The 56682-nt window shown below is 64.5% G+C and carries 51 protein-coding genes and 3 pseudogenes (2 of these 54 only partly in view); 16 read left to right on the top strand and 38 right to left on the bottom strand.

Annotated elements, in window-relative coordinates; genetic code table 11:
- On the bottom strand, positions 1–233 hold the 5' portion of the coding sequence (locus HAP54_RS33365) for an ATP-dependent acyl-CoA ligase (RefSeq protein ID WP_224741666.1). Its footprint begins 1411 nt before the window's first position; only the first 233 of its 1644 coding nucleotides appear in the window; the start codon lies at positions 231–233; its stop codon lies beyond the left edge, outside the window.
- Positions 234–401: 168 nt separating this feature from the next.
- Here HAP54_RS33365 and HAP54_RS33360 point away from each other — a divergent pair, with 168 nt between their 5' ends.
- Together HAP54_RS33360 and HAP54_RS33355 are read left to right on the top strand one after the other, a co-directional pair.
- On the top strand, positions 402–1157 hold the full coding sequence (locus HAP54_RS33360) for a class I adenylate-forming enzyme family protein (protein WP_210297509.1): 756 nt from the start codon (positions 402–404) through the stop codon (positions 1155–1157).
- Positions 1054–2025, top strand: coding sequence for an AMP-binding protein (locus HAP54_RS33355; RefSeq protein WP_283843174.1), 972 nt, complete (start codon positions 1054–1056; stop codon positions 2023–2025). Before HAP54_RS33360 ends, HAP54_RS33355 begins: the two co-directional genes overlap by 104 nt.
- Here the strand turns inward: HAP54_RS33355 and HAP54_RS33350 are convergent.
- From HAP54_RS33350 to HAP54_RS33335, 4 genes and pseudogenes are all read right to left on the bottom strand, one after another.
- The gene (locus HAP54_RS33350) at positions 1912–3195 is read right to left on the bottom strand and encodes an ABC transporter substrate-binding protein (RefSeq protein WP_312022798.1); all 1284 of its coding nucleotides are present in this window, start codon (positions 3193–3195) and stop codon (positions 1912–1914) included. The genes HAP54_RS33355 and HAP54_RS33350 overlap by 114 nt on opposite strands.
- Positions 3196–3229: 34 nt before the next feature.
- Positions 3230–4011: pseudogene (locus tag HAP54_RS33345) on the bottom strand (cyclase family protein).
- A gap of 34 nt (positions 4012–4045) precedes the next feature.
- A complete protein-coding gene (locus tag HAP54_RS33340) occupies positions 4046–5287 on the bottom strand; it encodes an SDR family NAD(P)-dependent oxidoreductase (RefSeq protein ID WP_166294560.1) in 1242 nt (413 codons plus the stop codon).
- The gene (locus tag HAP54_RS33335; RefSeq protein WP_224741667.1) at positions 5284–6396 is read right to left on the bottom strand and encodes a thiolase family protein; all 1113 of its coding nucleotides are present in this window, start codon (positions 6394–6396) and stop codon (positions 5284–5286) included. Before HAP54_RS33335 ends, HAP54_RS33340 begins: the two co-directional genes overlap by 4 nt.
- Between HAP54_RS33335 and HAP54_RS33330 the strand changes: the two genes are divergently transcribed.
- The gene (locus tag HAP54_RS33330; RefSeq protein WP_166306636.1) at positions 6369–7199 is read left to right on the top strand and encodes an ABC transporter ATP-binding protein; all 831 of its coding nucleotides are present in this window, start codon (positions 6369–6371) and stop codon (positions 7197–7199) included. The two genes, HAP54_RS33335 and HAP54_RS33330, sit on opposite strands and share 28 nt — an antisense overlap.
- A 52-nt stretch (positions 7200–7251) precedes the next feature.
- Here the strand turns inward: HAP54_RS33330 and HAP54_RS33325 are convergent, their stop codons facing one another.
- The 10 genes from HAP54_RS33325 to HAP54_RS33280 form a co-directional block, all read right to left on the bottom strand.
- Positions 7252–8760, bottom strand: coding sequence for a glycerol-3-phosphate dehydrogenase (locus tag HAP54_RS33325; RefSeq protein ID WP_166294558.1), 1509 nt, complete (start codon positions 8758–8760; stop codon positions 7252–7254).
- Positions 8757–9485 carry a class II aldolase/adducin family protein gene (locus HAP54_RS33320; RefSeq protein WP_166294556.1) on the bottom strand — a complete coding sequence of 243 codons (729 nt, stop codon included), beginning with the start codon at positions 9483–9485 and terminating at the stop codon, positions 8757–8759. The genes HAP54_RS33325 and HAP54_RS33320 overlap by 4 nt, the downstream gene beginning before the upstream one ends.
- 18 nt (positions 9486–9503) lie before the next feature.
- Positions 9504–10544: a 2-hydroxyacid dehydrogenase gene (locus HAP54_RS33315; RefSeq protein WP_166294554.1), complete on the bottom strand. Its 1041-nt coding sequence runs from the start codon at positions 10542–10544 to the stop codon at positions 9504–9506.
- Entirely contained in the window at positions 10537–12117 is a 1581-nt protein-coding gene (locus HAP54_RS33310; protein ID WP_166294552.1) for an FGGY-family carbohydrate kinase, read from the bottom strand. Before HAP54_RS33310 ends, HAP54_RS33315 begins: the two co-directional genes overlap by 8 nt.
- Positions 12118–12119: 2 nt before the next feature.
- On the bottom strand, positions 12120–13235 hold the full coding sequence (locus HAP54_RS33305) for an ABC transporter ATP-binding protein (RefSeq protein ID WP_414646156.1): 1116 nt from the start codon (positions 13233–13235) through the stop codon (positions 12120–12122).
- Positions 13236–13247: 12 nt separating this feature from the next.
- On the bottom strand, positions 13248–14351 hold the full coding sequence (locus HAP54_RS33300; RefSeq protein WP_166294548.1) for an ABC transporter ATP-binding protein: 1104 nt from the start codon (positions 14349–14351) through the stop codon (positions 13248–13250).
- Positions 14352–14355: 4 nt separating this feature from the next.
- Entirely contained in the window at positions 14356–15213 is an 858-nt protein-coding gene (locus tag HAP54_RS33295; protein WP_166294546.1) for a carbohydrate ABC transporter permease, read from the bottom strand.
- A 14-nt stretch (positions 15214–15227) separates the two neighbouring features.
- A complete protein-coding gene (locus HAP54_RS33290; RefSeq protein ID WP_175619257.1) occupies positions 15228–16157 on the bottom strand; it encodes a carbohydrate ABC transporter permease in 930 nt (309 codons plus the stop codon).
- A 120-nt stretch (positions 16158–16277) separates the two neighbouring features.
- Positions 16278–17717 carry an extracellular solute-binding protein gene (locus HAP54_RS33285; protein ID WP_166294542.1) on the bottom strand — a complete coding sequence of 480 codons (1440 nt, stop codon included), beginning with the start codon at positions 17715–17717 and terminating at the stop codon, positions 16278–16280.
- Between the two features lie 26 nt (positions 17718–17743).
- Complete coding sequence (locus HAP54_RS33280) at positions 17744–18760, bottom strand: sugar-binding transcriptional regulator (protein ID WP_166294540.1); 1017 nt, start codon at positions 18758–18760, stop codon at positions 17744–17746.
- Positions 18761–18894: 134 nt separating this feature from the next.
- Between HAP54_RS33280 and HAP54_RS33275 the strand changes: the two genes are divergently transcribed.
- From HAP54_RS33275 to HAP54_RS33265, 3 genes are read left to right on the top strand one after another with little or no spacing between them, the layout of a single operon-like run.
- On the top strand, positions 18895–20175 hold the full coding sequence (locus HAP54_RS33275; protein ID WP_166294538.1) for an FGGY-family carbohydrate kinase: 1281 nt from the start codon (positions 18895–18897) through the stop codon (positions 20173–20175).
- The gene (locus tag HAP54_RS33270) at positions 20172–21041 is read left to right on the top strand and encodes a TIGR01459 family HAD-type hydrolase (protein WP_166294536.1); all 870 of its coding nucleotides are present in this window, start codon (positions 20172–20174) and stop codon (positions 21039–21041) included. The genes HAP54_RS33275 and HAP54_RS33270 overlap by 4 nt, the downstream gene beginning before the upstream one ends.
- Before the next feature lie 11 nt (positions 21042–21052).
- Positions 21053–22081 (top strand): class II aldolase/adducin family protein, encoded by a 1029-nt coding sequence (locus tag HAP54_RS33265; RefSeq protein WP_166294534.1) that lies wholly within the window; start codon positions 21053–21055, stop codon positions 22079–22081.
- Between the two features lie 55 nt (positions 22082–22136).
- Here the strand turns inward: HAP54_RS33265 and HAP54_RS33260 are convergent, their stop codons facing one another.
- The 9 genes and pseudogenes from HAP54_RS33260 to deoC all read right to left on the bottom strand — a co-directional run bounded on the left by HAP54_RS33260 (position 22137) and on the right by deoC (position 32539).
- On the bottom strand, positions 22137–23231 hold the full coding sequence (locus HAP54_RS33260) for an ABC transporter ATP-binding protein (protein ID WP_166294532.1): 1095 nt from the start codon (positions 23229–23231) through the stop codon (positions 22137–22139).
- A gap of 96 nt (positions 23232–23327) precedes the next feature.
- Positions 23328–24274, bottom strand: a protein-coding gene (locus HAP54_RS33255; RefSeq protein ID WP_166293531.1) for an IS630 family transposase whose coding sequence is annotated in 2 segments (ribosomal slippage) — positions 23328–23935 and positions 23935–24274 — 948 coding nt in all. Because the reading frame shifts where the segments join, the coding sequence is not laid out codon by codon here.
- A 91-nt stretch (positions 24275–24365) separates the two neighbouring features.
- Positions 24366–25826 (bottom strand): extracellular solute-binding protein, encoded by a 1461-nt coding sequence (locus HAP54_RS33250; RefSeq protein WP_166294530.1) that lies wholly within the window; start codon positions 25824–25826, stop codon positions 24366–24368.
- 23 nt (positions 25827–25849) lie between these two features.
- Positions 25850–26887: a carbohydrate ABC transporter permease gene (locus HAP54_RS33245; RefSeq protein WP_166294528.1), complete on the bottom strand. Its 1038-nt coding sequence runs from the start codon at positions 26885–26887 to the stop codon at positions 25850–25852.
- Positions 26884–27758 (bottom strand): annotated as a pseudogene (locus HAP54_RS33240) (carbohydrate ABC transporter permease). Before HAP54_RS33240 ends, HAP54_RS33245 begins: the two are co-directional and overlap by 4 nt.
- 7 nt (positions 27759–27765) lie before the next feature.
- Positions 27766–28689, bottom strand: a complete 924-nt coding sequence (locus HAP54_RS33235) for a ribokinase (RefSeq protein WP_166294526.1) — start codon at positions 28687–28689, stop codon at positions 27766–27768.
- 5 nt (positions 28690–28694) lie between these two features.
- Positions 28695–29150, bottom strand: coding sequence for an RbsD/FucU family protein (locus HAP54_RS33230; RefSeq protein WP_166294524.1), 456 nt, complete (start codon positions 29148–29150; stop codon positions 28695–28697).
- Positions 29151–29231: 81 nt separating this feature from the next.
- Positions 29232–31619 carry an aldehyde dehydrogenase family protein gene (locus HAP54_RS33225; protein WP_166294523.1) on the bottom strand — a complete coding sequence of 796 codons (2388 nt, stop codon included), beginning with the start codon at positions 31617–31619 and terminating at the stop codon, positions 29232–29234.
- A 2-nt stretch (positions 31620–31621) separates the two neighbouring features.
- Positions 31622–32539, bottom strand: coding sequence for a deoxyribose-phosphate aldolase (gene deoC / locus HAP54_RS33220; RefSeq protein WP_210297558.1), 918 nt, complete (start codon positions 32537–32539; stop codon positions 31622–31624).
- A gap of 348 nt (positions 32540–32887) precedes the next feature.
- On the opposite strand from deoC, the gene HAP54_RS33215 reads away from it, so the two are divergent.
- Positions 32888–33682, top strand: coding sequence for a DeoR/GlpR family DNA-binding transcription regulator (locus HAP54_RS33215; protein ID WP_166294521.1), 795 nt, complete (start codon positions 32888–32890; stop codon positions 33680–33682).
- Between the two features lie 80 nt (positions 33683–33762).
- Here HAP54_RS33215 and HAP54_RS33210 read toward each other — a convergent pair whose 3' ends face one another.
- From HAP54_RS33210 to dinB, 5 genes are all read right to left on the bottom strand, one after another.
- Positions 33763–34914, bottom strand: coding sequence for a substrate-binding domain-containing protein (locus tag HAP54_RS33210; RefSeq protein WP_166294519.1), 1152 nt, complete (start codon positions 34912–34914; stop codon positions 33763–33765).
- A gap of 104 nt (positions 34915–35018) precedes the next feature.
- On the bottom strand, positions 35019–36011 hold the full coding sequence (locus HAP54_RS33205) for an ABC transporter permease (protein ID WP_166294517.1): 993 nt from the start codon (positions 36009–36011) through the stop codon (positions 35019–35021).
- Positions 36008–37597: a sugar ABC transporter ATP-binding protein gene (locus HAP54_RS33200; RefSeq protein ID WP_166294515.1), complete on the bottom strand. Its 1590-nt coding sequence runs from the start codon at positions 37595–37597 to the stop codon at positions 36008–36010. The genes HAP54_RS33205 and HAP54_RS33200 overlap by 4 nt, the downstream gene beginning before the upstream one ends.
- A gap of 626 nt (positions 37598–38223) precedes the next feature.
- Entirely contained in the window at positions 38224–38433 is a 210-nt protein-coding gene (locus HAP54_RS33195; protein WP_166294513.1) for a hypothetical protein, read from the bottom strand.
- 112 nt (positions 38434–38545) lie between these two features.
- Positions 38546–39793 (bottom strand): DNA polymerase IV, encoded by a 1248-nt coding sequence (gene dinB / locus HAP54_RS33190; protein ID WP_166294511.1) that lies wholly within the window; start codon positions 39791–39793, stop codon positions 38546–38548.
- Between the two features lie 366 nt (positions 39794–40159).
- Here dinB and HAP54_RS33185 point away from each other — a divergent pair, with 366 nt between their 5' ends.
- The 4 genes from HAP54_RS33185 to HAP54_RS33170 all read left to right on the top strand — a co-directional run bounded on the left by HAP54_RS33185 (position 40160) and on the right by HAP54_RS33170 (position 42486).
- Entirely contained in the window at positions 40160–40285 is a 126-nt protein-coding gene (locus tag HAP54_RS33185; RefSeq protein ID WP_338699227.1) for a hypothetical protein, read from the top strand.
- 268 nt (positions 40286–40553) lie between these two features.
- Positions 40554–41585: a hypothetical protein gene (locus HAP54_RS33180; protein ID WP_166294506.1), complete on the top strand. Its 1032-nt coding sequence runs from the start codon at positions 40554–40556 to the stop codon at positions 41583–41585.
- A 411-nt stretch (positions 41586–41996) separates the two neighbouring features.
- The gene (locus HAP54_RS33175) at positions 41997–42290 is read left to right on the top strand and encodes a hypothetical protein (protein WP_166294504.1); all 294 of its coding nucleotides are present in this window, start codon (positions 41997–41999) and stop codon (positions 42288–42290) included.
- A 7-nt stretch (positions 42291–42297) separates the two neighbouring features.
- Positions 42298–42486 (top strand): hypothetical protein, encoded by a 189-nt coding sequence (locus HAP54_RS33170; RefSeq protein ID WP_166294502.1) that lies wholly within the window; start codon positions 42298–42300, stop codon positions 42484–42486.
- On the opposite strand, the gene HAP54_RS33165 is transcribed toward HAP54_RS33170, so the two are convergent.
- Positions 42477–43100 (bottom strand): hypothetical protein, encoded by a 624-nt coding sequence (locus HAP54_RS33165; protein WP_176422178.1) that lies wholly within the window; start codon positions 43098–43100, stop codon positions 42477–42479. The two genes, HAP54_RS33170 and HAP54_RS33165, sit on opposite strands and share 10 nt — an antisense overlap.
- On the bottom strand, positions 43101–43559 hold the full coding sequence (locus tag HAP54_RS52825) for a hypothetical protein (protein ID WP_422653184.1): 459 nt from the start codon (positions 43557–43559) through the stop codon (positions 43101–43103).
- Positions 43560–43718: 159 nt separating this feature from the next.
- Here HAP54_RS52825 and HAP54_RS33155 point away from each other — a divergent pair, with 159 nt between their 5' ends.
- Complete coding sequence (locus HAP54_RS33155; protein ID WP_166202952.1) at positions 43719–45053, top strand: IS1182 family transposase; 1335 nt, start codon at positions 43719–43721, stop codon at positions 45051–45053.
- A gap of 52 nt (positions 45054–45105) precedes the next feature.
- Here HAP54_RS33155 and HAP54_RS33150 read toward each other — a convergent pair whose 3' ends face one another.
- Together HAP54_RS33150 and HAP54_RS33145 are read right to left on the bottom strand one after the other, a co-directional pair.
- Complete coding sequence (locus HAP54_RS33150) at positions 45106–46311, bottom strand: serine hydrolase domain-containing protein (RefSeq protein ID WP_224741669.1); 1206 nt, start codon at positions 46309–46311, stop codon at positions 45106–45108.
- Positions 46312–46441: 130 nt separating this feature from the next.
- Positions 46442–47044, bottom strand: coding sequence for a TetR/AcrR family transcriptional regulator (locus tag HAP54_RS33145; protein ID WP_166294498.1), 603 nt, complete (start codon positions 47042–47044; stop codon positions 46442–46444).
- Positions 47045–47177: 133 nt separating this feature from the next.
- Here HAP54_RS33145 and HAP54_RS33140 point away from each other — a divergent pair, with 133 nt between their 5' ends.
- Positions 47178–48410, top strand: a complete 1233-nt coding sequence (locus HAP54_RS33140; RefSeq protein WP_166294496.1) for an MFS transporter — start codon at positions 47178–47180, stop codon at positions 48408–48410.
- Between the two features lie 320 nt (positions 48411–48730).
- On the opposite strand, the gene HAP54_RS33135 is transcribed toward HAP54_RS33140, so the two are convergent.
- Positions 48731–50065 carry an IS1182 family transposase gene (locus HAP54_RS33135; protein WP_166202952.1) on the bottom strand — a complete coding sequence of 445 codons (1335 nt, stop codon included), beginning with the start codon at positions 50063–50065 and terminating at the stop codon, positions 48731–48733.
- Between the two features lie 392 nt (positions 50066–50457).
- Between HAP54_RS33135 and HAP54_RS33130 the strand changes: the two genes are divergently transcribed.
- Complete coding sequence (locus tag HAP54_RS33130; protein WP_166294494.1) at positions 50458–51699, top strand: MFS transporter; 1242 nt, start codon at positions 50458–50460, stop codon at positions 51697–51699.
- Here HAP54_RS33130 and HAP54_RS33125 read toward each other — a convergent pair whose 3' ends face one another.
- Positions 51700–52953 (bottom strand): adenylate/guanylate cyclase domain-containing protein, encoded by a 1254-nt coding sequence (locus HAP54_RS33125; protein WP_166294493.1) that lies wholly within the window; start codon positions 52951–52953, stop codon positions 51700–51702. It lies immediately after the preceding gene.
- 174 nt (positions 52954–53127) lie between these two features.
- Between HAP54_RS33125 and HAP54_RS33120 the strand changes: the two genes are divergently transcribed.
- Positions 53128–53319 (top strand): hypothetical protein, encoded by a 192-nt coding sequence (locus HAP54_RS33120; RefSeq protein WP_166294491.1) that lies wholly within the window; start codon positions 53128–53130, stop codon positions 53317–53319.
- On the opposite strand, the gene HAP54_RS33115 is transcribed toward HAP54_RS33120, so the two are convergent.
- A complete protein-coding gene (locus tag HAP54_RS33115) occupies positions 53320–54198 on the bottom strand; it encodes a DMT family transporter (protein ID WP_166294489.1) in 879 nt (292 codons plus the stop codon). It lies immediately after the preceding gene.
- Between the two features lie 92 nt (positions 54199–54290).
- On the opposite strand from HAP54_RS33115, the gene HAP54_RS33110 reads away from it, so the two are divergent.
- Positions 54291–55112 (top strand): helix-turn-helix domain-containing protein, encoded by an 822-nt coding sequence (locus HAP54_RS33110; protein WP_166294487.1) that lies wholly within the window; start codon positions 54291–54293, stop codon positions 55110–55112.
- Here the strand turns inward: HAP54_RS33110 and HAP54_RS33105 are convergent.
- Together HAP54_RS33105 and dmeF are read right to left on the bottom strand one after the other, a co-directional pair.
- Positions 55103–55905, bottom strand: a pseudogene (locus HAP54_RS33105) (N-acyl homoserine lactonase family protein). The gene HAP54_RS33110 and the pseudogene HAP54_RS33105 sit on opposite strands and share 10 nt — an antisense overlap.
- Positions 55906–55958: 53 nt before the next feature.
- Positions 55959–56682, bottom strand: partial view of a CDF family Co(II)/Ni(II) efflux transporter DmeF gene (gene dmeF, locus HAP54_RS33100; protein ID WP_166294485.1) — the 3' portion only. 254 nt of this gene lie beyond the right edge of the window; the window shows 724 of its 978 coding nt (coding positions 255–978); its start codon lies off the right edge, out of view; its stop codon occupies positions 55959–55961.

Raw genomic sequence — 56682 nt, 5'->3', positions numbered from 1 at the left:
CGAATTCCGGCTCGCATCAACCGCGCGGCCGACGCAGCCGCAATGCTGGCGGTCTCGGCATAGCTCCATCGCGTCTCGCCAAAGACAAAAAGCGTGCCATCTCCGTACCGTGCGGCCTGCCGCGTCAGAACAGTCGAGAGGATTCGGTCCGCCGGCGGGAAACGCTCGGCCGCCTGCGACCAGACTGGCCGGCCTGATCGCAGCCCGGACACGTTGCTGTCACCTGCCTGCACACGCATCTCCACCGCCTTGCCACGCCGATGGGCCGATATCGCCACTGGCCAGCGAGATAGTTTAGGCTTAAAGTATTCACGAAAGCTGCCGCCACAGCAAGGGCTGCGCGCGGGTTCCGGTCGTGATCTGGTGCAGGACTGGAGGCATCAACAGGAGCACTCCCCGCGATGAGCCCTGAGTTTCCCTATCGATCGCCCTCCGATGCCTTCATGGCATCGGCCGCAAGACGTCCGGACGCGCCGTTCCTGCTTGCGCCTGCCAGCGCGCAATTGCCCTACGCGCCCGACGGATTTGACATCGCGTACGGGGCGTTCAAGGCGGAGATCGATCGCCTGCGCGTGGAATATGCGGCTGCGGGCTATGGACGAGGCGCGCGGGTTGCCCTGCTGCTGGAAAATCGCCCTGTGTTCTTCCTGCATTGGCTCGCGCTCAATGCGCTCGGGGTCTCGATCGTCCCGATCAACCCGGACATCCGCCCGGATGAGCTGTCGTTCCAGCTCGAACTGTCGGAAGCGGACCTGCTGGTGGCAACGCCGGATCGTATCCAGGTGACCAAGGATGCGGTGCTCGGGCGCGCCCGCCTGATCGACACCGACGGCCACATTCCGTCATGTCAGAGCGAGGTCGCAGCCCAACAGCCCGACTTCAACGACGAGTGCGCGCTATTGTTCACCTCCGGCAGCACCGGCAAGCCGAAGGGCTGCATGCTCTCGAACCGCTATTTCCTGCAGGTTGCCGATTGGTATCTCGCGCAGGGCGCGCGTCGCCACGCTGCAGCCGGATCGCGAGATCAATCTGACGCCTTTGCCGATGTTCCACATGAACGCGCTGGGCTGCAGCGCGGTCGGGATGATGGTGCTCGGCGGCGCCGTGGTGCCGCTCGACCGCTTTCATGCCAACCGATGGTGGCAGTGCGTGGCTGACAGCGGCGCGACCGTCGTGCATTGCCTCGGCGTCATCCCGGCCATCCTGCTGCAGCTGCCGGCGACCGAGGTCGAACGGCAACATCGCGTGCGCTTTGCCTTCGCCCCCGGCGTCGATGTCCGCCACCGCGCCACATTCGAGGAGCGTTACCGCATCCCGATCGTCGAGGCCTGGGCGATGACCGAGACCGGCGGCGCCGCAGCCACGACCACCGCGCGCGAGCCGGCGGGCTTTGGCGCACGCTGCGTCGGCCGGCCGTCTGATAGCATGGAGTATCGCCTCGTCGACGACCAGGGCGCCGACGTCGCACTCGGCAAGCCCGGCGAGTTGCTGGTCCGCGCCAAGGGCGACGCGCCGCGCGCAGGATTCTTCAGCGGCTACCTGAAGGACGAGGAGGCCACCGAAGCCGCCTGGCAGGACGGCTGGTTCCACACCGGAGACCTGGTGTTCGCCGACCACGACGGGCTGATGTATTTCTTCGATCGCAAGAAGACCATCGTGCGGCGCAGCGGCGAGAACATCGGCGTGCTCGAGGTCGAAAGCGCGCTTTACATGGATACTCGCATCGGCGGCTGCGCAGTCACGCCCGTTCCCGATGACTTCCGCGGTGAGGAGGTCTTCGCCTTCATCGTGCCCAATGCGACGGTCGACGACGCCGACATGCTCGCGACCTCGATCGTCAAGGCCTGCGCCGAACGCCTCGCCTATCACAAGGTGCCGGGCTATGTGGCGATCGTCGACGAGCTGCCGCTGTCATCGACGCGCAAGCTCGCACGCGGCGAGATCAAGACACTCGCGGCCGCCGCCGTTGCCGCCAATCGCGCGATCGACATGCGTCAGCTCAAGGCGAAGCTGCGCCACGCCTGAACCCAGGCTGCCGCTGTCACGGCAGCAGCTTGTATTTCCCGCCTTCGATCTGGACCATGATCCGCGCGCGGTCGTCGACGCCGTGGCGATCCGCTGGCGTGTAGCTGTAGATGCCGTGCGCGCCGACCACATCCTTGGTCGTGAACAGCGCCTCGCGCAGCGCATTGCGGAAGGCCGGCGTGCCCGGCGCCGCACCTGTTGCCTTGGCGCGCCTGGCGGCATCGATGAACACCAGCCAGCCGTCAAAGGCATAAGGTGAGAACGCATCGCCGGCGGCTCGCCATTGGCCTTTTCATAGGCCGCGCGGAACGCAAGCGCGACCTTGTGGATCGGATTGCTCTCGGGAAGCTGCTCGGCTGCCGTCACCGGTCCGGTCGGACAGATGATGCCCTCCGCCGACTTGCCGGCGAGCCGAAGGAAATCGGCACTGATCATGCCGTGATTGCCGTAGAGCGGCCCCTTGTAACCGCGCTCGGACAGCGCGATCACGGGCAGCGCGCCTGGTGTGCCGGTGCCGCCCAGCATGATCGCATCGGGGCGGACGGACAGCGCACGCAACACCTGCGCCGTGACCGAATTGTCGGAGCGCGCATAGCGCTCGTTCGCGGTCACCTTGATCCCGGCCTTCTCGGCGCTTTGCACCAGCGAATTGTACATCAGGTCGCCGAACGCGTCGGAGAAGCCGATGAACGCCACGGTCTTCACGCCGCGGCCCTTCATGTGATCGACGATGCCCTGGACCAGCAGCGGCGTCGGCTGCGGCGTCTGCACCACCCATGGTCCGCCCTCGCCTGCCGGCACCGGCGCGATCGGCGAGATCGCGACCATCGGCACCTTCATCTCGACCGCAACCGTGGCCATGGCCAGCGTCTGCGGCGCGCCCGACGTTCCGATCAGGAAGTCGACGTGCTCCTGCTCCACCAGCTTGCGCGCGTTGCGCGTCGACGCCGCCGGGTCCGAGCCGTCATCGAGCTGGATGACGCGGACTTTTTCGCCATCGACCTCGCCGATATACGCCTGGCCCGCAGCCAGCCCCTTGGCGTTCGGCACGCCGATCGAGGACACCGGGCCGCTCAGCCCGGTCACGAATCCAACCAGGATTTCAGCACGGGCCGGCATCGCGGCGCCGAGCAGCAGCGCGGCGCCGACCAACAAAGTTGTCTTGTTCATGATCTCACTCGATGTGGACGAAAAGGCTCCAGCGCTACGTGGCAGGCACCAGCGCAAGCACGCGCAGCGGACTACCCGAACCGTTCTGGATCTTCAACGGCGCGGCGATGATCACCGCGCCGGTCGCTGGAAGCTGATCGAGATTGCGCAGGCACTGCAGGCCGTAGCGCCCGCCGCCGTGCAGGAAATGGTGCCCGGATAGGGTGGATCGAGATGACCGGCCTGTCCGGCGTCGGTCCCGATCGTCTCGGTGCCAAGGCCGATGATGCCGCGCTCCTCGACCAGCCATCGCATCACGGCGGCATCAGGCCCCGGCGTATGTGCACCGTCGTCCTTCAGATTGGCGTAGTCGCGCCAACCCTTCTTCGACCAGTCGGTGCGCAGCAGAACCCAGTGCCGTTGCGGAATCCGTCCATGACGGCCTTCCCAGGCCTCGACCGCAGGAATCGTCAGCAGGAAGTCCGGATTTTGCGCTGCCTCGGCCGAGCAGTCTATCACGCATGCCGGCGCGATCATGTCGCGCACCGGCAGCGTGTCGACCGAATTGTTCGGCAGGTCCTTGCCGGTGAACCAGTGGATCGGCGCGTCGAAATGCGTACCGGTGTGCTCGCCGAGGGTCAGGTTGTTCCAGTACCAGGCGGGGCCCGCGGCATCGTACTGCGAAATCCGCTGGATCCGCACCGGCGCGGCCTGTCCGAACTCGGGAGGCAGCACGATGACAGGAAAATCGGGGCTGAGCGTGAAAGTCAGGTCGACGACACGCACCGCGCCGGACGCGATCGCGCCGGCAAACTGCGTCAGATTGTTGCTATCCATTGCGCCTCTCCCGTTCTTTTTTCGATCAGCTCGCTCATGCCCCAAGCTCACGCTCGACCGCCTTGGGATTGGCCGCAAGGCGTTGGCGGATCTCCTCTGCAATATCGCCCACGAACACATCTTCCAACCCGCGCTTGAGCGCCGACACGATGGCGCTGGCGACCACACGAGGCGCGACCTTCGGCGACGGCACGGTCTGGAACCACTCGATATCGAGCGGGCCGGTGAAGACGTTCACGACCTTGACACCGCCGGGCCGGAACTCGGCGCGCAAGCAATGGGACAGCGAAAGCGCGGCGGCCTGTGAGGCCGAGTAGGCACCGAACACCGGCCAGTTCGCCAGCGCATATACCGACAGGATATTGACCCAGGCGGCGGCGCTGTTGACGCCATCCGCGCCGCGCATCCGCATTGCCGGTCCGAACGCCTGCGCCAGATGCACGAAGCCGAGATACGTCTGGTCGATCTCGTCGCGCACGATGCTGGTGCCCTGGCGATCGAGCAGGCCGCCGGCGCGCACATGCTCGGCAGTGTTGACGAGGATGTCGACCTTGCCGCCGATATCGGCCGCGAGGTCCGCAACCGACTTCTCATCACCAATGTCGAGCGGCACGATTTCGACGCCCTCAAGCGCGCGTAACGCCTCTTCGCCACGGAACGGCTTCCACGGTTCTGCGACACCGACGAACACGATCGACGCGCCGGCCGCCTTCAGTGCGGCCACCACTTCCTGGCCGACAATACTCCGTCCATTGGTAACCAGAACGCGCCGGAACTTCGGATCGGCGGTCATCTCACGCCACTGCCTGTCGTCCGTCATGTTGGGGGTCTCACGTTCGGGGTGCGCGAAAGCCACGGCCTGTCCGCCCTTGTCCAATTGGAACGACATCACGACCGGCTGGCCCTCCGCACAATCGGCATGCAAATGGGTCACCAGCCGCGGCCCGCAATCCATCGCGACCAGGCCGACCCGCCATGGCGCGCGCTCGCGGAAATGCACGTCGGCCGGGATGTGCAGTGTGGTCGCGGAGAGGAGCGTGCCGTGCCGCGGCGCGTCTGTGAAGGCGAGATCGGCGGAAAGGCAAGCAGGGCACGCATCGCGCGCCGGATAGCAGAAGGTCGCGCAGGCGCTGCAGCGCTGCAGCATGAATCGTCCTTCCGCGGCGGCGCGCGTCAACCCGTGCGAGGTGCGGCTGCGCGACCGCGGCGGCGATGTCGGCAGCCGCGTCCGAGCTAACGGATTTTTCCGGCGCGGCTTTGCGAGCGGCTCGATCATGCGCCTGGTCCTGCGAGAATCGCCGCGCCCGAGGCGAGGCCGCGATCATAATTGATCATTCCGAAGCCCGACGCCAAGCCGATGCGCGCATCCTTGACCTGGGTCGGACCAGCGAGCCCCAGCACCTGCCGCAGGGCCTCGACCACCCCGAGATAGGCGCCGCCGGCCCCCGCCTGCCCGACCGACAATTGGCCGCCCGAGGTGTTGTGCGGGAAGGAGCCGTCGATCGTCAGGTCATGCTGGCGCACGAAATCCGGTCCCTCGCCCTTGCGGCAGAAACCGAGGTCCTCGAACTGCATCATCGAGATCACAGGGTAATCGTCGTAGGTCTCGACGAAGTCGAGATCGTCCGGCTTGACGCCGGCCATCGCGTAGAGCTCATCGATGTCCATCGCCCAGCCGCCACGCACCTGGACCGGATCATCGCCGAATGCGTTGTGGCGCTCGATCGTGGCGAGGATTTTGGCGCCCCGCAGATTCAGCGACGCTGCGACGTCCTCGGTCATCACCAGGAAGGCCTCCGCGCCGGCGCATGGCATCACGCAATCGAACAAATGGATCGGATCGGCGATCGGCCGCGCCGCCATGTATTGCTCGACGGTCAGCGGCGTCTTCATCAGGGCGTTGGGATTGCGCAGCGCGTTTGTGCGCTGCGCGACCGCGATCTTGCCGAAATCCTCACGCCGCGCGCCGAACATCCGCATATAGTTGCGCGCGATCAGCGCAAAGCTCGCATTGGCGCCGCCGGCGCCATAGGGATAGACCGCGTCCTGGTTGAAGCGCGAAAAATTCTCCAGCGTGGTGCGGAACGAATCGACGTGGTTGGTGTCGCCGGCCACGCAGGCCACGATGCGGGCATCACCCGCCTGCACCGCCCGCGCGGCGCGTCGCAGGGCGGCAATCGCGCTCGCGCCGCCCAGCGGTATGGTGTCGAGCCAGCGCACGCACAGGCCGAAATGCTGGGTGAGACCGATTCCACTGTCGAGCCCGGCCGTGAAGCTCGAAACGCAGAACCCGTCGATATCGCGCGGCGTGATCCCGGCACCATCGACGAGCGATTTCAGCGCCCGCCCGATCCACCATTGCGCGCTCTCGATCGAGTAGCGCACGTAAGGGATCGTTACGGGAGGCCGTCACCGACACCTACATCCATGTGAAGCCGGGCGAGTTCGTCTCGATCGTCGGACCTTCGGGCTGCGGCAAGTCCACGTTCCTCAATGCGGTGGCGGGCTTTCTCAAGCCCACCACGGGCACTATCACGGTCGACGGCGAGCGCGTGAGCGGCCCCAGCGCCGAGCGCGGCATGGTGTTCCAGCAATACTCGCTGTTCCCCTGGAAGACGGTGCGGGAAAACGTCGAGTTCGGCCTGAAGATGCGCGGCATGCCGCGCTCACAGCGCGAGCGCGCCGCGCGCACCCTGCTCGGCCTCTCCGGGCTCGAGGCCTTCGAAAAGCACTATCCGGAAAAGCTCTCCGGCGGCATGAAGCAGCGCGTCGGCATCGTGCGCGCGCTCGCCACGGGCCCGAAGGTGCTGCTGCTGGATGAACCCTTCGGCGCGCTCGACGCGCAGACGCGCGTCATCATGCAGCAGATCCTCACCAACATGTGGCAGCGGCTGAAGATCTCGGTGCTGTTCGTGACGCACGACATTGATGAGGCGATCTTCCTTTCCGATCGCGTCTACTGCATGACCGCCCGCCCTGGTTCGATCAAGGCCGAAATCCCGATTCCGCTGGAGCGGCCGCGTCAGCAGTCGATGATGATGTCCTCCGAATTCCTGGCCCTGCGCCGTGGACTGATGTCACTGATCCGCGAGGAGAGCCTGAAGGCCATGGGCGGCGAGATCAATGATCTCGGCATGCAGGGCTTGAACATCGAACTGCACGGCCATTCGCTGGCCGAGATACTTTAAGCGCGAACATCCCTGCCGACCTTCGAAGCCCGAGCCGGCTGCGCATCCCGTCCTAGATGAAGCTCTCAAACGCCATCCGCTGCGCGGGCGTCAAATGCAGGCCGTGCTTGGTACGCCGATCCAGGAAGTCGGCGGACCCTCTCGCCCACTCCTTCTCGCGAAGATACACCGCTTCGCGTTCATAGAAGTCACCGCCGAAATGGCGGCCCAGATCGCTGGAGATGCGAGCCGAACTCAAGAGCTCACGCGCGCGCGTGCCGTAAAGGCGCGCATAGTGCTGGACGAGCTTCCGCGGCAGATCGGGATAGTCGCGCGCCAGCCCATTTGAGAAATCATCAAAGCTGCCGCCGATGTCGCCGCCCGGCAGCGGCCGATCCGCGGTCCAGGCCGACGACATCTTGGGAAACCACGGCGCGAGCCGCTGCAGCGCCTGCTCCGCCAGCCGGCGGTAGGTCGTGATCTTGCCGCCGAAGATCGAGAGCAGCGGCGGCGCGCCCTCGGCGCCGTGAATCTCGAACACATAGTCGCGCGTCACGGCCGACGGATTGTCAGCATAGTCGTCATAGAGCGGCCGGACTCCGGAGAAGGCGTGCACAATCTCGCCCGGTTGCGGCGGCGTCCGGAAATAGCGGCGCAGCACCTGCAACAGATAATCGGTCTCGTCCTGGTCGATCGCGACGTCCTCGGCGCGCCCCTGATAGGGAATGTCGGTGGTGCCGATCAGCGCCAGATCGCCCTCATAGGGGTTGACGAAGATCACCCGGCGGTCGCTATTTTGCAGCAGATAGGCCTGCGGCCCATTCCAGAATTTCGGCACCACGATGTGGCTGCCCTTGACCAGCCGCACGCTCTGGGCGGAGTTCAGTCCCGCCACGCCCTGGATGACGTCCTGAACCCATGGTCCGGCGGCGTTGACCAGCGCGCGGGATCGTACAACCTGCGTCGCGCCGCCCTCGCTCTGCATCTCGAGCAGCCAGACTTCGCCGTCGCGGCGCGCGCGCACTGCCCGCGTGCGCGGCGGAATGCAGGCGCCGTTCTCTGCCGCATCGATCAGATTGAGGATCACCAGCCGGGCGTCGTCGACCCAGCAGTCGGAATATTCAAAGCCTTGGCGGAATTCCTCTTGCAGCGGCGCACCTTCCGGGGCCCGCGACAGATCCAGGCTGCGGCTCGCCGGAAGTTGCTTGCGGCCGCCGAGATGGTCGTAGAGCAACAGCCCGGTGCGGACCAGCCACGCCGGCCGCTGCTCCGGCGAATGCGGCAGCACGAAGCGCATCGGCCAGATGATGTGGGGCGCGGAGGCGAGCAGCACCTCGCGCTCGATCAATGCCTCGCGCACCAGGCGGAACTCGTAATATTCGAGATAGCGCAGCCCGCCATGGATCAGCTTGCCCGAGCGCGACGAGGTGCCCTCGGCGAAATCGTCCTTCTCGCAGAGCAGGACCTTCAGCCCGCGGCCGGCGGCGTCGCGGGCGATGCCGGCGCCGTTGATGCCGCCACCAACGATTGCGAGATCGACCAGTCCATAGTCCCCGCCGGCGGCCGGCGCAGTCCCTGTCATCGCCTGCCGCTACGCCGCTTCTCGGCGCGGCGCGGCGCGGCCTTTGCCGTCGCGCGGGCCTTGTTCGGCTTTGGCGCCTGCAAGCCGTAGGTGGAGAATCCCCTCGCGGTGTCGGCAATCTCCTCGTCGGTCAGGATGACGCGCGACTCAAGCGCGAGCGAAAGGTAATACTGCCGTGCGATGGTCTCGAGTTCGACCGCGAGCCACATCGCCTTGTCAAGATTGGCGCCGAGCGCAATCATGCCGTGGTTGGCAAGTAGGCAGCCATTGCGTCCTTCAAGCGCGGCGATCGCATGGTCGGACAGTTCCTTGGTGCCGTAGCGCGCATAGCCGGCGCAGCGGATGTCGGTGCCGCCGAAAGCCGCCATCATGTAGTGGCAGGCCGGGATCGGCTTGCGCGCGATCGCGAGCACGGTCGCGTAGGTCGAGTGGGTATGGACGATGGCGCCGACATCGGGCCGGGCGCGCGTGATGTCGAGATGGAAGCGCCATTCGGTAGACGGCTGCAGCGGCCCCTCCCACGCGCCGTAGTCGCCTTCGAGCGGCATCGACGCGATCATCTCCGGCTTCATCGAATCATAGGGGGTCGCCGAAGGCGTGATCAGCATCCGGTCCTTGTAGCGGGCGGAGATATTGCCAGATGTCCCCTGGTTGAGACCCGACGCATTCATCCATCGACACTTGGCAATGATCGCCTCGCGCAATTGTCGTTCCTCACGGGTCATACGGACTGCCTTTCCTCTTCAGCACGGATGGAGTGGCGGTTCGCCGGCCAGGAAGCGGCGAACCTCTTCGGCCGCCTGCTCGGCGGCCACGGTGACGGTACGCACGGAGGCTCCGGCGATATGCGGCGTCAGCGTGACGTTGGGAAGCTGCAGCAACGGCCAGTCCGCCGGGACCGGCTCGACCGCAAAGGTGTCGAGCATGGCGCCGCCGAGATGTCCCGATGCCAGCGCATCGTGCAGCGCCTCGTAATCGACCAACGGACCGCGCGCGGTGTTGATCAGGAACGCGCCCTGTTTGATCCGCGCCAGCGCGTCGCGCCCGATAAAGCGGGTGGTCTCCGGCGTAACCCGCGCGTGCAACGTGATGATATCGGCGCGGCCGAGCAATTCGCCGAGCCCGACATGCTCGACGCCGTCGTTGCGGTCCTGGGCGCTGAGCTGGACATAGGGGTCGGCGACCAGGATCTTGCAGCCGAAGGCTTTCAGCAGCTTCACGACGCGGCTGCCGATCGCGCCATAACCAACGATGCCCACCGTCATCTCGCCGAGCTCGCGCCCGGTGCGGTCGGCGCGATAGAGATCGCCGCGCCATTCCCCGCCGCGCAGCGCCTCGTGGCCGCTGCGGATCAGGCGCGTCTCGGCAAGAATCGCGCCGATAGTGAACTCCGCCACTGCGCTCGCATTGCGGCCGGGCGTATTGACCACCAGCACGTTGTGGTCGCGCGCCGCCTGCATATCTATGTTGACCGGACCGCCCCGCGACACCGCGATGAACTTCAGCTTCGGCAGCCGTTCCAGCATCGAGCGCGAGATCGGCGCCAGGTGGGTGACGAGCAGCTCGGCATCGCCGACAAAGTCCATGATCTCGTCCGGCCGTCCCATGAACTCCTTCAGGCCATCGAGCTTCGAACCGGCATAACCGTGCTCCATCGGCTCATCCGGCCAGGGCTGCTCCAGGGTGCGGATATCGACGCCATTGCCGCAGGCCGTCCGGATGTGCTCGGCAAACACCGCGGGCAGCATGAAGCGGTCGCCGACAATGGCGATGGGCTTAGACATGATCGCCTCCGGCGCGCAGCGCGGCGAGTTGCTTCCAGACCGGTCGCGACGCCAGCCTCGCATCGAGATAGGTCGGGAAGATGCTGGCGTAGCGCTTCGCCAGCGCAGCGTCAGGCGATTGCGGGGGACTGAGATGCGGCGCAACCCAATGCTCGGCGCAGGCGCGCATGTCGGGATAGGCATCGATCGCGACAGCGGCGATCATCGCCGCACCCGCGGCGCCGGCCTCGCCGCGGCTGCAGATGCGGATGTCGCAATCCAGTGCGGCGCCGAGGATCACGCCAAGCGCGCGGCTCTTCGCCGCGCCACCGGTGATCCTGACATCGCGCGGCAACGAACCCATCGCGGCATAGCAATCCCGTGCGGCGAAGGCCAAACCTTCCATCACGCCACGCATCAAATCTCCATAGCGGTGGCGCGAGCGCAGGCCGAAGAATTGCGCGCTGGCCTCATGCGAGACGAACGGACCACGCTCGCCGGCATCGGAGATGAACGGATGGAACAGCACCTCGCCGGGCCTGGCCTGCAGCACCTGATCGTCGAGCCGTCCGATCAGGTCGGCGCGCGTGCGCGTCACGCCTTCCGCCGCCAGCAAGTCGCATGCGAGATCGAGCATCCAGTCGATGTTCAGCGTCGCCGCCATGTTCGACTGCATCTGGGCATAGTGACCGGGCACCGGGAACGGCATGGTGTAGCCGGTTGCCTCCCGGTTCAGCGTCACCGCGTCTGCGCTCCGGACCAGCCGCATATGCATGCCGGTCGAACCGATGATGGTGCAGCCGACATCCGGTGACGGATCGTAGAGCCCGGCACCGAGCGCGTTGCAGATCACGTCGACATAGCCAAGGCAGACCGGCACGCCTTCCGGCAGGCCGGTCTCGATCGCGGCCGCCGCGGTGAGCGGATGCGTTGCGACCGCACCGTCAACGACTTGCGGGAACAGGCGGGTCAGGTCGGCGATACCGATCAACCGCGCCGTCTCCGCATCAAAGCCGCGCTTGCGGTAATCGCCGCAGGAGAAGGTGGCTTCCGATGGATCGGTTGCGCGCTCGCCGGTGAGCAGGAAATAGAGCCAGTCCTTGCAATGGAAGGCAGTGGTTGCCCTCGCAATCGTGTCGGGCACGTGCGCTTGAAGCCACGCCAGTTGCGGCCCCTGCTGGCAGGCAATGAGCCCGGAGCCCGTACGCCGGTAAAGCGGCGCGTTGCGCTCGCTGCCGCGGATCTCCTCGACCAGCCGCCCGGCGCGAGAGTCCAGCCACAGCAGCGCCGGCGCAACCGGCCGGCCATCGTCATCGATCAGCCAGGTGCCGTCGCCCTGCCCGGTCACCGCGATTGCCGCAATCCGCGCCGACAAGTCCGGCAAGGCGTTCGCGAGAGCGCGAATGACCGCAACCGTATCGCTCCAGGTCCGCGCCATGTCCTGCACGACATGGCCGCCGGCCGGACTGCTGTACACATTCGGCCGCGAAACATCAGCAAGCTGCTCGCCGGCCAGTGTGAACGCCACCGCCTTGATCAGCGAGGTGCCGGCATCAATGCCAATGATGACATCGCGGCTTGCCGAAGCTGTCATCGTCAGGACCCCTCCGCATGGCGAATGCAGGTTCCGTCGCTTCCAAAGATGTGCAGGTGACGCGACTCCAGCGCGAAGGAGACAATGTCGCCCGGCCGCGCGGCGACGCGGCCGGGGGTGACCGCGATCAGCATGCGACCACCGCAATCGCCTGCGACATGCGACTGATCGCCGAGCCACTGGTTGGAGACGACCTTGACCCTGACGTCGCCGGTCCCGACCACGATCTTCTGCGGACGAATGCCGATCCGGACCTCTCGCATGCTGGTGAGCGCCTTCGCCGCCTCACTGTCGAGCCCGGCACCGCTGATTTCGAAACCCATGTCTGTTCCGACCGACAGGCGAAAGCCGCCATCCGAGCGCGTTACCTCGGCGTCGAGCAGATTCATCGGCGGCTCGCCGATGAAGCTCGCAACGAACAAATTGGCGGGCCGGCCCTTCAGCTCCCTCTCGCTGGCGAACTGCTGCAGCACGCCGCCCTCCATCACCGCGATACGGTCGGCCAGCGCACTCGCTTCGGTCTGGTCGTGGGTGACGAAGATCGCGGTCATGCCACGCTCGGCAAGCAGGCTCTTGATCCGGCCGCGCAGCACCGCGCGCAGCTGCGGTTCGAGCTGCCCCATCGGCTCATCGAGCAGATAGAGATCGGCGTCGCGCACCAACGCACGCGCCAGCGACACGCGCTGCTGCTGGCCGCCGGAGATCGCGCGCGGATAGCTGTCGAGGATGTCCTCGATTTCGACCAGGCGGGCAATCTCGTCGACGCGACGCGCCATCTCGCCGCGCGGCAGTTGAGCGGATTTCAGCGCGAACGCGATGTTCTCGCGGACCGTGAGCGGCGGATAAAGCGAATAGCCCTCGAAGGCCATCGCCACCTTGCGTCGCGCCGGCGGCAGCTCGTGGATCCGCCGCCCGCCGAGCGCGATCGATCCGGCCGAGACGTCCTCGAACCCCGCGATCATGCGCAAGGTCGAGGTCTTGCCGCAACCTGACGATCCCAGCAGCGCGACGATCTCGCCCTTCCTGACCACCATGTCGAGCGCCTGCACCGCGCACACCGGCGGCTTGCCGCGGCTGCGGTAGACCTTGTCGATGCCTCGAAGCTCGAGCATGTCCATGACCATCGGCTCCTAAGCCGCCTTGAGCCGGTGCGAAGGCCCGATCCGGAGCCCGGTCGCACGATCGAACAGCATCGCGGCATCACCCGCGAAGCGGACGAAGACGGTATCGTCGGCCGCACCTTTCGACGCATCCGGCGGCAGCGCCGCCAGCCATTCGGTTCCGTCAGCGAGACGGAGCAGCAGCACCGCCTTCTCGTGCATCGGCGTGATCGCGAGAATGCGCGCCGGAATGGCGTCGTCCGTGGACACCGTCGAGACCGCGAGATCCTCCGGCCGGACACCAAGCCAGCATGGACCCGCGGGTGCCACGCCATCGGCAGCACCGAGCCGCATCCTGGCGCCAGCGACCGCAGCCGATAGCATGCCGTGCTCCGCGATCGGTGAAACCTCGGCGAGGTTGATGGTCGGGTCGCCGAACAGGCGGGCCACCGCAACCGACGCGGGCTGGGCATAGATATCGGCAGGCGCCGCGACCTGCGCGAGCCGGCCGTCGACCAGCACCGCGATGCGGTCGGCGATCGCCATCGCCTCACGATAGTCCTGGGTCACGTACAGCACCGCCGCCGTCCCGCGCCGCAGCAGGTTCGGCAGCTCGAGCCGCATCTCGTAGCGCAGCTTGGCGTCGACGTTGCGCAGGGGATCATCCAGCAGCAGCACATCCGGATTGCCGACCAACGCTCGCGCCAACGCCGTTCTTTGCTTTTGTCCGTTCGACAATTCGCGCGGCGTGTGGCCGAGCACGTGCTCGATCTTGAGCAGCTTGCTGATCGCGGCAACGCGGCCCGCGACATCGCTGCCGCCGGCCCTGGCGCGCAGCCCGCTTGCGATATTGTCGCGGGCGGTCATGTGCGGGAACAGGGCAAAGTTCTGGAACGCCATGCCGATACCGCGCCGCTCGGGCGGAGCACCGACAATCGAGCGGCCGCCGACCAGAATGTCGCCGTCGTCAGGCTCGAACATGCCCGCGATCATGCGCAACAGCACGGTCTTGCCGCTGCCGGACGGTCCGAACACCGCAACGATCTCGCCGGGCTCGACCGCCAACGACAGTCCGTCGGCGGGCCGTGCCGCACCGAAAGCCTTGCTCACCGAATTGATCTCGAGACGCGCCATCAGGTCAGCCTTTCACCGCGCCGAGCGAGAGACCTTCGACCAGATAGCGCTGCGCATAGAGCGCCAGCAACAGGGTCGGCGTCACCGATAGCACGATCGCCGACGCGATCTGGCCATACTGGATTCCGGAAGCGGTGACGAAGGCGAGCGCGCCGACCGTCACCGGCTGCTTGTCGGCGGAAGCCAGGATCAGGGCGAAGACGAAATTGTTCCAGCAGAAGATGAACGACAATAGCCCCGCCGCGGCAATTCCGGGTCCCGCCAGCGGCACCGCGATCTTGATGAAGGCCTCGCTCCAGGAATGCCCGGCCAGCCGGTAGGCATGCTCGATATCAGGACTGATATCCTCGAAATAGCCGCGCACGATCCACAGGATCAAAGGCAGCGCGATCAACTGATAGACCCAGACGATACCGATATAGGTGTCGTTGAGGCCGAGCTCCTGGTAGTACAGCGACAGCGGCAGCAGCACGAGCAGCGGCGGCGCGAAGCGGAACGACAGCAGCGTGAAGGCGATGGTCTCGCCGAGGCGGAACTTGAAGCGCGCAAAGGCATAGGCTGCCGGCACGCCGAGCAGCAGCGCCAGCAGCACCGCCGCGCTCGACAGCACGACGCTGTTGAAAAGATTGCGCATGAACGAGATTTGCAGATTGCCGGCCACGGTGCGCAGCTGGCCGGAGATCAGCGCCTCGTAGTTCGCAAGCGTCGGCTCGAACAGGATCCGCGGCGGAATCCGCAAGATCTGATCGTTGCTCTGGAACGACATCAGGAAGATCCAGACGATCGGAAACATGAAGAAGATCAGGATCAGCGTGAGCGCCACGCCGCGGAAGACGCGACCGGCAAGGCTGGAATGTTCCATCGTGCCCCTCCCCGTCACGCGTGGCCGTGCGCACGCGCGCGCAACCGCAGCCAGTTCTTGATGAAGATGTTCGAAAGGATATTGGTGATGAGCCACAGGATCATCAACAACGCCGCTGACCTGCCGACATTGGTGTACTGGAAAAATTCCAGATAGGCCTGCACCTGGAACACCATCAGCCGGTCGCCGGGGCCGCCCTGCGTCATCGCATAGATGATGTCGAACTGCTGGATCGAGTCGAGCAGGCGGAACAGCGACGCCGTGATGATGTAGGGCGCAAGCATCGGCAGCGTGATGCGGAAGAAGACAAAACTCGCCGGCACGCCGTCGAGCGCGGCGGCCTCGAACGGCTGCCGCGGCAGCGAGCGCAGCCCCGCCAGCAGCAGGATCATGATGAAGGGCGTGTAGACCCAGACGTCGACCAGCACCACGGTGAACAACGCGGTGGACGGATCCGAGGCCCATTTGAAGTCGGTGACGCCGAACAGGCTGACCAGATAGGACAGGATGCCGAAGCTCGGATTGGTCATCAGCTTCCACATCAGCGCGGCGATCGCTGGCGCCGTCATCAGCGGCAGCAACAGCATGATCGAAACCGCATTGTGGAAGCGGGTCGGCCGGCGCAGCAGCAGCGCAATGCCAAGGCCCAGCAGCAGCTCGAGCACGACCGTCAACGCGGTGTAGGTGATCGAGACGCGAGACGTATTCCAGAACGCGGGGTCGGAGAGAAAGTCGATATAGTTGTCCAGGCCGATGAAACCGCGCAGATAAGGCAGGTTCAGCCGGTAGCGCTGCAGCGAATAGATCGCCGCGGTCACGAACGGAACCAGGATCGCCACGCAGATCAGCAGCGCCGGCAGGCTCAGCAGGTATGGCAGCAGGCGGCCGCGCGGCCGTGGCTTGGCCGGCGCCGTCGGCGCGTTCGTTTGAAGAAGTTGGACCATGCTCATGATGATACGAGATCGCGTTCGGCTGGCAACGCCGCCGGCTCGGAATGGGGCTAGTCTCCGAGCCGGCGGAAGGGCGTGGTGCGGAGGAGGATCAGGCACCACGCAGTTGATGTGTCAGCCGAGACCGGCCTGCTTAAGCTGGCGGTTGATGCTGTCGGCGAGCTTGTCCAGCCCCTCGTCGACGCTGACCTCCTTCGCCACCATCTTCTGCAGCGAGGCGGCCCACTCGGTCGTCAGGTCGAAGAACAGTGGCTGCGCAGTGAAGTAGATCTTGGCGCCGGGCGCGGAGACGTCGTGCTGCTCGAGGTAGCCGGGATAGGATTTCGCGATGCGATCGCGGAACTCGCTGTCCTTCCACACCGATGCGCGGACCGGATTGACGAAATCCATCTTGCGCGCACCGAACAGGTCGTGCTCTACGGAGGCGGCCCACTGCATGAACAGCCACGCCGCGTCCTTCTGCTTGGAGAAGGTCGACATCGCGAGCGACCAGATCCAAACGTTCGGGGTTGGCGCCTTGGCGGCCGGATTGGCGGCAAACGGCGCGTAGCCGAGATGCCCCTTCTCCTTGTTGTCGCCGCCATTCATGAAGTAGCCGAGGATATCGGCATCGAAGATCATGCCGGAGGCGCCGGCGCCGACGTCAGTGCCGACCTGGTACCAGGTGTAGGTCGACCAGTTCTTCGGCCCCGAGGTCTGAATCATCTTGACCCATTTCTCGTGGAAATCCTTCGAGGCCTTGGTGTTCATCGCGGCCTTCAGCTTGCCGCCCTCCATCACAAAATCCTTCTGGCCGAAGTTCGAATAGGCCGACAGAAAGCCGGGATGGATGCTCGCCCAGGAACGCGAGCCGCGCACACCGATGCCGTAGGGCCCGCCGGCGTCCTTGGTGATCTTGGCCGCGACCTCCAGCATCTCGTCGAGGTTCTTCGGCGGCTTGACCCCGACCTTGTCGAAGATGTTGCGGTTGTAGGTGATGTTGTTGAGCTCATAGCCCCAGGGGATGCACCACTGCTTGGCCTTGCCCGAGCCGAGTTCGGAGCCGGCGACGCCGTCCCATGCGGTTGAGGCACGCAGGCCGGGCAGCACGTCGTCCCAGGCGAAGGCCGGGTTGGTCTTGGCGGGATCCTTGATGTAGGTGTTGAGGTCCTCGATCCAGCCCGCCGGACCGTAGGTCCAGGTCATGTAGGCGCCGGTCATGAAGGCATCGTACTGGTCCGACTTCGACGACAGTGCCGCCGTCACCTTGTCGAAATAGACGTCCTCCGGGAAGATGTCGTAGGTGACATTCATGCCGGTCAGCGACTTGAACGCCTCAATGTCGCCGATCATTGCGTCGACGTAAGGGTGCTTGTTCAGCAGCAGCTTGACGCTCTTGCCGCTCTGGGCCTTCCAGTTGAAGTCCACGGCCATTGCCTTCGACATCGAGGAGGCGAAGGTGGCGTTTGCAGCGATGCCCGCGATGCCGAGCTTGGCGGCGCCGTCGAGGAGATCGCGGCGGCTGATGCGTTTGGCAGCGTAGGAGTCGAACAGATTCTTCTCGCGATCGAACATGTATTTCCTCTCCTTGTTGACGCTTGTTATGTGTCCTTCCGGGTCTTGCTTCTTGCTTTGCCGGATGTGGTCTCCGGCTTGTCGGTGGCGAGCGCTTTTGCAGTCGCTTCGTCGATGATGAGGCCGTGCAGAACGCCGCTGCGCAGCACCCCGCGCAGCGCGGTCACCTTGGCCGGCCCGCCGCCGATGGCGACGATCCGGTGCTTCCTGAGATCGGGCATGCTCATGGAGGTGGCGCGGGCCGAGAGATCGGTGTCCAGCACGGTTCCGTCGGCGCTGAAGAAATGTCCGAGCAGATCGGCGCAGGCGCCGACACGCTTCAGCTCGACCAACTCGTCGGGCTTGATCATGCCGCTCGACACCAGAAAGCCGTCGCGGCTGATCTGGCCGATGCCGACGAACAGCAGCGAGGCCTTGCGCGCCAGTGCGAACACGTCGGCGATGCCGAATTGCTGCATCAGCACGGCGCGGTCGGCGACCGAATTGGCGAATACCGGCACCGGCAACAAATAGGCTTCCGCGCCGGTGCGCTCGGCGAGCTTGTGAATCACGTCGAACGGATTGGCGGCAAATTTCCGCGTCAATCCGCCGAGCAGCGACACGAATTGCGCGTCACGCGCCGGCGTCTGCGGCATCTGCTCGACGACGGCGGCGAGCGTGCGGCCATGGCCAACGCCGATCACCTTGTCCTGGCCGCGCTCGAGGATCTGGCGCAGGAAGCTCGCGCCTTCGAGCGCCAACGCCTTCAGCGGCAGATCGCCCTCGCCGAGATCAGGCGCGACGCGGCAGAACGAAAGACCAAAGCGCTGCGCGAGATCGTTCTCCAGCGCGACGCATTCGGCGACCGGCCCCTCGACGAAAACGCGAATCATGCCCTCGCGGCTGGCGCGCGCGATCAGGCGGTGCGCCTTGGTGCTCTGGATGTTGAGGCGGTCGGCGACTTCCGACTGCGTCAGCCCGGCTGCGAAATACAGCCACGCTGCACGCGTCGCGAGTGACGCCTCGCCGTCGGTCACCGGCAGCCTGTCGGGCGATGCAGCCATGTCCGAAAAAGTCCGCTTGCAAATTTCTTCATCTCCTGCAAAAAATTGCAGAGGCCGGACGGGGCGTCAATCCCCCAAACGTGCTGCAGCGCAACCAATGTTGAAGCGCGCGCACCAAACAGCGGTGAAGTCGGATGGGAGGTTTGTATCTCGGCATTGATGTCGGAACCGGAGGCGTCCGCGCCTGTGCAATCGACACCGAGGCCGGCATCCGCGGCTTTGCTTCGGTCGCACTGCCCGCACCGCGCGTCGACGGCAACGCGATCGACCAGACACCGGAGCTCTGGTGGCAGGCCGCGGTGGCGGCAATCCGCAAGCTTGGCGAGACCGTCAGTCTCGGCGACATCACGCGCATCGTCGTGGACGGCACATCGGGCACGCTATTGCTAGTCGATGCGTCCGGCCGCCCCTGTTCGCCGGGGCTGATGTACAATGATGCGCGCGCCACACGTGAGGCGATGCGCGTGGCGGCAATCGCACCGCTCGAAAGCGGCGCGCATGGCGCGAGCAGCGCACTCGCCAAGCTGCTCTATCTGCTGACCCACGGCTATATCGGCGACGCGCGCCACGCCGTGCACCAGGCGGACTGGATCGCAGGCCGGCTCACCAGCTGTCATGGCATCAGCGACGAGAACAACGCGCTGAAGCTCGGTTACGACCCGGTCGCGCGCGCCTGGCCACCCTGGCTTGACCAGCTCGGCGCGCGCGACGATCTGCTTCCCGAGGTGCTGGTGCCGGGCACGCCATTCGCCGAGATGGATCCGCAGGTCGCGCGGTCGCTGGGGCTGCCCCCCACAGCACAGGTCGCGGCCGGCACCACCGATGGCGTTGCGGCTTTCATCGCGACGCGGGCCGACCAGCCGGGCGATGCCGTCACCTCGCTCGGCACCACGCTGGTGGTGAAGCAGCTTGCGACCCAGCCGATCTTCGCGGCCGATCAGGGCGTCTATTCGCACCGGCTCGGCGAGCGCTGGCTCGCCGGCGGCGCCTCGAACTCCGGCGGCGCCGCGCTTCTCGCACATTTCACCGCCGACGAGATGGAGCGGCTGACACCGCAGGTGACGCCCAACGAGCCGACCGGGCTCGACTATTATCCGCTTCCCAAGCCCGGCGAACGGTTTCCGATCGCCGATCCCGCGCTGGCCGCACGGATTACACCGCGCCCGGCGGAAGATCATCGCTTCTTTCAGGGCCTGCTCGAGGGCATTGCCTCGGTGGAAGCCCTCGCCTATCGGCAGCTGGCGCGGCTCGGCGCACCGCGCCTGCGCCGCGTTATCGGGATCGGCGGCGGCGCGAAGAACGACGCATGGACCAGGATCAGGCACCGCATTCTTGGCGTTCCTGTCTCGGTCGCCGAGCAGACCGAAGCAAGCTACGGCGCCGCGCTGCTGGCGTTGAATGGCGGTCCGCCATGAATGCCGATGCGACCGCGATCGCCGGCCTTCACGCCATCGTCGACCGCTTCGATCACGTGCTGCTCGACCAATGGGGCACGCTGCACGAGGGGCTGGCGGTGTTCCCTGCTGCGCTGCATTGCGTGGCAAGGCTGCGTGAGGCCGGCAAGCGCATCCTGATCCTCTCCAATTCCGGCAAACGCGCCAGCAGCAATCAGCGACGGCTCGCGGCGCTCGGCCTGCCGCCGGAAGCCTATGACGGCGTGTTGTCCTCGGGCGAGGTCACCTGGCGCGGCCTGCATGCACGCGAGCAGCCTCCCTTTGCAGGGCTCGGACGCGCATGCTTCCTGATCTCGCGCGACGGAGACCGCTCGATCGTCGACGGCACCGCTCTCGCGATGGCTTCGACCGTGTACGAGGCTGATTTCATCCTGCTCGGCGGGCTCGACGATGATACGGCCGAGCCCGAGCGCTGGCGTGCGCTGCTGACGGCGGCCGCCGCGCGGCGACTGTCGATGCTGTGCGCCAATCCTGACCTCGTGATGTTCGGCGCCGCCGGGCTGATCCCGGCACCTGGCGCGCTTGCCGCATTCTATCAATCACTCGGCGGTACCGTGCTGTTCGTGGGCAAACCGTATCCACCGATGTTTGCTGCCGCGCGCGACCAATTGGGACATCCGCCGCCGGACCGGATCCTCGTTATCGGCGACTCGCTCGATCACGACATCGCCGGTGGACGTGCCGCCGGCATGCTGACCCTGTTGATCGGCTCCGGCGCCCACCGGGCGACGCTGGCGCAGGCAAGCAATCTGCCGCAAGCGATCAGGATCGCAGCCGGCACGGCGGCACGGATGCCGCACTGGACGATGGACCATCTGATCTGGTGAGAACACCCCCGATGCGACAGCCTCAAATACTGAACGAATTGCGCCAGATGTCGGCTAGCGTCGGCGCCAATATCCTGCTGGTTCAGGGTGCCGGCGGCAATTCGTCGGTCAAGGATGGCGACGTGCTGTGGGTGAAGGCGTCGGGCACTTGGCTCGCCGATGCCGAGGACAAGGACATTTTCGTACCGGTCGCATTGTCGGCTGCGCGCGCCGCGCTTGCGCAAGGCGACGAACGGGTGCCGCTCGCTCCGAACGCCGGGACGACGCTGCGCGCCTCGATCGAGACCTCGCTCCATGCCCTGATGCCGCACCAGGTCGTGCTGCATGTCCATGCGGTCAACACCATCGCATGGGCGGTGCGAACCGATGCCCGCGACGAATTTGCCCGGCGACTGGACGGATTGGCCTGGCGTTACCTCGACTATCACCACCCGGGACTGCCGCTCGCACGCGCGGTCAGCGAGACGATTGCACGGAATCCGGTCGACGTCCTGGTCCTCGGCAATCACGGCCTGGTGGTGGGCGCAGCCACCTGCAATGCGGCGGAGGCCATGGTGGCCGACGTCGAGGAGCGCCTCATGCTGGAGCCGCGCAGCGCGCCAACCGCGGATCACGATGCGCTCCGAACGATCTGCGCAGGCGCCGGCTATCGCCTGCCGCGGGATCCGCGCTGCCACGACATTGCCACCGACCGCTACAGCCGCGCGATCGCAACCAGCGGCTCGCTCTATCCTGATCACGTCGTCTTCCTTGGCCCGGGACTACCGGTCCTGGAACATCGCGAGAACCTGAGCGCCATGATCGCACGGACCATTGCGGACGGGCTGGCGCCACCGGTTGCCCTTCTCGTCCCGGACGCTGGCAGCCTCATCCGCGAGGACGCCAGCGACGGCGCGGAAGCCATGCTGACCTGTCTTGCACTGGTCACCTGTCGCCTCCCCCTGACTGCACGCCTCAACTATCTAGCGGCAGAGAGTGAGCATGCGTTGCTGAATTGGGATGCCGAGCGATATCGCCAACAACTGACTGCCGATCGCTGATCCGACCAGGACCGAACGATTTAAGGCGCTCAATCTTCGAAGCGCCATGTCCGCCTTACGTCGGAATGATCTTTCCCGAAGATTTATCGAACAGATGCACGCGCTCGAGATCGATTCCTACGTCGAAGGGCCGATCCGGCTCCGCGGTGGTACCGACCGGCACTTGCGCGGTGAATGGAAAGTCGCTGACGGCGCCAATCACCAGTGTGTGCGGCCCCAACGGCTCCACATCCTTCACGATCATACGGATTGTGCTGCCGGCCGGAGCGCCCTGCGGGAGGACGTGGTCCGGCCGCACGCCAAGCACGACCGGCTTCTCGATGCTCCCCGCATAGGCAGCCTCGCGTGATTTCGGCAATCTCAACGCTGTTCCCGACGGCTCGGTGAAGAGCAGCGCACCGTCGCGCGCAACGATCTCGCCATGAATGAAATTCATGCTGGGTGCGCCGATAAAGCCCGCCACAAAGAGATTGCTCGGCTTCTCATACAGCGTGATCGGGTCGGCCGCCTGCTCGATCCGGCCGCGGTTCATCACGACGACACGATCGGCCATGGTCATGGCTTCGACCTGGTCATGGGTCACATAGACGATGGTCTTGGCGAGCCGGCGATGCAGCGCCTTGATCTCGGTCCGCATCTCGATCCGAAGTTTGGCATCTAGATTCGACAGCGGCTCGTCGAACAGAAAGACATCGGGGCTGCGCACGATGGCGCGGCCGATCGCCACGCGCTGGCGTTGGCCGCCCGAGAGCTGCTTGGGACGCCGGTCGAGATACTGTTCGAGGTCGAGTACCCGCGCCACATCCTTGACCGCCTTCTCGATGCCGGCGCGTGGTTCGCCCCGCACCTTCATGCCATAGGCAATGTTCTCGCCGACGGTCATATGCGGATAGAGCGCGTAGTTCTGAAACACCATGGCGCAATTGCGCAACCCCGGGCGCAACTGGGTGACGTCGCGGTTTCCGATGCGGATGGTGCCGCTGGTGACGGTCTCAAGTCCCGCGATCATGCGCAAAGTTGTCGTCTTGCCGCAGCCGGATGGGCCGACAAGCACGACAAACTCCTTGTCGGCCACGTTGAGATCAAGCCCTTCGATGATCTTGTAGGGCCCGTATGCCTTGCTGACGTTCTCGATCTCGACGTGCGCCATAAAGTCCTGTTTCCGTCTCCGAAGATCATTGAAGCCCCAGATGACGATCGCGCGTCATCCGGGGCCATCTCAATGGCATGCTAGAGCATTTTCCGATCACGTTGCGTCGTAACCAGCCGCGACGAGATAATTTTGGCATTCCTCGGGTGAGAAGCGCTTGAGAGCGTTGGCGATTGCTTGCCAGAGATCGGGCATGGTGCGCGCTGCGGCGGCCCGCAACAGGGCTTTCAGTTTAGAGAAGGCCATTTCGATCGGGTTGAAGTCTGGACTGTAGGGCGGAAGATAGAGCAGGCTTGCTCCGACCGCCCGGATGGCCTCTCGAACGCCATGGACCTTGTGAGCGGGCAAGTTGTCCATGATAACGGTATCGCCCGGCCGCAGCGATGGGGCGAGCAATTGCTCGACGTAGGCCAGGAAAGCGTCGCCATCCATTGGACCGTCCAGAACAAGCGGCGCGATCAGACCGTCGGAGCGCAATCCAGCGGTGAATGTCGTCGTCTTCCAATGTCCGTGTGGGATAGCTGCACGACATCGCTCGCCGCGTGGCGAGCGGCCGTAAAGCCGCGCCATTTTGGTGTTGGCGCTGGTTTCGTCGATGAAGACGAGACGCTCAGGGTCAAGATCGATTTGCCCTTCGAACCACTCCTCACGCGCGGCATTTATATCGCCGCGCCGTTGCTCGGCGGCGTGCGCTGTCTTTTTTTAAGTGTGATCTTTCTGCGCTGGAAAAAACGCCAGAGCGACGCGATGCCAGTCGATATTCCACGACGTTTCAACAGTTCTCGCAACTCGGCGAGCGTGATATCCGGCTTCGCTGTCACTGCCTCCAGAATCAATTGCGAATGCGCTTCGATGCGCTGCGATTTGCGGTCACCGCCCTGGCGTTTAGGAACGATGTCGCCAACTTCCTTGAGGCGACCGCGCCAGCGGATCGCACTGGCCGCGCTGACACCAAAGCGCTCAGCAGCCTGTCGACAGGACATGCCACCGTCAATCGCGGCTATCACCCTTTGACGAAGATCAACCGAAAGCGCCCTGGCCATACATGCTGGCCTCCCTCGCCAGCATGCAGCTTGAATCTGACTCGCGCCGTTTTGGGAATCCCCACCCGATTCATTCCGGTCGGAAAATGCTCTAGTTCTTGGGCGGCAGGCCCATCGCCGCGCGATAGGCGGCCAGCTGCTTGGCACGGCCGAACTCGTCGGTCAGCCGGTTCCATTCCTTCGCGATCGCGTCGAGCGCAGCCTTCGGCGTGGTCTGGCCTGCCAGCGCCTTGCCGAGTTCGATCTCCACGACCTCGGTGTAGGAGAAGTAGCCGGGCAGACGCATGTCGAGCGCGACGTTCTTGGCGTTGATGGAGTCGGACTGCGCGCCGAGATATTCCTTGGCCTCCTCAGGCGAGAAGATCTTGCTCCAGAGCTGCAGATTGGCCGTGTGCGACTTGCGGTAGGGGTTGACGCCGCTGCCGCCGGTGATCGCCGCCTGGCCGGACACATCCGGACTGGTCAGCGTCTTGACGAAGTCCCAGGCCGCCTGCTGGTTCTTGCCGGCCTTCGGCACCGCGACCTGCCAGCCGCCGAATGCCATGAACGGGCCCGGCACAACACTCGGGAACTTGTCCCAGGTCTTGGTCTTGGCGTTCCAGATCTCGTCCGAACCGGGCAGCATCGCCGAGCCGACCTTGCCGGAGATCTTCGATTGCTTGGGATCGGCGGCGATGACGCCGGTGTCGCCCCAGCCGATCGACTCGGCCACCTGACCGCCGGCCACCGCCGCGTTCACCTCGCCGAACGAGAAGTTCAGCGCGTTGGGCGGACCGAGTTTGGAGGCCCGGATATACTCCTCCAGTCCCTTCACCCAGCCCGGATTGTTGATCTGCGCATCCATCGTCTCGGGATCGAAGAACATCGCGCCCGGATAGTTCGGATTGTTGGTGTAGGCCGCAGCATGGCTGAAGAAGAACCAGAACTGCTGGCCACCGCGGCGGAATGCCTCCGCCGTTCCCCACAATCCCTTGTCCGGGCGCTGGAAGAACTCGGCGATGTCGAGATACTGTTTCCAGGTCTTTGGCGGCGCGAGGTCATAGCCGTATTTGGCCTTGAACGCCTCCTTCTCCTTGGGATCGCTGAACAGATCGGTGCGGTAGGTGTAGGTGTGGACGTCGCCGTCCATCGACTGCGAATAGATCTTGCCTTCCCACACCATCAGGCGCTCGCGGTAGGCCGGCTCGATGTCATCCCAGTCCTTGCCGGACTGCATCTCTTTCGGCATCTCGCTGAGATAGGGCACGAAATCCGGCAGCCAGGCCGGCGCGAAGCTGACGAGATCGAATGTCGCGTCCGATGCCGTGAGCGAGGTCGCGATCTTCGGATAGAGCTCCGACCATGGAAACTCGACGACGTTGACCTTGCCGCAAGTCTTCTTCGCCCATTCGTCGGCGCCGAGCTTGAGCGCGGACGCGATATAGGGGCCGGTCTGCGACGCCACCGTCAGGGTGACGCCGGTATAGTCCGGGCTGCAGGCAGCGCTCGCCTCGCCCACGCCGCAAACTGTCGCCAGCGAAGTGGCAAGCATCAGGAACGTTCGTCGCAACATTATTTTGTCCTCCCTAGGTTTTCTTACTTGATAGCTCCGAGCAGCAGGCCCGACCGCATCATCCGGCTGAGCAAACCTGCCATGATCATCATCGGAACGATGGCGACGAGCGCCGCCGCCGAGATCGCCCACCATTCGTCGCCGCGCTGGCTGTTCTGCCCCGCCACCAGGATCGGAAGCGTCTGCCATCGAGAATTGGTCAGGAACAGCGCAAACAGGAACTCGTTCCAGACAAAGGCCAGCGTGATCATGAACGTGGCGAGCAACCCGTTCATCGACATCGGCACCACGATGCCGACGAAGATGCGCCAGCTCGGCACGTTGTCGACCATCGCGGCTTCCTCGACCTCGATCGGGATCGCCTCGAAGAAGTCGCGCATCAGCCAGACCACGATCGGAAGCGAGAAGGCGACGTAACACAGCGTCAGGCCGATATAGCTGTCGATCAGCTGGAAGCCGAGCCGGCCGATCTCGCTGTAGAGCAGATAGAGTGCAAAGGCCGTGACGATCGGCGGGAACATGCGCTGGCTGACGAACCAGAACAGAATGTCCTCGTTACCGAGGATCGGCCCGGGCAGCGGCAGGCGGTTGGCAATGATCGCAACGGCCAGCGCGATCGGGAACGCGAGCAGCAGCGCCTGCGGTCGGGTGAATCCAAAACTGTTGTTGAAGACGAGGTAACCGCCAAGTGCGAGCAGGAAGAAGGCAAGGCCTGCACCGAGCCGGACCCTGAATTCGAAGCGCACCAACGCATAGGCGGCCATCGCGCCGATCGCGGTGGCGATCGCGGCTGCCGAGAGGCCCACGATGGTCGAGTTCAGGAATGTCCGGAAGAACTCGCCGCGGATGCCCTGATAGAGGTCGATGAAGGGCTGCAGGGTCGGCGTGAAGTCGATGAACGGCAGATAGGTCGGGCCGCCGACCACGCCGGGCGGCGTCTTGAACGCGGTCACGACCACCCAATAGAGCGGAAACACCGTGATCAGGCACCAGACGAGAACACCCGCGGCGACCAGCCGGCGGCTCCAAGGCGACAATCCGGTCAAGCCCTGCCCGCTCATCGGCGCTTCTCCAGATGCGGCCGGAGCAGCGCCAGATAGGTGACGCCGATGATCGTGATTGCGGTCAAGAACAGGAAGCTGAGCGCCGACGTGTAGCCGAGATTGAACTTCTTGAAGCCCTCCTGATAGGCGAACAGGGTCAGCGTCTCGGTGTCGACGCCAGGTCCGCCGCCCGTCATCACGAAGACGGTGTCCATGATCTTGTAGCTCTCGATCAGGCGAATGAAGACCACCGCTGCAGAGATCGGCAGCAGCATCGGAAAGGTGATGCCCCAAAACTGCTGCCAGGCGCTGGCATTCTCGAGCTCGGCGGCCTCGTAAACGTCCTCCGGCAGCGTCTGCAGGCCGGCCAGCATCATCAGGATGATAAAGGGCGTCCACTGCCAGACCTCGACCGCGATGATGCAGGCGAGCGCCCAGTGTCCATTGGTGAGGAACGGCAAATTGACCAGGCCGAACTTGCCCAAGAGCTGATTGAGCGGTCCCATGGTCGGGTTGAAGATCATGCGCGCGACCAGCGCAACCGCGACCGGCGCGAGCAGCATCGGCAGCAGCAACGCGACGCGAAACAGCCGTTCGCCCGGCACGCGCGCATTGAGCGCGAGCGCCACCCCAAATCCGATCGCATATTGCAGGCCAACGGCGATGAAGGCGATCAGCGTCGTGGTGAAGATCGCATTCCAGAACCGCGGCTCCTGCAGCACGCGGCATAATTGCCCAGCCAGACCACCCGCGGCGGGATCGGCGGAATCAGGCGGTAGCTGAGGAAGCTGGTGGTCAGCGAATAGATCAGCGGAAAGATCGAGATCGCCAGCACGACGAGCACCGCCGGCCAGATGAAGACGTGCTTGATCGGATCATTCCGCATCATCGGAGGATCAGCCCTTCAGCAGCGCTTCGATCTCCGCACGCCGCGGCATCGCCGGCGCCGTCCCCGGTCGCGTCACCGAGATTCCCGCCGTGGCCGATCCGAAGCGCGCAGCCTCCAGCGGATCGACGCCATCCGCCAGCGCCGCCGCGAAGCCGCCGACGAAGGCGTCGCCCGCGCCGGTGGTCTCAACCACCTTGCCGGCCGCGAAGGGCAGCACGTGCAACGAGCGGTCCCGCGCATGGAACAGGGCGCCACGCTCGCCAAGCGTGATCAACGCGGTCCCCGCACCCTTGGCCAGCAGCGCGTCGCCGGCGCGGCGAGCGCCGTCGAGATCGCTCACCGCGATCCCGGTCAACGCTTCGGCCTCAGTCTCGTTGGGGACGACATAGTCGCACAGCGCAAACAGGCTGCTGTCGAACTTGATCGCCGGCGCCGGATTGAACACCGTGATGCTGCCGGCCGCGCGCGCAATCTCGAGCCCCCTGATCGCCGCGTCGACCGGCTGCTCGAGTTGCGTCACGAACACCCGGCTGTCGCGAATAGCGCCCGCCACCGCGTCGATATCGGCAGGGCTGATACCGCCCGCAGCACCCGGCACCACGATGATCGCGTTATCGCCGCGCGTCTCGTGGACATAAATGAACGCCGCGCCGGTCGGCGCTTCCGCCATCCTGGCCACACGCGGCCGGATTCCCTCGGCCTCCCAGGTCTTGATCGCAAGTTCGCCGAAGGCGTCGCTGCCGATCCTGGAGATGAAGGTCACGGCAGCGCCGGCACGCGCGGCCGCGACCGCCTGGTTGGAGCCCTTGCCGCCGGGGCCCATCGCAAATCCTGATCCCGCGATCGTCTCGCCGATCGCGGGCATATTGCCCGCACGGAACGCGAGATCAACGACGAACACGCCGAGGACGGCGACGCCATTCCTGCTCATGGGAATCATTCTCCGTCCGGGGCGGTCACGCCCTTGCTGAACAGGAAGCAGCCGTAGAAGCGGCGCTCGCCGGTTGCGATCACGCAATAGGCGGACTTGGCTTTCTCATAGAAGGCGTGGCGCTCGACGCCGACCAGCGGCCAGGATCGCCCTTCCGCGCGATCGATCGCGGCCTGCACCTCGCGCTGCACAGGCGGCACCTCCTGCGGCTGGCCGACGATCTCCATCCGGATGGCCGCATCGTCGACGAAGGTATCGAGCGGCATGACGGAGAGAATGGCCTCGATCGCCCTCGCGGTGCTGACATTGTCGATACGCAGCAGCCGGCCGAACACCGTCTGGCGCGCGATGGAATCGGCTGGAAAGTTGGTATCGCAAACGACCAGACGGTCACCATGCCCCATGGCGCGCAGCGCATAGAGCACATCGGCATTGAGCAATGGATCTATGCCCTTCAGCATGTTGCCTTCCCTCCTTGATCCTCGAAATCGTCCGAACTCTGGCGGTTCGGATCCCCTGTTCGCTACGGTGACGCGTCGCCCCTAGTCACCATAGGGGATCCAGATGTTCTTCACCTGCACGGCGTGGCGCAGCAGGATCGGGCCTTCACATGCAGCCCTGTCGTACCAATCGAGCAACAGACCGTGATCGACGAGCGTGCGCTTGAGATTGCCGATCGACAGCCGTTCCGCCGCCGCCGACGCCTCCTGCGATCCGAACGCCCAGAGCGCGTCGACATCATCGTGCTCGGCGAGGACCTTCACCAAACCGTCGCGATCGCCCGTGACGATATTGACGACGCCCGCCGGCACATCCGATGTCTCCAGGACCTGGTAGAAATCGGTCGCGGCGAGCGGATGCCGCTCGCTCGGCACGACGACGACGCGATTGCCCATTGCTATCAACGGCGCCACCAGACTGATGAAACCGAGCAGCGGTGCCTCGTCCGGACAGGCCACACCGACGACTCCGATCGGCTCATGCATCGCGAGCGCCACGCCGCGCAATGGCGGCGCGTGGACAGTTCCTTCGAATTTGTCGGCCCAGGCCCCATAGCTGAACAGCCGCTCGATGCTCGTGTTGACCTCGGCACGCGCCTTGGCGGCCGTTATGCCCGTCATGTCGGTGATACGCCTGGCGAATTCGTCACTGCGCGCGGACAGATTCTCGGCAAGGTAGTAAAGGATTTGGGCGCGATTATGCGCCGTCGCCCGCGCCCAGGCTTCGGCGGAGCGCGCCGCGGCCACGGCATTGCGGATGTCCTTGCGGTTGCCCTCGCCCGCTTCGCCAAGATGCCGCCCCTTCGGCGAAAGCACCGCGCGCGAATAATTGCCGTCGGGACGAACCTGCTTGCCGCCGATGAACAGTTTTGCCGTGCGGTCGATCGCCGGCACGCCAGACCCGCCACCATCGGTGGCAGGCGCCGGCGGCGGCAACGCCTTCGCGCGCGCCTTGCGGCCGCTCCAGGTCTTCGGCTTCAGATATTCGTACATGCCTTCACGGCCGCCCTCGCGGCCAAAGCCTGACTCGCGGTAACCGCCAAAGCCGACGCTGGCATCGAACAAATTGGTCGCGTTGATCCAGACCACGCCGGCCAAAAGCTTCGGCGCGATATCCAGCGCCAGCCCGATCGTCTCGCTCCATACGCTTGCGGCAAGCCCATAGCGCGTGTTGTTGGCGAGCATCACCGCCTCGTCGGGCGTGCGGAATGTCATCGCCACCAGCACCGGCCCAAAAATCTCCTCGATCGCCACCGTCGAAGCCGGATGCACATTCCAGAGCAGGGTCGGCGGGTAGAAGCAGCCCTCCGCCGGCAGCGCGCCCGGCGCTTGATATTTCTCGGCGCCCTCCCTCACCCCGGTCTCGACCAGCGACTTGATCCGTTCGAGCTGCACGGGCGCGACCACCGCCCCCATGTCGATCGACTTGTCGAGCGGCGGGCCGACGCGAAGCGTCTCCATGCGCCGGATCAGCCGCCGGCGAAACGTCTCCGCGATACCTTCCTGCAGCAAGAGCCGCGAACCGGCGCAGCAGACCTGCCCCTGGTTGAACCAGATCGCATCGACCACGCCCTCGACGGCGCCGTCGATGTCGGCGTCATCGAAGACGATGAAGGGCGATTTGCCGCCGAGCTCGAGCGTCAGCGACTTCCCGGTGCCCGCGGTCGACTGGCGGATCAGCCGGCCGACCTCGGTCGATCCTGTGAATGCGATCTTGTCGACGCCCGGATTCTCGACAAGCAACGCACCCGTCGCGCCATCACCGGTCACGACGTTCAGCACGCCCGGCGGCAGACCGGCCTCCGCCGCAAGCTCGGCGAACAGCAGGGCCGTGAGCGAAGTAAATTCCGCGGGTTTGAGCACCACCGTATTGCCTGCGGCCAGCGCAGGCGCGATCTTCCACGCCAGCATCAGCAGCGGGAAATTCCAGGAAATGATTTGTCCGATCACGCCGATCGGCACCTGATCGGCGAACTCGCGCTCCTGCAGCTGGGCCCAGCCGGCGTGATACAGGAAATGGCGCGCGGCGAGCGGCAGGTCGAGATCGCGGGTTTCCCGGATCGGCTTGCCATTGTCGATCGCCTCCAGCACCGCGAACAACCGCGCGTGACGCTGCAGCATGCGCGCCAGTGCATAGAGATGGCGGGCGCGGCCGTGGCCGCCGAGCTTGGCCCAAAGTGGTTGCGCTGACCGCGCGGCGCCGACCGCAGCCTCGACATCGGCGGAAACGCCCTGCGCGATCTTCGCCAATGTCTTGCCGGTAGCCGGCTCGATCGTCGTGAGGTGCTTGCCGGATTGCGGCGCGACAAACTTGCCGCCGATGAAATGGCCGAAAATCGCGTCGTGCCGCTTCAGCCAGGCGCGCGCCTCGCCGTCGGCCTCGGGCGCGGGACCATAGTCCATGGTCTCGTAGTATTGTGCGACACTCATGCTCAGCCCACGGGATGACGGTTGAAGGCCGAGTAGCGGCCGGTGACGTGATGCTCGAGCTGGCGCTCGATGTCGGCGAGCAGGCTGGAGGCGCCGATGCGGAAAAGATCCGGCTCGAGCCAGTCGCGGCCCAATTCCTCTTTCATCAGGAATTGATAGTTGAGCACGTCCTTGGCGGTCGAAATTCCCCCGGCCGGCTTGAAGCCGATCCTGTAGCCGGTGCGCTCCTGGTAAAGGCGGATCATCCGCAGCATTGCGAGCGTCACGGGCAGCGTTGCATTGACGCCTTCCTTGCCGGTGGAGGTCTTGATGAAGTCCGCGCCGGCCATCATGCAAACCATCGAAGCCTTGGCGACGTTGCGCAATGTCTTGAGGTCGCCGGTGGCCAGGATCGTCTTCAGATGCGCATCGCCGCAAGCCGCGCGAAAATCCCTGACCTCCGTATAAAGCGCACGCCAATCGCCGGTCAGCACATGCTCGCGGGTGATGACGATGTCGATCTCCTGCGCGCCGTCGCGGACCGACGCCTCGATTTCCTTGAGCTTAATGTCGTGCGGCACAAGGCCAGCCGGAAATCCGGTCGACACCGCGGCGACAGGGATGCTGGATCCGTCGAGCGCCTCGACCGCCGTGGCGACGAAACGGTGATAGACGCAGATCGCGCCGGTGTGCAGGTCGCGCCCGGCAAAGCCGAGCGCCTCGAGCAGGTCGCTGCGCACCGGCGCCTTCGCCTTGGCACAGAGTCGCTTCACCCGCTCCGCAGTGTCGTCGCCATTGAGCGTCGTCAGATCGATGCAGGTGATCGCCTTGAGCAGCCAGGCGGCCTGCGCGTCCTTCTTGACAGTACGCCGGCCCGGCAGGCTCGCCACGCGCCGCTCGGCGGCAGACAGATTGATCCTGATGCCGTCGACCCAATCCATCTCGAGCGGTCGGCCGCTGTTGCGCGCGACCGGATGGAGATCGCCATCGCCCTGCGCACGGGGCTGCACCGGCACGGCGGAAGGATTTGGAATGAGCACGCTCTGCACCATCGCAACGCCGGCGGTTCTAGCGAATCGAGCAGATCGGCAGATAGACTGAACGTGTCCATTGCAACATGGGATCCTCCCAGACCTTGCCCGCCGGAGCCGCAGCCCGCCGATGCATGACATCGTCAGACCGCGGATTGGCCGCCAGCCCTCGATGTTATTATTGTAACATATTGTCGTTGCTAAACTCACATCATTGTAAGATCATTGTCAACCGGATAAGCAAGCTCGGTGAGCAAAATGGCTGAAACACCGAACGCACGACCCAGCGAGACACGCGTTCAGCGCCTGCAGCGGCTGCGCCGCGCTGTCGAAAGCAGCGGCGCGCTGCACCTGAAGGATGCCGCGGAGCTGCTCAAGGTGTCCGAGATGACGGTGCGGCGCGACCTCGCCGGACCGGAGGCTGCGCTCGCCCTGCTCGGCGGCTACGTCGTGAACGCGGCGTCTCCGACCGGCATCAAGTACACGTTCGAGCAGGAGATCGATCAGCACACCCAGGACAAGCTGCTCGCCTGCCGGTCGGCGGCGGCATCGATCAAGGAAGGCGACACGATCTTCATCGACTGCGGCACCACGATGCAGTCGCTGGCGGATTGCCTGCCCGAGGATCTGCCGCTCTCGGTGATCTGCTATTCGATGAATGTGGCGACGATCGTCACGCGGCGACCGGCCACGCAGGTGATGCTGATGGGCGGGCTCTATCATCCGTCATCGCAGTCGTTCTCGTCCGACGACGGGCTGTCCTATCTGCGGCGGCTCGGGATCAACAAGGCCTTCATCTCCGCCGGAGGCCTGCACTGGACCCGCGGCTCGAGCTGCTCCAATTTTCACGAGGTCGCGATCAAGCAGGCTGCGATCACCACTGCGATGGAAAGCATTCTGGTCGTCGATGCCAGCAAGCTCGGCAGTCTCAAGCCCGCCTTCTTCTCCGACGTCAGCGCGTTTTCGCGGATCATCGTCGGCGGCTCGGTGCCGTCAGACATGCGCAAGCACTTCCGCAGCCTTCCCGTCGAGTATGTGACGAGCGCAACCTGATCCGAACGGGGGCTGGCTCGCCCGGATCAGGCAGCTCCACGATGCGCGGCCTCGCAAGACCGCGCATCGAAGCCGAAAGCTCAGTTACAGGCAGGCTTCGCCTTGTTGCAGGCATCCGTTAGTTCCGGCGGCGGCTCCTTCTTGAACACCGTCTTGTAGGACTCCAGCACGTTCGACTGCGTGACGGGCAGCGACTGCACGCCGATCCAGCCGGGCGTTTCCTTGCCGAGCAGCGCATTCATCATCGCCAGTGCCTCTGCGACGCCCTGATCATAGGGACGCTGCGAGCCGGTCGCCTTCAACGGACCGCCCTTGGCGATCTCGATCGCCGATTGCAGGCCGAGGTCAACGGTCGTGACCGGGATGTTGATGCTCTGAGCGCGCATCGAACTCAGCGTATCCAGCGCCGGCTGATCCCAGACCGCGAACAGGCCTTTGATATCAGGGTTGCCGGTAAGGAAGTCGCCGGCGATCTGCGAGACCTTCGGCGGGTCGGTGAAATCGACCTGCTTCAGCTTGATGTCCGGCCGGTTCGCCTTCATCCACTCGCGCACGCCCTTGGTGCGCTCGTTGGTGCTGAAATAGTCGACACCGAAATTGACCAGGCCGATGGTGCCGCCCTGCGCAACGCAGGACGCAAGGATCTGGGCTGCGATCAGCCCGTTGCCCTGGCTGTCTGCCGAGACCATCGCGGCATATTCCTCGGGATGTTTCAGGCCGGTCGGGATGCTGTCCATCAACACCAGCTTGATGCCGGCCTTGGCGATCTTCTTGTAGGTCGGCGCGGTCGCGGTGAAGTCGACCGGGATCGAGATGATGCCGTCCGGATGCTGCTGGATTGTATTCTCGATATCGGCGATCTGCTTGTCGACCTGATATTCGGCGGAGGCGACGCCCGTCACCGTCACGCCGTATTTCTTCAGCGTGTCGGTGATGCCCTGAATCTGGAGCTGCGACCAGTCCAGGTTGACAGTCTGCATGGAGATGCCGACCTTGAAATGCTTCTCCTTGATCTTGGCAGCATCGGCGTCCGACAGCGCGAGCACTTCGGGTGAGGCGGCCTTCTCGCCATGCGGTCCCTGGCCGACGATCGATTTCGGCCCGAGCGTTGCGAGGTCAACACCCTTGACGCAGGTTGCGGGTACTTCGGCGCGGGCCGAGGGAGCGATCGAGATGGCCGTCGCAGCAATCAGCATGGTCAGCGGCACACTTTGTCGCAAGATTGGCTTCATTGTTTCCTCCCATTTTGGTCGCCGATTGACCGAGGGCCGGCGACCTTGCCCCTACCCGTGCAGCGCGATGAATTTGTGCCTCATGCGCCGCGTTTCGACTTCGACTAGCGTTTGGTGAAGGCCACCGCGGCCACGATGATTGCGCCCTTGATCACGAGCTGCATCGGCGAACTGACACCGAGCAGCACGAGACCGTTGTTGAGCGTGCCGATGATCAGGCTGCCGAACAGCGTCCCCAGGATGTAGCCGCGCCCGCCGAACAGGCTGCAGCCACCGAGGATGACGGCTGCGATGACGTCGAGCTCCATGCCTTGCACGACATCGGGGCGCGCGGCATGCGAACGCGCAGAGAGCACCAGCGCCGCAAGGCCGGCCAGCGTGCCGGTGAGAACAAAGGCCGCCGTCGTCACCCATTTGGTGTTGATGCCGGAATACAGCGCTGCGGTCGGGTTGCCACCGACGGCGTAGATCCGCCGGCCGAACACGTTGTAGTGCAGCAGCAGGATGCCGACGATCATCGCCGCCAGCGTCCAGGCAATCGGCACGGGGATGCCGAGAAAAGACCCCTCGCCGAAGATCGCAAAATAGGTCTCGTTGGTGATGATGACCGGCTTGGTGTTGGTGACCATCATCGCCAGTCCGCGCGCCATGCTCAGGGTGCCAAGCGTCACCAGGAAGGACGGGATCTGAAGCTGCGTGGTCAGGATGCCGTTGAGCAACCCGACCAGCGCACCGGTGCCGAGCCCGGCGGCGGCGCCGACGATCCAGCTGTTGCTGATCTGGCTCATCGCCAGCGCAGCCGCCATCCCCGACAGGGCCAGCGTCGATGCCACCGACAGATCGATCTGGCGCGCGATGATGATGAAGGTCATGCCGACCGCGATAATCGACACCAGCGTCGTCTGCCGTCCGATATTCAGGAAATTCTCGACCGACAGGAACCAGGGCGATGACAGGCTGAACACGACCAGCAGGATCACGAAGGCGATGTAGAGCATGTAGGGCCGCTCGCCGCGCAACAGGTTCTGCAGCAGCTTGCGGCGGCGGTCGGATCTCGTCGGCGATGCGACGACGTTGGGGGCAGTCAGTTCGGTCATGCGGGCAACTCGTGCAATGCGGCTTTGTCAAAAACGCCTTGGCCGGACGCCTGGTACAGTTGAAGCAGATGGTGGAGCTCTTCGGCGTCGTCGATCTCGCCGCGCACAAGCGTGCGGGCGACGCAGCCGTCAACGATCACCGAGGTGCGGTCGCAGAGCTCGATCAATTCGACCAGATCGGACGACACGACCAGCACAGCGGTGCCGTCGCGAGCGGCGTGCCGGATCACGGCATAGATCTCCTCGCGCGCGCCGACGTCGACGCCGACCGTGGGTTCGTCCAGCAGCAGGATGCGCGGCCTCGGATCATTCCACTTGCCGAACACCACCTTCTGCTGATTGCCGCCGGAGAGCGTCCTGACCAGGCTCGACGCGCCTGGCGCCTTCACTGCAAGCCTGCTAATCGCGGTCTCCACGCGCCTGGAAGCTGCGGCCTGCTGCATCCAGCCCCAACGCGAGAAGTAAGGCAGCCGCGACAGGGTGACGTTGCGCTCGATCGAATGGTCGAGCACCAGGCCCTGGACGTGGCGATCCTCCGGCACCAGGGCTATTCCACGGTCGATCGCATCCGCCGGGTTCTTTGGCAGCCAATCGCGGCCGTCGATCTGCAACGTGCCATGCTCGACGGCACGGAGCCCAAAGATCGTCTCGAGAATCTCGGTACGCCCGCTGCCGATCAATCCGGCCAGCCCGTGAATTTCGCCTTTCAGGACCGACAGGTCGACAGCACGCATCCGGTCATTGGAGACATTCGACAGCGACAGAACCGGAGCCGCTTCGAAGGCGCGGGCAGCTTGCGGCCCGGACCTCGTCGTCACCGGCAACGCCCGATCGATGCCGACGATCGCATTGACCAGCCGCTTCATGTCAGTATCGGCGGTGACGAAGGTGCCGGCATTGGCGCCGTCGCGCAGCACGGTCACGCGCTGCGAAATCTCGAAGACTTCATTCAGCCGGTGCGTCACATAAATCACGCCGACGCCGCGGCGCGTCACCTTGCCGATCGCCTCGAACAGGATGCGGACCTCGTCCGATGTCAGCGAGGACGTCGGCTCATCGAGAATGAGCAGCCGCACCTCGCCCATCAGCGCCTTCGCGATCTCCGTCATCTGGCGATAGGCAAACGGCAGCGAGCCAACGGTGGCCTTGATATCGAGGGGGATGCCAAGCTGCGTCAGGAACGCCTCGGCCTGTGCCATCAATTCGCGCTTCCTGACGAAGCCGAAACGGGTGCGTGGTTCACGACCGAGCAGCAGATTGTCGGCTACGCTCAAGGACTCAACAAGGCTGAGGTCCTGATAGACGACGGCGATCCCCGCCTCGCGCGACTTTGCTGGACTGTCGAATGCCACCCGCCGGCCCGCAATCTCGATTGAGCCGCTGTCGAAGGTATGAACACCGCTGAGAATCTTGATCAGCGTGGATTTTCCGGCGCCGTTCTCGCCCAGCAGCGCATGCACCTCGCCGGCCCGCACCTCGAGGCTGACGTCGCGCAGCGCGCGCACGCCGCCAAAGCGCTTGTTGATGCCGTTGACCAGCACAAGCGGCGGCGTCGGCTGTGCTGCAACCGAACCAGACGGCTCCACCTTCTCCTCCCACTCCGCCCATCGCTGCTACGATGGTGACATCGTGTTATTTTCCGAACTATTTATGTTATAATTCTACCATCCGGGTCGATTGTCAACGGATGGCTTCGCGGTTGGACGGGGGTTTTCAGCTCCGCAGGACGTGCCCCGCTCCTCGGAGACCCGATGGGGCTTGGGGCTGAGGCCGCGCAATGGAGCGGAATCCCGGGCAGTGCCACGCGCGACGCCTTGCTGCCGCGTGTCGTGGATCGTACGAGCCGGGCCGCTTGGCCTCACGGCGAGCGCCCCTCAAGGCAGGGCCATGGCCGGCGCGCGCTCGACATGCTGGTGCAGGTCACGCGATCATCCGGGAGCCGACGAATCTAGATGGCCGGATGAACGACTGCTCGGCCGCCACGCCCGGCCAGCACAACGACGGCGCAGGCCAGGCGTGCCCGACGCTGAGCGCGATATCGATCGCTATAAGGCACCACAACCGCGGGCCGCGACGAAAGCCGATCAGGTTCAGTCACCGCGTCGACATCAAGGTTGTAGACTGCTTGCGGCTAGCTAGATCAGTTTCTCGGCGGTGCGATCCCCTGCCCTTCGAGCTATTTCTCCGGACGGCCCGGCCGCGACCTGATCTCCTAGGTCAGCATCGAGATGATCGATTGCAGCTGATTGGACGCTGAGGTGACAAGTCCGTCGAACGACGTCTGGCCGTGAGCGGCGGCTCTCAGGATACATTCAGCAACGGCCGCCTTGAGACCGAAAACGGATTGATCTGCAGGTACGCTGGCCATGACCGCGTCCAACGCATCGCGCATGGTCTGGATCAGTTCGGCACTGTGCTTCATGGCTGTCCTCCGCATCCCCAGAATAGGCCGAGTGCGCGGGGTCACCACTCACAAGGGCGCGATTCCAAATTGCCTTTTGTTAATGGACTGACAAGAACGTGAATCACGAATTCTAGAGGTCTTGCTCGGCCAGCTTGCGAAACTCATCGGGGACCGAACGAACGGCTTCCAGCGCCGCCGAGCCGTATCCAATCGCGTCCCAGCCAAAGCGATCGCGGATCCTGTCGATGGCACAGTCTGCCGCCCAACGGGCCATCCCCGGCGGACTTCCAGGGCGAAGTGCTTCATCGGCCAGTCCGAGCGGGAGGTCGAGAGCAAGATCCCAGTGTTCCTCGAGCTGCGACACCGAGATAGCCAGCAGCGAGATGATCTTCTCGCCCGGGTGGTCAGCAAGCGCAGCGCGTACCAGACTTTCGGCGAGGGAGGCGAGGATCATTGTCCTGCACACCGGCGCATCGAGCGTCATCGCGCGCGTCACCGACTTCAGGTCGGCGAAACGAACGCGCACCGTCACGGTACGTCCAGGCCGGGATTTTGCCCGAAGCCGCGTGGCGACACGGTCGGCGAGATGAAGCAGCGTTGGCCGAATGACTTGCTCGATCGCCGGCTTTCGGCCAAGCGCCGATTGTGCTCCTGCCGAGCGCGCACGGCGGTGCGGCTTGAGTTGTCGTGGATCGCGATTCCAGGCCAGGGCTGCGAGCTTCTCGCCCGCCGCGGGACCGAGCAACCTTGCCAACGACCGTTCGGACAATTTGGCAAGCTGTCCGATTGTCGAAACACCGATCGCCGCGAGCCGCGTCCGGGTGACCGGCCCCACACCCCACATCAGTTCAACCGGCAATTCGTGAAGGAATTTCAGCTCGGCGTCGGGATCAACCACGACAAGCCCGTCGGGTTTTGCGACTTGCGAGGCGACCTTTGCCAGATGCTTGGTGCGTGCGACGCCCACCGAGATCGGCAAACCGAGCTCAGTGCGTACGCGCCGCCGGATCGCCGCGGCGATCTCGGCGGGCGTTCCGAACAGGTGCGTGCAGCCGGCAACGTCGGCGAACGCCTCATCGATCGAAATGCGCTCGACGAGCGGTGTGAAATCGCCGATCACCTTGATGGCCGCATCACCCAGCCGCTGGTAGTCGCTGAAATGCCCGCCGACAAAAATGAGCTGCGGGCACAGTTCGCGCGCTTCCCGTCCCGACATGCCGCCACGCACGCCGAAGGCCTTGGCCTCGTAGGACGCGGCAAGCACAACCCCGCCCCCGACGGCGACCGGCCTGCCTCGCAGCGTCGGCTCAAGCAGCTGCTCGACCGATGCGTAAAATGCATCGAGGTCGGCGTGAAGGATCGTCGCTGCCGTTGCCATCTCAAGCCGTTCACCCCGGCCCCCGACCGAAATTGGTCGACCCCAGATGCGAAGATTGACACTAGGACAAAACAAGAACAATATGTATCCGGAATTTATGATTGTGCTGGCGTGCGGCATGACGGATGTCAGTCCGTCAATGCGCCTTGTCGATCGTTCGCGTATCGGCGCGTCTGTCGGCCTCCGTTCATTGACGGACAAGCTCTTTGGGGTTGATATCCTCAAATGAACGATCACGCTCATCAGGTGGACTTTCAGGCCACGGCCTCGCTTTACAAATGGCCGTCTCTCAACAATGCCAGGCGAGAGGATCGGGTACCCTATATGGTCGTCAACGGGACGCTCGACCAATGCATTCGCGATTTCATGGACAAGCCTGAGAAGACGCGACACCTCTATGAGATCCGGACCAAGTCGCAGCCTCCCCTCGTCCCCGAGGTGCTGTCGCCGGAGCATGTGCTCGAGCTCTCCAGGCTGCGCGAATTTCTCTGAGGCGTGCTTCGGCCACGCGAACCTGCACCGCCCCCTCCCTAGGCGGACTTATCCGTCTGTTGCATGCTTGACGGCGGATTGTTTGCCTATGCGCGAGCCGTTACACTCGCCCGACTCTCTGACTGATGGACGTCGATGCCGGCATTGACTAGCCGCTTCGACGTTCGCTGACGCTCGCAAATCGCCCGCACGGGAGAGCAACGGCTGCGCGACCGGTTGATGAGGCATCGAGAGGCGCCGCATGAAGTTCAATCTGGCGATCCTGAGCGTGCTGGCCGCAAGGCCCGAGCAACGGATCCCACTTGAGGAGGTCAGCCGCGAGGTCAAGCGCATGATCGCAGGCGGCGATGGAGCTGCGCAGGTGAGGCGATCGTCCGAGCTGGGCGACGCTGACGTCTTCGAAGCCGGATTGGCTTCGATCAATGACGCCGGTCTGCAGATCACCGACTCCGGCCTCTCGCTATGGCACTCGCTCGAAGCTTCACGTGGCGAACGGCAGCGCATCGAGCAAGAATCCAATGAACGGCAAGAGCGCCCGGACACCGTTGTTGCCGACACGCGCGATGCGGCAAGCGGTGCGGTCGTCGACCGGACCGATGACATTGATGCCGCACCCGAACCACGCGCCGATGTTCCGATCGTATTCGAGCCGGCATTCGGCTCGGTTCACGATACGAATCGAAGCGATGCCCGGCTATCGCGACTCGTCGGATTGCTCGCCAGCAGCATGCCGAAGTTCGCCCGCCGACGGCGTCGGCGTTCCTCGGACGGCATGGCAGATCAGGCCGGCGATCGGGTTGGCGTGACGGGGTTCGCCGTCGCATGTCTCAGCCTGATCGCGGTCGTTGCGTGCGTTGCCGCAGCGATTGCGCTCGGCCAGAACTCCACCCTGAAGTCGGACATTGCCACGCTGCGCCGGGAGTTCGTTCCGCTGCGAGAACGTCTCGCAAGACTCGAACAGATCGAAAGCGCAAAACGCGAGGCTGCCCAACAGCAAGAAGCGCAAGACAAGGCCGAGGCTGAAAGAAAGGCGGCTAGCGGCGAACAGACCGCGCTCAGCCTTTCGCGTGAAGAGATTCAATTGATAAAGGAATACATCAAGGCAGCGCCATCGACCGGCGTTGTGGGGCCACCGATCAACGTAGGCGATCCCGTCACCGGTGGAATGATTCCGCTGCCATCGCCGCTGACGGAGAAGGCTCCGCGCCTGGTCGGCGCGAGGTTTGCGATCCGCAATGGCGTCATCTTCATCAGCGCACGAAACAGCCGTCGCGTCGATGCGGTGCTGATGCCGAACTAGCTCACGAACGGGAATTAACAGGGCAAATACGAAGAATGTGTGCCATTGGCGCACAGCCCTCGCAGCAAGCTACTGAAAGGTTGGGATTTTTTCGCGCAATTCCCGACAAACGCGCCACGGGAAATTGGCCTTCGAGATACGGGAAATTCCGGTCCGGCCGCGGCAAAACTCCTCCCCAGCCTCCTTCCCCAAGGCTCCGCCGCTTTGCATATTAACCTCATTGCCAAATATGTTTGACGACCAAGAATCCGAGCCTATATCTTCTTTGCTGCTGGCTCGATGAGCCGCTCAGAAACCCTCAAAGAAACCCGAACGATAATGACTGGACGCGGTTGACCGCGCCTCGGTGTGCGCTGGCTTTTGGGGCGGTCCCCGGGTCCCGTCGGCGCAAAAAGCGGACGGAGCTGAGCGATGAGCGAGAATGAGGATGGGAATGAGAATGAGCACCACGGCGAGGACGAACCAGACCGTGGCGGCTACCAAGTGGGCTATGGCAAACCGCCCGTGGCCACGCGCTTTGGGACGCGGCCGCAACCGGAGCGGCCAAACCGGCGCGTAGCGAAACACCATAGCCCCGATGTTGCTGCGCTGTTGGAGCGGCCGATCGAAGCCAGCATCGGTGGCAAAAAGATCAAACTGCATCCGCATGAGGCGGTGCTGCACGGGCTGTTCAAGCGCGTCGTTGCCGGTGAAACCCGAGCATGAGGGCCCGATGCTGCTGGTACCAGAACCTCTGACAGTGGAAGAGTGGATTCAAAGCGCGTTGGAAGATAACAAGCACAAGAAGGAGCCGGGCACCGAGATCAACGTGGAGGCCAGCGAATTTCTTAAAGCCGCTCGCGACGAACCGTCACCCCTGGGCGAGGCGTTGCTTGCATTTCATCGCAAATATCACGGGTAAGGCGAACCGAACGCGGCTCTCAATGCCGAGGTAATCCGATGGACAACCAAACCCAACCAACGCTGTACGATCTGTTCGAGGCTGGTCAGCGCCGAGCCTAGGCTGCGCAGCGTTAGCGGTGTCCCGGTCAGGCTGGTGGACCGCCAACCGTCGCGCGTGCGTCGGAACCTTGCGGGCGCGCTAGCCTCGGCGCGCTTCCCCTCGATCACGCCGGCGTCCGCGAACGTCCACCACAGATGACCGTCTGCGATCGTAACCCACAGCGTATCCTCGCCCAGCTCATAGAACTCCTTCAACTCTCGTAAGCCCTGTCCGATGCCGCCGTTCCTGCGGCCCATCGCGACCAGGTCGTTGCGCACTCTGTCCCAATCACCCCGTACACAGCTTGCGTGATCGATGGCGCGATAGCCGAACGGCAGGATACCCGTCCGCAACGCTTCGGTGGCCCATGCTCCACGTTCGCCAAGCTTGATGTAGCGCACCACGCCAACGCGAAGCGGTCGGACCTGATCAAACCCGTCCGCCCGCGCGATCGGCACCCGCGCATGACGAGCCGTTTCCGGCCGGTTTCCTTCGTCAGGTCGGCTTGGCGCTGCGCGGTGCCGGGTTGCCATCTACGCGAACCTCAAAAATCCAATCGCTGCAACGACCAGTTCGCTCCCCGGCCGCGAGAAGTCGAGGGCACCTGCGGAACAGTCGACGGATACGGTTAAAAAATATCCTCTTTTGGGATAATCCGAATCCAGGATCAAATTGCCTGCGGCCCGAACCCCAATGCCGCGGCGGCGATGCAAAAGTCCCTCCAGTCTGCCGAATATCAACGCCTCATCGCGCTTCTTGTCGCGGTGCGACACAAGGCCGGCATCCGCCAGCACGCGCTCGCCAACAAGCTTGGCCGGCCGCAATCCTTTGTCGCCAAATATGAGGGCGGGGAACGGCGGCTCGACCTGATCGAGTTCATCGCCATCGCGGAAGCCCTTGGCGCCGACCCCGGCAAGCTGTTTAAGCAATTTTTGCGCGGCAACAGCCGCTGGGCATAAAGGCAAGCTCCCGCCGCCGATCTCGCGCAGCAAATCGGTGTCGATCCCACCGGCGAATCGCCGATTACCGCCTTTAAAGCCGTCTGCCCGCTACGGCGCCATCTATGGACGCGCATGCTCGAGGCTTTGCTCTAGGAGCTTGTCTGGATAGTCGCTGTTCAAATCTGGTCGGGTCTGATTCAACATTGGGCGATGAGCAAGTATTTTCGGCCTTGGAACATCGATCAGACGCTGCTTCTGCCGCCGAATGTGCAGGACTTCGTGCCGAAAGGCCATGTCTCGCGGTTTATGGTTGATCTGGTGCGGGAGAGCCTCGATCTCAGGGAGATCATGGGCAGCTATGTGAGCGGGCTTGGGCAGCCGCCGTTTGATCCGCGGATGATGGTGGCGCTGCTGCTGCATAGCTATGCGAGTGGGCTGTATTCGTCGCGTCGGATTGCCAAGGCCTGCCGGGAGCGGAACGATTTTGTGATGATCGTGGCGCTGGATGCGCCGGATTTTCGGACGATCAGCGACTTTCGCAAGCGACATTTGAAGGCGCTCGGCGCGCTATTCGTGCAGGTTCTGAAGTTGTGCGAGACGGCCGGGCTGGTCAAGCTCGGTCATGTCGCGCTGGATGGTACGAAGATCAAGGCGAACGCGTCGAAACACAAGGCGATGAGTTATGAGCGCATGAAGAAGCGCGAGGCGGAATTGAAGGCCGAGGTCGCTCGCATGCTGGCGGCCGCCGAGGCGGCGGATGCCTCGGAGGATGAGACTTTCGGCAACAGCGACGAACTGCCGGACTGGACCGTCGACAAGCAGAAACGGCTGGCGAAGATCCAGCAAGCGATGGCGGCGCTGGAAGCGGACGCCAAACTGGCGGCGGAGGAAGAGCGCCGCATCGAGGCCGAAAAGGAACAGCAGCGCCAGGCCGAAGGCCGCAAGAAGCCGGGCAAACCGGCGGCGCTGCCATCGGAGGAACCCAATCCCAAGGCGCAACGCAACTTCACCGATCCGGAAAGCCGCATCATGAAGTCGAAGGATGGCTTCGTTCAGGCCTATAATGCCCAGGCGGCCGTCGATGCACATGCCCAGATCATTGTCGCGCAAGAACTGACCCAGCACGGCAGCGATCAGGGCCAGTTGGTGCCCCTGATCGAGGCCATCGAGAGCAATCTTGGCCGCAAGCCGCGGCAGGCCTCAGCGGATTCCGGCTACTGCAGCGAAGCCAATCTCGAAGCGCTCGACACACGCAGCATCGATGGCTATGTCGCGCCCGGACGCGCCAAGCACCCGACAGTAGCGAACGGAAAAGTCGGCGGCCCGCTGACACAGGCCATGCGAAAGAAGATCGACGATGGCGGCTTCGAAACACCCTACCGATTGCGAAAGCAAGTGGTGGAGCCGGTGTTCGGGCAGATCAAACAGGCAAGAGGCTTCCGCCAGTTCCTGTTGCGGGGCATCGAGAAAGTGCGCGCCGAGTGGACAATGATCTGCACCGTCCATAACCTCCTCAAGCTGTTCAACCTCGCAAACGCAGCCTGAGCCTGCTACTCTACAACAAATGCCCGTCACGAAAACATATCTGGACGGGCTCCTAGCGCCCGCGCTTCACCGCGTCGTAGGCCATCCGCTTGAACTCGAACGAGAACGGATGGACGAACGCCATCTGGCGCTGCGCCATCATGACGCCGGCGATGCCGGTCTTCGGCGAAATCCACCACTGCGTGCCCGCAACGCCGCCCCAATAGAACTCGCCGGCCGCGTCGGGATGATCGATCGGCGAGGGCTTCTGGATCAGACCGCCGGCAAGTCCATGCACCTTGCCGGGTTGCTCGCCCATCATCGCGAAGCGGATCCACTGTCCCTCGGGCAACTGGTTGGACATCATCATTGCGATCGTGTCCGGCTTCAGCAACGTCGGTCCGCCGGGCAGCAGGCTGCGGATCAGCGCGACCATATCGGGCAATGTCGAAACCAGGCCGCCGCCGCCATTGAGCCGTGCGACCGGACGCAGATAGGCGCCGGGGAAGGGCGCATTGTCGGTGCGGGTGAGACCCGGCTTCATCGGCTCCATCAGATCGGCGCCGGCGTAGTATGCAACAAGGCGACCCTGATCCTCTTGCGGAACGACGAAGCCGGTATCGACCATGCCGAGCGGATCGAGGATGCGTGCCTTGATGAACTTGTCAAAGGTCTGGCCGCTGACGACTTCCACCAGGCGTGCGACCACGTCGATCGCGAGCGAGTATTCCCACGACGTGCCCGGCTGATAGATCAGCGGCAGATCGGCCAGCACGTCTACCATCTCAGCCAAGGTCGTATTGGGATTGTGCACGCCGCGCTCGTTGAGCGCCTTGAAAATGACGGTGCCGGGATCGAAGAAGCCGTAGCTCAAACCGGCGCTGTGGCTCAGCAGCTGACGGATGGTGATTGAGCTCTTCGCGGGCTCGGTTTGGTCGATCGACGTCGCGCCTTTCAGCAGGACCTTGCGGTTGCGGAGCTGCGGGATGAATTTCTCGATCGGATCGTCGAGCTGGAAGCGGCCATCCTCGGCCAACAGCAGCGCCGCGCAGGAGGTGATCAGCTTGGTGTTGGAGAAGACCCGGAAGATGTGGTCGGTGCGCAGCGGGATCTGCGCTTCCTTGTCGGCCCATCCGACGCAGCTGACGTCGACCAGTTCGCGGCCGACCATGACCGCCGACGAGATGCCGGACAGGAGATCGTTGTCGATATAACGCTGCATGGCCGCGCGCGCCGGCGCGAAATCGTAGCCGGTGGCCGTCACCTTCAGATCTTCCATGGTCGCTCCCTGTTGCGCCGCGGGCTGCTTGTGCGGTCGCTGTCAATCTCGCCTGACGGAATATTCCTTCGGACGCCGTCGCGCGTCGTCAGCGCTACCAACCAAACGCCGCTTCGGGACGCAACCGTATTCAGCCAGCTGGCTTCCTGGCTGCGGGATCGGCTTTGGCGACCTTGACGCCCGCATTCGCCAGCAGCACGCGGGCGGCTTCCTTCGCCGCGCGCGCCATGGCCGGATCGTCGCGCACCAGGTCCTGCGCGATCGAGCCGTCGACCAGCAGCGTGAGCTGGGTCGCCAGTCCCTCGGCATCGGCGACGCCGAGTTGCCGCAGCAGGTCGCGAAACCAGACCCGGCGGCTTTCCTTGAAGGCAACGGCGATGTTTCTGACGGTCCGGTCCTCGTCCTCCGGGCCGAGTTCGGCCACCGCGTTCACGAACGGGCAGCCGCGAAAATCCCGCGCTGAAAAGCGCCGCTCCAGCGAATCGAAGGTCGCGAGAATCTGCTCGGCCGGCGGCTTGTCGGAGGGGCGGGGCTGCACGAAGCGGCGCTGCAAGTAAGCCTCGATCAGCGCGTCCTTCGACGGGAAGTGATTGTAGAGCGTGCGTTTGCTGATGCCGATCTCGGCCGCGATGGTGTCGACGCCGATGGCGCGAATGCCTTGCAGGTAGAACAGCTTGTCAGCGGTCTCGAGGATCCGCTCTTTCATGGCCTGTTTGGGAGGCGGGGAAGCCATGCGCCGGCCGTGATCCTCTTTGCTTGACAGCTCGCCCCCTGTATAGCCTAAGTACACAGGTCTGTGTAACCAAAACAAGCGTGAATTGCAGGCTGCGGCACGCGTGCCGTGCCCATTTGGGAGAACAAGAACAATGCCCCTGTTGCAGGTCCTGCGTCCCACGCTTCCCATTCTGATCGGTGCTTCCATCATGCTCACGCTGAGCATGGGGCTGCGGCAGAGCCTCGGCATCTTCATGCAGCCGCTGACGCACGACATCCACATCTCGATATCCGATTTCACGCTGGCGCTGGCCGTGCAGAACCTCGCCTGGGGCTTTTTGCAGCCGCTCGCCGGTGCGATGACGGTGCGGTACGGCTTCCGCCCCATCATGGTGGTCGGCGCACTGCTCTATATCGCGGGCCTGGTGCTGATGACGACCGCGCATGGGCTGGTCAGTGTCATGATCGGCGGCGGCGCGTTGATCGGCACCTCGCTGGCCTGTACCGCGGCGGCGATTGCGATGTCGGTTGCCGCGCGGGCGGTGCCGGAGACGGTGCGCTCGACCGTACTCGGCATCGTCTCCGGTGCGGGCTCGCTCGGCGCGCTGCTCTCGGCGCCGCTCGGCCAGATGCTCAATGAAGGGTTCGGGTGGCGCGTCGGGCTCGCCGGCTTTGTCATCCTGTCGATCGCGATGATTCCGGCCGCCTGGTTCGCAGGGCGTGTCGACAGCATTCCGTTGCCGAAGCCCGCAGCCGACGATATCGGCAATGCCACCGCGGCGACCGCGGCAAAGACCGCGTTCGGCAACGCGTCCTTCGTGGTGATGACCTGCGCCTACATGGTCTGCGGCATGCAGCTCGTCTTCCTCACCACGCATCTGCCGTCGTATCTGGCGATCTGCGGGCTCGATCCGATGCTGAGCGCACAGACGCTCGGCATGATCGGCGGCTTCAACGTGCTGGGCTCTCTGTTCTTCGGCTGGGCCGGCCAGCGCTGGAACAAGCTCGCGCTGCTCGGCGCGATCTACATCCTGCGTTCGCTGGCGCTCGCCTGGTATTTCATGCTGCCGGCGACGCCTGCCTCGACGCTGCTGTTCGGCGCCATCATGGGCTTCCTCTGGATGGGTGTCGGTCCGCTGGTCGCGGGTGCGGTGGCCGAGATGTTCGGGCTGCGCTGGCAGGCGATGATCCAGGGCCTCGCCTTCATGAGCCACCAGGTCGGCAGCTTCCTCGGTGCGTATGGAGGCGGGGTGATCTACGACTCGCTCGGCTCCTACACCATGGCCTGGCGCATCGGCGTCGCGCTCGGCCTTGCCGGCGGCATCATCCAAGTCGCGTTCGCGCTGATCCGGCCGTCGCAGCCGCCGCTGCTCAAGACCGCCTAGCGTCCGATCCGACAAGATCGGCGACTGCCCCGTGTGTGGGCAGTCGCTGTTACTGCCTATTTTTACATCGATTGTTTGCTGCGAGAACGTGCAGCGGCGCGCGCCATTGTCCCGTGCGGGGATTGAAGTGGCAGCGCTTTCAAAGCGTTATTCCGTGCGCGCCGATGGCACGAATCTTGATTGAATATGGCTAGGAATCGTGCCGGAAGCCGTCGCTGAGGTTTCTGGCCTGGGGGCCTATGGGAAGGGCTGGCCGCGATGAGGCTAGGAGCCCGTCCAGATATGTTTTCGTGACGGGCATTTGTTGTAGAGTAGCAGGCTCAGGCTGCGTTTGCGAGGTTGAACAGCTTGAGGAGGTTATGGACGGTGCAGATCATTGTCCACTCGGCGCGCACTTTCTCGATGCCCCGCAACAGGAACTGGCGGAAGCCTCTTGCCTGTTTGATCTGCCCGAACACCGGCTCCACCACTTGCTTTCGCAATCGGTAGGGTGTTTCGAAGCCGCCATCGTCGATCTTCTTTCGCATGGCCTGTGTCAGCGGGCCGCCGACTTTTCCGTTCGCTACTGTCGGGTGCTTGGCGCGTCCGGGCGCGACATAGCCATCGATGCTGCGTGTGTCGAGCGCTTCGAGATTGGCTTCGCTGCAGTAGCCGGAATCCGCTGAGGCCTGCCGCGGCTTGCGGCCAAGATTGCTCTCGATGGCCTCGATCAGGGGCACCAACTGGCCCTGATCGCTGCCGTGCTGGGTCAGTTCTTGCGCGACAATGATCTGGGCATGTGCATCGACGGCCGCCTGGGCATTATAGGCCTGAACGAAGCCATCCTTCGACTTCATGATGCGGCTTTCCGGATCGGTGAAGTTGCGTTGCGCCTTGGGATTGGGTTCCTCCGATGGCAGCGCCGCCGGTTTGCCCGGCTTCTTGCGGCCTTCGGCCTGGCGCTGCTGTTCCTTTTCGGCCTCGATGCGGCGCTCTTCCTCCGCCGCCAGTTTGGCGTCCGCTTCCAGCGCCGCCATCGCTTGCTGGATCTTCGCCAGCCGTTTCTGCTTGTCGACGGTCCAGTCCGGCAGTTCGTCGCTGTTGCCGAAAGTCTCATCCTCCGAGGCATCCGCCGCCTCGGCGGCCGCCAGCATGCGAGCGACCTCGGCCTTCAATTCCGCCTCGCGCTTCTTCATGCGCTCATAACTCATCGCCTTGTGTTTCGACGCGTTCGCCTTGATCTTCGTACCATCCAGCGCGACATGACCGAGCTTGACCAGCCCGGCCGTCTCGCACAACTTCAGAACCTGCACGAATAGCGCGCCGAGCGCCTTCAAATGTCGCTTGCGAAAGTCGCTGATCGTCCGAAAATCCGGCGCATCCAGCGCCACGATCATCACAAAATCGTTCCGCTCCCGGCAGGCCTTGGCAATCCGACGCGACGAATACAGCCCACTCGCATAGCTATGCAGCAGCAGCGCCACCATCATCCGCGGATCAAACGGCGGCTGCCCAAGCCCGCTCACATAGCTGCCCATGATCTCCCTGAGATCGAGGCTCTCCCGCACCAGATCAACCATAAACCGCGAGACATGGCCTTTCGGCACGAAGTCCTGCACATTCGGCGGCAGAAGCAGCGTCTGATCGATGTTCCAAGGCCGAAAATACTTGCTCATCGCCCAATGTTGAATCAGACCCGACCAGATTTGAACAGCGACTATCCAGACAAGCTCCTAGGCTCACGAAAATGAAACCGCCGCCCCGCCTTCCCGGCACCGCAAGACCCCGCCGCCTGTCCAGGCCCAGGGCGGAGGGATCGCCAGCGACGCCGAAGGGATCGCTCCTCCAGCGCATCGCTTGCGGACAATCACCAGAACGGGCGCGAGCGTCACGCCGATACAGCGGCAAGCACAGGGCATGTTCGGCGCAGCGGATCGACGCCGATGCCAATTTCGCGCGTGACAACATTCGCATGGCGAGGACGCTGACGCGGTGTCGGGAAACGGGTGGGATCGGACGCCGTCCAATCCCACACTATGGTCAGATCGAATGTCCCAAGGATACTGCCATGTCCGCCGATACGCCTCGCCTGCCGGCCACCTTCAATCGTCTGGCCTGGTCCAACCTCGCCGCGCAATCGGCCGAGCAGATCGCGCTTGCGGCTGCGCCCATCGTCGCCGTGCTGCTGCTCGGCGTCGGCGAAGGCCAGACCGGCCTCTTGCAGACCGCACTGACGCTGCCCTTCATCCTGTTTGCGATCCCCGCCGGCCTGTTGACCGACCGCGTGTCGCGGCGCTGGGTGATGGCGGGCTCCGAGGCGTTGCGCGCCGCGGCCCTTGCCGCGATCCTGCTGTTGTTGTGGCTCGGCCTGATGACGCTGCCGCTGCTCGCTCTGCTCGGCTTCGTGGCGGTTTGCGGCACGGTCGCCTACGGCGTCGCAGCGCCTGCGCTGGTCCCCTCGCTGGTGACGTCACAGCAATTGCCGGCCGCCAACGCCCGCATCGAGCTTGCCCGCACCGTCGCCTTTGCCAGCGGCCCCGCGCTCGGCGGCGTGCTGGTCGGCTGGGTCGGCGCTGCGCCCGCGTTCGGCTTCGCCGCGGCGCTGTCGGCGATCGCAGTCGTGCTGCTCGCCGGCATCTACGAGCCGGCGCGTCCGCCCGCACCGCGGCGTCATCCGCTGCAGGACATCACGGAAGGCGCGGCCTTCGTGATGCACCACGCTTTGCTGCGGCCGGTGTTCATCACCCAGTTCATCTTCAACACCGCATCCTTCTTGCTGCTCGCGGTGTTCGTGCCCTATGCGGTGCGCCATCTCGGGCTCAGCGCCACCGGGGTCGGCACGACGCTTGCGATGTACGGGGTCGGCATGGTGGTCGGCGCGCTGTTCGCAACCCGCGTGATGAAGCGGCTGGCGTTCGGCACCGTGATCGGGCTCGGCCCGGTCACCGGCTTCGTCGCCGCGGCCGTGATGGCGCTGACGACGTGGTTTCCGACACCGCTGCTCGCCGGCCTCAGCTTCTTCCTGCTCGGCGTCGGCCCGATCCTGTGGGTGATCTCGACCACCACGCTGCGGCAGTCGGTGACGCCGCCTTCGCTGCTCGGCCGCGTCTCGGCGATCAACATCATGAGCTACGGCGCCCGCCCGCTCGGCTCCGCGCTCGGTGCCATCGTCGGCGGCCTCTACGGCGCCGAAGCCTGCCTCTACCTCGCGGCCGCGATCTTCGCCGCCCAGGCGCTGGTGATCCTGATGTCGCCTGCGGTGTCGCTGACACGGCAGCCCGACATGGTCGGCGAGCCCGTGCGCTGCTGATCAGCTCGCCAAGTACCGTTCATACTTGCCGCCGACGACCTCGTCGGCGGCAACGGCCGAATCCAGCGTATAGAGATCCTGCGCGTGGCCGATCCCGCGCAGCACGAAGCGGCCGGTAGAGACCAGATAGTTGCGGCCGGCGGCGTCGAGCCCGGTGCGGAAGTCGGTCGAGGTCAGCAACTCCCGGTCGACCGAGGCGCACATCGAGGCGATCCGGCTGACCTCGTTGACCGCAGGTCCGACCACCGTGAAATCGAGGCGGTCCTCGCTGCCGATATTGCCGTAGAAGACCTCGCCGACATGGAGCCCGACATAGGCTGATGTGGTCGGTCGCCCCTCGTTCTCGCGGCGATCGTTCAGCACCCGCATATTATGACGGAATCTGTGCTCGGCCCGCAGCGCCGCGCGCTTGGCGCCCGTCATGTTCTCGCTGGTGAACATCGCCAGCACGCCGTCGCCGATCAGCTTCAGCACCTCGCCGCCGGCATCATGGATCGCGTCGATCGAGGCCTGGGCATAGTCGTTGAGGAACGGAATGATCTCGTCGGGGCCGATGCGCTCGCTGATCGCGGTCGAGCCGCGCACGTCGGAGTACCACAGCACGGCCTTGATCTTCTCGGTGATGCCGCGCTGCATGCGCCCGCGCAGCACCTGCTCCGCCGTCTCGCGGCCGAGATAGACCCGCCCGAGCGTGCGGGCGATCTCGACCTGCGCCGCCGATTTGATCGCGAGCCCGAGCACCGGCACCAGGTCGCGCAGCGCCGCCATGTGGTTGGCATCGAACCCGTCCGAATGGCGGGTGGTGTAGTGGGAGTAGAAGCAGTCCATCTCGCCGATCGTGCCGGCCTCGCCGAAGCGATGCACGAACGCGGCGAAATGCTTGTGGCCCTTCTCGGCGAGGTCGCCGATCATCGAAAAATCGTGCGAGCCGGTGAGATCGATCACCATCTCGTCATGGCCGTTTTCGAGCATGTGGTAGAAGGCCGACCGCCGCCAGTTCTGGCTGGCTTCGCCGCTGCTGGTCGAGCCGTATTCGAAGATGTCGGCCTCGTTGCTCTCGCCGTCATTCCAGCGGAAACCGCGTCCCTCGAAGATCGGATGCAGGGTGTCGATGAACACGATCGCCCGCGACAGCGGCATGCCGGCGGCCCGGCACCGCTCGCAGAAGCCGCGCAGCAGGTCGTTTTCCGGCAGGCCGGTCAGACCCTGTCGGACCAACCAATTCATGAGGCGCAAACGGGGCGTCAGTTCCATACTTTGGATTATGCCGGGCAATTGGTGCGGGAGGAAGGGCTGGTCGTCGCGTGACAGATGCGGACGCCGATGCAGCATTGCAAGGCCGCCCGCCTCACCATTTCGCGCGGAACACCGCCGCTGAAGCCTGAGATTCCCGCTTCCCTTTGCTGCGGCCTTCGCGCACAAGAGCGCATGGACAATGATGCTGCCCCGCCAAATCCGATCCGACGCTTCATGCAATGGGCGATCACCCCGCCGCAAGCCTATGGGGTCTATCTTGCCGGCCTCATCCTGATCTTCACCCTGTCGTTCTACGCCGGCACGCTGAAGCCGAAGCACGTGCCCGGCCCGCCGCCGACCGCACCATCAGCCCCGCGCAGCTGATCAGGCCGGTTTGGTCTCCGACGTCGCGATCCAGATTCCGGCGAATACCGCGATCAGACCGACGACCAGATTGACCGTGATCGGCTCCCCGACCAGCTGCTTGGCAAGCAGGCCTGCGGCGATCGGATTGACCGTCATGGTGTTGGCAACACGGGTCGGCGATGCCCGCTCCAGCGCCAGCACCCACAGGATGAAAGCGAGCGCGCCGCCGGCTATTCCGAGATAGAGCCCGGCGATCCACTGCGGCGAGCCGAAATCGCGGAGGATCGCCAGGCTGCCGGTGAACATCCCGACCGCCGCCAGCGCCGCCGCTCCCGCGCCCATGCCCACGGCGAGGAAGCCGAGCGCGCTGGAGCGGCGGATGAACGGTCGCGACAGCACGTTGTAGAACGCCATGCAGAGCACCGCGGCGGCCATGATCAATTCGCCGCGCCATGCCCCCGGTGGCGCCGCCGACAGCCCGGATGCCAGCGCCGCCGCCACGCCGAGCACGGCAATCGAGACCCCGGCCGATTTGCGCATCGTCAGCGGTTCGATGCCGAGCAAGGCGCCGACCACCATGGTGGAGAGCGGCAAGGTCGCCAGCGCAAGGCTGGCGCGCGCCGCGGTCGTGTAGGACATCGCGAGATTGTAGAGCACGAAGAACACTCCGAAGAAGGCAACGCCGAGCGCGGCGACCGCCGGCAGATCCTCGCGCCGCGGCCATTTCGCGCCGAGCAGGACCGCGGCGGGGAGCACGCAGAGAAACCCGATCGCCCAGCGCAGGATCGCCAGCGTGATCGGGTCGGCGTTACCAGCCAAATAGCGAGTGATCGCCGCCGCCGTACCGCCGAGGCAACTCGAGACCAGTGCAATCGCAACGCCGATCCACTCGCCCATCCTGCTCCCCATGCGTTTCGTGTTCGCTTGTGGCATCTTGCCGAGTGAGATCATTCCGGCAACTACTTCACAGGTATTTTCGGCAGGTATCCATGTCGCAGCAGCACGATTTTGCAGCCAGCCTGCGTTGGTGGCGGCAGCGCAAGGGCCACTCGCAACTCGAGCTCGCCGGGCGCGCCGATATCTCCCAGCGCCATCTCAGCTTCCTCGAGCTCGGGCGCGCCGCACCGAGCCGCGACATGGTGATCCGGCTCGCCGCGGCGCTCGACGTGCCGTTGCGCCAGCAGAACGCGCTCTTGGTCGCGGCCGGCTTCGCGCCGGTATGGCGGCAAACCGACCTTGCCGCGCCGGAGCTCGCCCAGATCCGTCACGCGCTGGATTTCATACTGGCGCAGCAGGAGCCGTTTCCCGCGGTCGTGGTCGACCGGCACTGGAATCTGTTGCTCGCCAATGCAGGCGCCGGACGGCTGGTGGAATTCCTGGTCGGGCCGCTGGCTCCCGGCACGCCGATCAATCTCGCCGACGCGCTGGTCGCGCCCGACGTGCTGCGCCCCTATCTCACCAACTGGACCGAGGTGGCCGGCTATTTCGTCCGCAGCGTCGAAGCCGATGCCGCCGCCGACGGCACTACCGCGACGGCGGAATTGCTCAAGCGCCTGCTGGCCTATGACGGTGTCGAGGCCGCGTCGGCCGCGCCGCCTGCGGGGCCCGCGTCCGGACCGGTGCTGCCGATGCTGTTCCGCAAGGGCGATGTCGGCCTGCAGCTGTTCACCACAATCGCAACGCTCGGAACGCCCCAGGACGTCACGCTGCAGGAGCTGCGCATCGAAAGCTTCTTTCCGATGGACGAGGCGACGGCGCAGCTGTTTCGGAATTGGTCGAAAGCAAATAGCGCCAAAGCGGCTCAATCATAGAAGTCCGGCGACATTTTCAGCCCGTCGCGCTGCGCCTTGTCGTGGTTGATCCAGAGCTGCGCCTTTTCCTTGGTCAGCGTGTCGGCGATCTTCTGCATCGAGGCCAGCGTCTGGTCCTTGCTGGCGTTCAGGCTCGGCACGCGCCGATTGTCCCAATTATCCTTGAAGTGAACGGCATCACCGGTCAGCACGACTGCACCGGTCTTCGGCAGCTTCACCAGCAGCGATTGGTGGCCGGGCGTGTGGCCCGGTGTCGACAGGATGGTGACGCTGCCGTCGCCAAACACGTCGCGGTCGCCTTCCAGCTTGGTGACGGGATGCTCAGGCTTGAAGCGCGGCGCGTTGTTGGTGCCAGGCCACTCATATTCTGCCTTCTGCACATACAGCATCGCGGCCGGGAACAGCTCGACATTGCCGATGTGATCGGGATGGGTGTGCGAGACGGCGATTGCCTTGATGTCCGACGGCTTGACCCCGAGCTGGTCGAGCTGCGCGGCGAGCGTCTTCGGCCGCCGCCAGGTGACCGCCTTGGGATCGGCAGGCGCAAGGCCGTTCTGCATCGCCGCCACCGCGTCGGGAATGCCGGTGTCCCACAGGAACCAGCCCTGCGCGTGTTTGATCAGATAGCAATTGTCGACGAAGTCCATCGACTTGCCTTCATTCACGCCGGGCGACCAGCGCGAAATGTCACCGGCACGCCCTCGCCGCAGTTGAGGATGTACAGTTTCTCGACGCCTGAATTCGCCGGCTGAGCGCCGGCCTGCGGCGTCGCACCCGCGACCCACAGCAACATCACGAGACCGATTGCCTTCTTCATGTTGCCCTCCGTTGGCCCGGCGTAACACATCAATGCGCGTGGTCGTGATCCGGACAGGTCTCGACTTCGACCGTGATGTGGCTGAGGCCGGACAGGCCGCCGAGCCGGCGCTTGTAGGTCGCAGGCGGCAGCGGGTGATCCGAGACCACCGAGATCACGGCGGCACGGTGGCCGGGGCCGACCTGCCACAAATGCAGGTCGGTGACGCGGTCGCCCTTGGCTTCGATGCGTTTGCGGATGGTGGTCTCCAGATGCGCGTCGGCGCTGACATCGAGCAGCACGGCGCCGGCCGCGCGGATCAGGCCATAGGCCCAGCTCGCGATCACGATGCTGCCGATGATGCCGACCAGCGGATCGGCCCAGACCCAGTTCGCAACCATCGCGACCAACAGCGCGCCAATCGCCAGGATCGACGTCGCGGCGTCGGCCAGGACATGGACATAGGCGGCACGCAGATTGTTGTCGTGGTGATGGTGGTGGTCATCGTGATGACCGTGATCATCGTCATGGCGATGATCGTCGCCATGGCCGTGATGATGGTGATGATCATGGTCATCGCGCAGCAGCCAGGCGCTGGTCAGGTTGACGACGAGACCGAGCGCCGCGACCATGATCGCCTCGCTGTAGGCGATCGGCACCGGGTGCAGCAGCCGGTCGATGCTCTCCCACGCAACCTGGATCGCGACCATCGCCAGGATGATCGCGCTGGAGAACGCGGCGAGATCGCCGAACTTGCCGGTCCCGAACGAGAAG

Source organism: Bradyrhizobium sp. 2S1 (assembly GCF_011516625.5).
GTDB lineage: Bacteria > Pseudomonadota > Alphaproteobacteria > Rhizobiales > Xanthobacteraceae > Bradyrhizobium > Bradyrhizobium septentrionale.
Note: the sequence above shows the minus strand (reverse complement) of the source record. Positions and strands in the feature narration are given on the sequence as shown.

Excerpts from the sequence above, each read along its gene's own strand:
- HAP54_RS33215 (WP_166294521.1), top strand. The coding sequence starts at position 32,888 with ATGGCTGAAACACCGAACGCACGACCCAGCGAGACACGCGTTCAGCGC.
- HAP54_RS33305 (WP_414646156.1), bottom strand. The coding sequence starts at position 13,235 with ATGGACATGCTCGAGCTTCGAGGCATCGACAAGGTCTACCGCAGCCGC.
- HAP54_RS33245 (WP_166294528.1), bottom strand. The coding sequence starts at position 26,887 with ATGAGCGGGCAGGGCTTGACCGGATTGTCGCCTTGGAGCCGCCGGCTG.
- HAP54_RS33155 (WP_166202952.1), top strand. The coding sequence starts at position 43,719 with ATGAGCAAGTATTTTCGGCCTTGGAACATCGATCAGACGCTGCTTCTG.
- HAP54_RS33340 (WP_166294560.1), bottom strand. The coding sequence starts at position 5,287 with ATGATCGAGCCGCTCGCAAAGCCGCGCCGGAAAAATCCGTTAGCTCGG.
- HAP54_RS33310 (WP_166294552.1), bottom strand. The coding sequence starts at position 12,117 with ATGACAGCTTCGGCAAGCCGCGATGTCATCATTGGCATTGATGCCGGC.
- HAP54_RS33230 (WP_166294524.1), bottom strand. The coding sequence starts at position 29,150 with ATGCTGAAGGGCATAGATCCATTGCTCAATGCCGATGTGCTCTATGCG.
- HAP54_RS33320 (WP_166294556.1), bottom strand. The coding sequence starts at position 9,485 with ATGACCCGTGAGGAACGACAATTGCGCGAGGCGATCATTGCCAAGTGT.
- HAP54_RS33170 (WP_166294502.1), top strand. The coding sequence starts at position 42,298 with ATGCTGCTGGTACCAGAACCTCTGACAGTGGAAGAGTGGATTCAAAGC.
- HAP54_RS33350 (WP_312022798.1), bottom strand. The coding sequence starts at position 3,195 with ATGAACAAGACAACTTTGTTGGTCGGCGCCGCGCTGCTGCTCGGCGCC.
- HAP54_RS33285 (WP_166294542.1), bottom strand. The coding sequence starts at position 17,717 with ATGTTCGATCGCGAGAAGAATCTGTTCGACTCCTACGCTGCCAAACGC.
- HAP54_RS33140 (WP_166294496.1), top strand. The coding sequence starts at position 47,178 with ATGCCCCTGTTGCAGGTCCTGCGTCCCACGCTTCCCATTCTGATCGGT.
- HAP54_RS33280 (WP_166294540.1), bottom strand. The coding sequence starts at position 18,760 with ATGGCTGCATCGCCCGACAGGCTGCCGGTGACCGACGGCGAGGCGTCA.
- HAP54_RS33235 (WP_166294526.1), bottom strand. The coding sequence starts at position 28,689 with ATGAGCAGGAATGGCGTCGCCGTCCTCGGCGTGTTCGTCGTTGATCTC.
- HAP54_RS33110 (WP_166294487.1), top strand. The coding sequence starts at position 54,291 with ATGTCGCAGCAGCACGATTTTGCAGCCAGCCTGCGTTGGTGGCGGCAG.
- HAP54_RS33145 (WP_166294498.1), bottom strand. The coding sequence starts at position 47,044 with ATGGCTTCCCCGCCTCCCAAACAGGCCATGAAAGAGCGGATCCTCGAG.
- HAP54_RS33355 (WP_283843174.1), top strand. The coding sequence starts at position 1,054 with ATGAACGCGCTGGGCTGCAGCGCGGTCGGGATGATGGTGCTCGGCGGC.
- HAP54_RS33135 (WP_166202952.1), bottom strand. The coding sequence starts at position 50,065 with ATGAGCAAGTATTTTCGGCCTTGGAACATCGATCAGACGCTGCTTCTG.
- HAP54_RS33300 (WP_166294548.1), bottom strand. The coding sequence starts at position 14,351 with ATGGCGCGTCTCGAGATCAATTCGGTGAGCAAGGCTTTCGGTGCGGCA.
- deoC (WP_210297558.1), bottom strand. The coding sequence starts at position 32,539 with ATGGATTGGGTCGACGGCATCAGGATCAATCTGTCTGCCGCCGAGCGG.
- HAP54_RS33225 (WP_166294523.1), bottom strand. The coding sequence starts at position 31,619 with ATGAGTGTCGCACAATACTACGAGACCATGGACTATGGTCCCGCGCCC.
- HAP54_RS33150 (WP_224741669.1), bottom strand. The coding sequence starts at position 46,311 with ATGGAAGATCTGAAGGTGACGGCCACCGGCTACGATTTCGCGCCGGCG.
- HAP54_RS33295 (WP_166294546.1), bottom strand. The coding sequence starts at position 15,213 with ATGGAACATTCCAGCCTTGCCGGTCGCGTCTTCCGCGGCGTGGCGCTC.
- HAP54_RS33205 (WP_166294517.1), bottom strand. The coding sequence starts at position 36,011 with ATGACCGAACTGACTGCCCCCAACGTCGTCGCATCGCCGACGAGATCC.
- dinB (WP_166294511.1), bottom strand. The coding sequence starts at position 39,793 with ATGGCAACGGCAGCGACGATCCTTCACGCCGACCTCGATGCATTTTAC.
- HAP54_RS33315 (WP_166294554.1), bottom strand. The coding sequence starts at position 10,544 with ATGTCTAAGCCCATCGCCATTGTCGGCGACCGCTTCATGCTGCCCGCG.
- HAP54_RS33250 (WP_166294530.1), bottom strand. The coding sequence starts at position 25,826 with ATGTTGCGACGAACGTTCCTGATGCTTGCCACTTCGCTGGCGACAGTT.
- HAP54_RS33290 (WP_175619257.1), bottom strand. The coding sequence starts at position 16,157 with ATGGTCCAACTTCTTCAAACGAACGCGCCGACGGCGCCGGCCAAGCCA.
- HAP54_RS33265 (WP_166294534.1), top strand. The coding sequence starts at position 21,053 with ATGCGACAGCCTCAAATACTGAACGAATTGCGCCAGATGTCGGCTAGC.
- HAP54_RS33175 (WP_166294504.1), top strand. The coding sequence starts at position 41,997 with ATGAGCGAGAATGAGGATGGGAATGAGAATGAGCACCACGGCGAGGAC.
- HAP54_RS33120 (WP_166294491.1), top strand. The coding sequence starts at position 53,128 with ATGGACAATGATGCTGCCCCGCCAAATCCGATCCGACGCTTCATGCAA.
- HAP54_RS33325 (WP_166294558.1), bottom strand. The coding sequence starts at position 8,760 with ATGACAGGGACTGCGCCGGCCGCCGGCGGGGACTATGGACTGGTCGAT.
- HAP54_RS33260 (WP_166294532.1), bottom strand. The coding sequence starts at position 23,231 with ATGGCGCACGTCGAGATCGAGAACGTCAGCAAGGCATACGGGCCCTAC.
- HAP54_RS33115 (WP_166294489.1), bottom strand. The coding sequence starts at position 54,198 with ATGGGCGAGTGGATCGGCGTTGCGATTGCACTGGTCTCGAGTTGCCTC.
- HAP54_RS33275 (WP_166294538.1), top strand. The coding sequence starts at position 18,895 with ATGGGAGGTTTGTATCTCGGCATTGATGTCGGAACCGGAGGCGTCCGC.
- HAP54_RS33195 (WP_166294513.1), bottom strand. The coding sequence starts at position 38,433 with ATGAAGCACAGTGCCGAACTGATCCAGACCATGCGCGATGCGTTGGAC.
- HAP54_RS33165 (WP_176422178.1), bottom strand. The coding sequence starts at position 43,100 with ATGGCAACCCGGCACCGCGCAGCGCCAAGCCGACCTGACGAAGGAAAC.
- HAP54_RS33130 (WP_166294494.1), top strand. The coding sequence starts at position 50,458 with ATGTCCGCCGATACGCCTCGCCTGCCGGCCACCTTCAATCGTCTGGCC.
- HAP54_RS33360 (WP_210297509.1), top strand. The coding sequence starts at position 402 with ATGAGCCCTGAGTTTCCCTATCGATCGCCCTCCGATGCCTTCATGGCA.
- HAP54_RS33125 (WP_166294493.1), bottom strand. The coding sequence starts at position 52,953 with ATGGAACTGACGCCCCGTTTGCGCCTCATGAATTGGTTGGTCCGACAG.
- HAP54_RS33185 (WP_338699227.1), top strand. The coding sequence starts at position 40,160 with ATGGACAAGCCTGAGAAGACGCGACACCTCTATGAGATCCGGACCAAG.
- HAP54_RS33210 (WP_166294519.1), bottom strand. The coding sequence starts at position 34,914 with ATGAAGCCAATCTTGCGACAAAGTGTGCCGCTGACCATGCTGATTGCT.
- HAP54_RS33270 (WP_166294536.1), top strand. The coding sequence starts at position 20,172 with ATGAATGCCGATGCGACCGCGATCGCCGGCCTTCACGCCATCGTCGAC.